This window comes from Veillonella sp. S13054-11, assembly GCF_002959795.1.
Taxonomy (GTDB): domain Bacteria; phylum Bacillota; class Negativicutes; order Veillonellales; family Veillonellaceae; genus Veillonella; species Veillonella parvula_E.
The window spans coordinates 1-57671 of record NZ_PPCY01000008.1 but is presented as its reverse complement, the minus strand read 5'-3'; the positions used below and the strand labels follow the sequence as shown (position 1 = coordinate 57671).

Sequence of the window (57671 nt, the reverse complement as noted above, 5' to 3'; positions counted from 1 at the left end):
TTTTACCAAGCTTATTATGAATACATTCATGGGGCGAATGAAAATCTACGGTGTAGGCCTATTTGCGCACAAATGTATTGATACAATTTACAATGTATAACCATGTGTCAACTGTAAAAACGAGGGTGGCGTTTGGGGACTATATTTCTATCAACATATACACTGATATGATAGTATTTTTTTAGAGATAAATAGGAGAGAGCTGTTTAAATTTGCAGTAATTCCTCATAACTAAGGTTTAAATAATCATGAAAAAAGAGCTGATAGCGTTATAGCTATTAGCTCTTTTCTATTGGCCCGTACGTCCTTAGATATTGTATTTTATAACGTCTATTATTCTAAATCGTCAAAATCAAATGCCGCTGCTTTTGTATAGTTTGTAACTTTAGCTTCGAAAAAGTCAGTTTTTGTGCTATTCAAGTTGGAGAAGCTTTCAATCCATTCCATTGGATTTTCCTTGATATCAGGATAGAGATGAGGCAAGCCGATTGCTTCTAAGCGGATATTGGCAAGGTATTTGATGTAGCGTTCGATAAGAACGTTGTTAAGACCGAGGATTTTATCGTCAGTGATGTATTGGCCCCAAGCGATTTCATTCTCTGCACCTTGGCGAATCATGTCCGTGATTTTTGCTTCTAGTTCAGGTGTGAACAAGTCAGGACGTTCACGACGTAACTCGCGGATGATGTTTTGGAATAATACGAGGTGAGTTACTTCATCGCGGTTGATATATTTGAAGATTGTGGATGTAGCTGTCATTTTACCTTGGCGAGCCAATGTGTAGAAGAAGCTAAAGCCAGAGTAGAAGTAGATGCCTTCTAAGATATAGTTAGCGATGATTGTATGAATAAGGGTTGCTTCGCTAGGATCATCGCTGAAACGTTGGTATGCATCGGCGATGAAGCGGTTACGTTCAAGCAATGTTTTGTCTGTACGCCATTCGTCATAGATTTTGTCACGTGTAATCGGATTTGTTACAGTGTCCAAAATGTAGGAATAACTTTGAGCGTGAATTTCTTCTTGGAATGCTTGGATATTCAATAAGGATGCCACTTCAGATGCTGTAATATAACGGCTCAAATTAGGCAAGTTTTCAGATTGAATGGAATCAAGGAAGTTCAAGAATGCAATGATTTTATCGAAGGCACGACGCTCGTAATCTGTTAAGTATGGGAATTGTTTAACATCTTCGTTCAAGGAAATCTCTTCTGGAATCCAGAAGTTGTTGAGCATTGTACGGTACATTTGATTTGCCCAGTCGTACTTGATACGGTTCCATTCGCGAAGGTTTGTTGTGTTGCCGCCAATCATGGATTGAGTGCCACGTTCGCCATGTTCGTTAAAGATCAGTTTTTTATCCATAGTAGGACTCCTTTATACAACGATGCGACCTATACGGCTATAGGTCGTCATCAGATTTATAGTACTGGTGAAAGTATCCTTCTCGAAGTCGGTACTCTCTATTTATTGTGAATAGGTTTTGCAAAATATAGCAATTATATTTCCAATATTAGGAGGAGCAGCTAGTGCACTCATCCATTTCGAGGGATTGATTACGGATGTAGTAGATTGTTTTAATCCCTTGTTTGTAGGCTTCTACGTAAAGGTCAAGAATTTCTTTTGCTTTCATTTGAGGCGTAATGTACAAGTTGAAAGATTGTGCTTGGTCAATATGACGTTGACGTACGCCACAAGCTTTGATGGACCATTGTTGGTCGATAGTATGTGCCTCTTTGTAGAGCCAGAATGTTTTGTCGTTTAAATCTGGTGCCGTTTTTGGTGTGAAAGAACCTTTCTTTTCTTCGATGAAGAATTTTTTGAAGATAGGGTCGATACCAGCTGTTGTATTAGCGATGTTGGATGTAGAACCTGTAGGAGCTACGGCCATCAAGTAACCGTTGCGGATACCGTATTTTGCAACATCTGCAGCGAGTTGTTTCCAACGATCAGATATGTAGCCACGACGTGTGAAATATTCACCAGTTTCCCACTCGGAACCTTTGAAAGCAGGGTACGCACCTTTTTCTTTAGCAAGCTCCATGGAAGCTTTAATCGCATAGAATGCGATGTTTTCAAATAATTTGTCCGCTACTTCGATATGTTCATCGGATTCCCATTGGATATCATGATTTACGAGGTAGTGGTGATAACCAGATGTACCAAGACCGATAGCACGGTATTTATCAGAAGTCATGCGAGATTCTGGTACTGGTGCTTGGTTGATGGAAATAACATTATCTAACATGCGAATTTGAAGGGCAATGTTCTCTTCCAATTCTTCGTCTGCAATGCGACCAAGGCTGATGGAGTTTAAGTTACATGTAACCATGTCGCCTGTATTTGTTTTAGTAGTAATTGTACCATCTTCGTTGATGATTTCTTCAGCTAAGTTAGTGAAGCCAACGTTTTGTGCGATTTCGTGGCACAAGTTAGACGCGTAAATCATACCTGCATGTTTGTTAGGATTTGCAGCATTTACAGTGTCGCGGAAGAAGATGAATGGTGTACCAGTTTCAACAGCAGAACGCATGATTTTTTTCATCATATCTAATGCTGGTACTTCGATGCCGTGTAAGTTAGGATCTTGTTCACATTCGAGGTAACGTTTCGTGAATTCCTTATTGTCATCAGTATCGTAATAGTCCTCTAAGGAATAGCCCTTTACAGCCAAAATTTCATGAGGGTCGAAGAGGGTGAAGTTTTCACGAGCTAACATACGTTCCATAAAGATATTTGGAACGGAGATAGCAGGGAAGATATCGTGCGCTTTGCGACGATCATCACCATTATTTGTACGAAGTTCTACGAATTCGTAGAAGTCTTTATGCCAAATATCAAGCGTTACTGTAGCGCCGCCTTTACGTTTACCCAATTGGTCTACCGCAACTGCAGTATCATTGTACAAGCGGATCCAAGGAATAACGCCACCAGAGGAGTTTTTAAAGCCGCGGATATCGGAGTTCAATGCACGAACTTTACCAAGGTAGATACCAAGAGCACCACCGTGTTTAGATACGCGAGAGAACTTGCTATTTACGTCGTAAATGGACCATAAGTTGTCGTCTACACCAGAGATAAAGCAAGAGGACAATTGGTGGAATGGTGTACCAGCATTTGCCAAAGTAGGTGTAGCTGTCGTCATTTTTAATTGGCTCATCAAATCGTAGAATTTCTTAGCGTATTCTACTTTATTTTCCCCTTCTACAAGAGCCAAATGCATTGCGATAGCCATGAAACGTTCTTGAGGTAATTCAAAGATTTCTTTGTTAAAACCTTTTACCAAGTAACGGTCAGCCAATAATTTGAGACCTTCATAGTTGAAGAGATAGTCTCGCTTAGGTTTGATGTAATCGCCTAATTCTTGCAATTCGTCAGCTGTGTACTCTGTAACGAAGAAGTCTGCGTATTTTTTCTCTTTTACAAGCATGTTGACTAGATTTGGGAAGTTTCCGTAGCCAAATGCTTTGTAACGACGAGTAATAGCGGCTTCTTTATAGAGATCGAACAAGAATAGGCGGGCTGCTACGAACTGCCAATCTTGGTTCATTTTATTAACTTGGTTGCCGAAGCCGTCGTCTTTTTTAGATATAACTTTTTCGATAGCTGTTTGGACTAAAGTCTTTTGAATTTCTTTAGTAGTCATGCCATCAACGAATTGCAACTTCGCATCCATTTCCAATTCTAGTGGATCACAAGAATCTAACCCCAAACATGCGAAGGCTATCATTCGTTTCGTTTTTTCAACGGACAACGGCTCGAAATGGCCATCCCGTTTCTTGATCATAATCTCCATTACTGTTCCCCTTGAGAGCAAAAAGTCATAAAACTGTTAATATAGTCGTATAAGCATATATAAGATTAGAATGAATTATATAAAATATCTTTAAGTTGAGTCTAATCAGAAAAATAAGAAAACTACTATATATGGTAGTTTTCTTATTTGGCTTATACATTATGTTACGATTATAGCGAAAAAAATCTATATATTCAATATTGACATTTGGAAATTTTTTAATATAGTTTTACAAAAAATGTCGATATGGCTGAAGATGCCTTAAATTACTAGCTTTCATAATTAATTATATAATACGCTAAAAATAATTCTTCGTGCGCTGTCTTGATATGCGTAGTAGGAGTGGATTAAGAGTTTGTATCCCGTGCCTTCTATAATGACTGAATCTGAAGCCGTTTTAGGAACAGTGAGAAATTTTTCATATATATGATGAACCTCGGTCACGCCATTTGGTAGAGATACCTCTAAATCAAGGCCTTCATTGATGAATCTAAAGTTGATAGATTCATAGGATGCTGTTGGTATGTCAGCTGTACTATCAGTAGGCTCACGTACTTCTAATTCGATGTTAGAAATGAATTTGTTATATCCTACAAGCGAAATAACATGAGGTTCTTCAACGGCCGTAAAGCTGATAAACTGAATATTTCGTTCCTTATATATTTCCGTTGCTCCTAGTTTTGAAGAATCCCCCTGTATAATCGTCCTGCCATAGTCTGTAAAATCAGGGTTAAATGTTTCTGTAATAGGCAAGTATACGTGCCATTGACCGTCAATTTTCGTATAGTTTGTAAACTCTCGATGGGATGTGTAACCGATAAAAGGCATTAAAAGGACTGCACCTAGGGCGAGCGCCATAATCGTTGTATGGATCGATGGAGTCAAACGCTTTACAAAGGAGTATACATTATGTGCTAAGAAGATTAGATTGAATGCGGCCACATAAATCGTATTGAGCCAGAGTACGGGCTCATTTATTACACGCTTGCCAATCAGGATTAAGCATAATATTGTAATCGTAATAAATAAGAAACATAGGATCTTTTGTGTCTTGCTGCTTTCGCTAGACCTGAAACTAGCCAAGTAAAATAGATAGAAAATGGCTACATACGGATAATATGTGTAAAGGAACCGTGCATCTTCACGGAGGCCTAAGAGGATCAATACCAAGTAGATATTAGCTAGAATACCTGTAATGATGGAAGCTTTTGGTAGTATGATTCCAAAAACAACATTATAGAATGTATTTGGTTCTGGCGGTCCATCAAGCTCCTCTTTATAAGTGCACAGCATGGACATACAGATAAAAATATTAATAGCGGCTAGTGCTTTAAAGATTAGATCTTCAAAGGTGAATGGTTTATCCAAAATGATGAAGAAGAACCATAAGGTCATGACTATGACTATATTGTACAGTGTTGATGTAACAATGGTGATACCAATCCGTTTTATGCGGTTGATGATTTCACCGATGTAGTGTTCACCAGGTGACGTAAAGTACAGCGCAATCATAGAGTATAGCCATAGGTATGATATGTTTTCTGTGGCCAACTCGATGCCTCGTATGTGATGGTACGTTTCGTGAATCGTATATAGACCAACGCTGATGCCTATACTTAATAAAGTATATATGATGGAGAACTTTCGATCTCGCATTATATATGTTTCCAGTATGACGATGAAGAAATACAACGTGTACAATCCAAGGTCTATATCAGAAAACCAATCTTGCTCAATATATAATGGTGTACATGAAAATACGGCGATTAATACTAGCAATATAGGTGACTGCGTTGCTAGGTCTCGCAGCGAAGACCATAAATGTTTAATTGCAGATTTCATAGATTCTCTCCCTCTATAAAAATAAATGACCCCTCTTATATGTAGTATACATGTTTTCTGGTGAAAGTCCTATGAGGTTTTACAGGCGTCTGAATATACATTACAATAACATTAAGAACTAGTATTTATAGAAAAGAGGTCGTTCACATGGAGTTCTCTTATTTTTTACCAGTACATATCCAATTTGGGTGGGATAAAGTCGACCGTGTTGCTGATTTTGTCAAGCCTTATGGCAAAAAGGCGCTCATCGTAACAGGGCGTACGAGTGCTAAAAAATCTGGACTATATGACCGTGTGACGGCAAAACTTGATGCGGCACATATCGAACATGTGCTGTTTGATCAAGTGGATGCGAACCCCTTAACGACGATTGCATTGGACGGTGCTGCTTTAGCTAAATCTGAAAGCTGTGATATGGTCATTGCCATTGGTGGGGGCTCCATCATGGACTGTGCAAAAGGCATTGCATTTATGGCCGTTAACGATGGTGACATTAACGACTATATCTTTAACCGTAAAACCAGTGATAAGGCGTTGCCTCTAATTGTAATTCCCACAACCTGTGGTACAGGTTCTGAAGGCAATGGTTTCGGGGTGCTTACGAACCCTGAAACGGGAGACAAGAAATCCTTGCGATGTAATGCCATCGTACCAAAGGTATCCATCGTAGATCCGGCAGTGATGGGCACAATGCCGCCACATGTACTGGCATCTGTGGGCTTTGATGCACTCTGTCATAATATTGAAGCATACACATCAAGAACGGCACAACCTTTTACAGATGCACTATCCCACTATGCAGTAACATTATTGGCTCAATATCTCGTGCCTTTATATAAACATGTGAAAGCAAAGGCTGAAAGCAAATCAGCTGTTTTCAACGAAACTCAACTTACAAAAGCTTGGGAGTCCGTTACATTGGCTAGCACAATTGGAGGCATGGTTATTAATACCGCCGGTGTAACACTTGCTCATGGCATGGAACATCCTGCTAGTGGGCTTAAGGATATTACTCACGGTGTAGGTCTTGCCGTTATCGAACCGATTGTAGTGGAATATACATGGAGTGCTAATCCCGATAAGTTTGCTACCTTGGCACGTATCTTTAACCATGGAGATGGATCCGAACTAGGTGAAGCACTGCGTTTAATTGTACATGAGTTAGACCTTACCACAAACCTTACAGAACTAGGCTTTACAAAAAAAGACATTCCTTGGCTTGTCGATAACGTGTATGTCGTAGCTACCGGCAATATTGCTAATACAGTGGCCGATGTGAGTCAGGAAGATATAGAAATGTTGTATAAGAAAATGTTCTAAGTATTGTCATGATAGGAGAGAGTTTTGTTTCAAGAATTTTATGGCCTATTAACGGTTATGCTATGCGTGTTGTTTGCAATCGTGGTAGCGCTATTTAACATAGCACCTATTACATACATGGTTTTTGGTATAGCTATAGTATTGAGTGTGTTACTGCAATATGGTCGCTTTAAGAAACGAACTATATCTGAAAGAGCCTATAATCGATTGGCTTGTGGTTTGTTTGTTGTCATAACCCTTTGTATATCTTGGCTCGTAGCTGATTGGCTTAAATATGATACTCAGACGACTCGTGATCAAACTGATGGTTTTGAGTTTAGTACGATGGATTGGAAACGTGGTTGGCCTGATAGTGATGAATTACCAGAAGGATTAAAGCGTCCTAGTGTACTTCCAGAAGGGATTATTAGAGCCTCAGCATCTGGTGATGACTTAGCTTGGGCGGGTGCATATCCTACGAAATATACCGTTTTAGAAGGGGACCCTGCAGTTATTGCACAGTATGAGAAAATTGCAAAGGCACAAGCTACTTATCAAGTACAAATCGATAAGCATGGTGTTTTACGTGATTTAAAAACGGGAGAACGAAAAACGTCAATATCTCATCCGAGTGAATATAATATTATTGAAAGTATAAATGAAGAGCCAATAAATCTACCTAAGCGAGATTTTGTTGAATGGTTGCGCTTTGCACCTAGAAAAGAAACAAAAACGGTGGTTAATCAAAGTACTAGCTCCGTTCGTAATCATAGACTATATGTATTTGTAGATAATGGTGATATAAAAAGGCCTCATTTTGTAGAACTGTTAATCAATGATGATGGGACTCGAGCTGTGTTTTATCAGTCGAATTAAAATACTTAAGACTTTTACAAATTCGATTGTGGAGAGTGTATATGCGACAGTGTTTAATGTATTTAAAGAATTTGTTTACTGAGCCTCCATATAGAAAAAGTATATGGTTCTTTATAATTCTTTGGGTACTAACATTTTTGTTTTCGGATGAGATATCATATTCTGGGTTATACTATCTGATTTTGTTAGTAGCTACGATTGTGTTATTGTTTGAAAAATGTGGAGTAATCGATAGTGAGAAAGCTATACGAAAAAGATTTTTAACATATTTTTATGTAATCTTTTTTCTGTGTATGCTTCCCACATTAGCTGTTAATTTAGCATTTTCTGCTATAGGGGTATCTCATTATGATACAAAACAGTGGCACTCTACATGGCCCTCATCTAAAGCGGGGTATATTCCGGCTCCATTACAAACACCTAAGTCTTTACCAGAGAGCTTGAAAGTGGTTTCTTCTGCTGAGGTAATTGGATTGGGTGGGAGTTATAGTTGCTTGGTATTAGATGGTGATGAAGCTACTATTTCACAGTATGAGGAAACTGTTAAATCTCATGCTTGGTATTCGTTTGTAAATGGCAGGAAAAATGATAGTACCTTTAAAGCACTTAATTCATTTACATATCCAAAGGATAGAAATTTATTAGTTAGTGACGTGAATGAATATTATGAGATTATTACCGTTCAACGACAAAACTGGAAATTATTTCCCTGGGTAATTGATGGTACACAGAGTATCGGTGATGATCCTAAGGAAGATTATTATTATAGTACTCGGATATCAGCTGAGAAATATATAGTATATGTTGTTTACCATAACTTTGATCATGATCAGCCTAGAGTCATTTACTTTATGTTTAATCCAGAGCGAACGCGAATGATTACTGTAGATATAGATATGTATCATTAGTTTTTATTAGAATGTCTATAAAAAATTGAAATAATACTTGAATATATTATAATGTGTTCAAATATTGGAATTGACAATTTTAAATCATATCTCTATAATGTGAATTAAAGAGAGACTCGGATATTCACTGTCCCAGCCCTAGGGCTGGGATTTCTTTTTTTAGTCTCTAGTAGTTTAGTTTGTAGAGAGGTGTTATTATGACAGATCAAAACGACAAGAATGTGGATGTCTTAGCGCAAGAGATTACCTTAAAAAGTCGTGGTCAAGGTAAATTGCGCCAGTTCATTTTATGGATGGGGGCACTCATCATTGGTGCTATCTTAGGATGGCAACATATTCCGGCTTTAAATGAGCTCTTTAATTTTATTGCAGCGATCTTTACCCGTTTGTTTCAATTTATCGCAATTCCAACCGTATCCTTAGCAGTAATTACTACATTATCCATGCTAGGTGCTAAAAAGGATACAGGTCGTATCTTTGGTCATGCCGTAGTGTATACTTTGCTAACCACGATTTGTGCGGCGGCTGTAGGACTTGGCTTATACCTTTGGATTGCACCAGGCAACTTGCCAATTGATGTAATCGGTGCTGGCGCATCTCAAGTACCAGAAAAACTCGGTACCGTTACCTATTACGATCATTTCTTATCCGTTATTCCAAATAATATCTTGCAACCTTACTTACAAGCTAATGTATTGTCCGTAATGTTCATCTCCGCATCCGTTGGTTTAGCCTTTGCTTTCATGCCACGCACAGAAAATCGTGAAGCGGTGTTGAAAGTGTTATTTGGTTTACAAGAGTTATTGTTCACGTTGATTAAAGCATTGCTTTATGTATTGCCAATCGGCATCCTTGCCTTTGCAGGTCAATTATCTGCACAAATCGAAGCAGGCGTCATTGTTGGTGCCTTAGGTAAATATACGGCTGTTGTTATTGGCGGTAACTTGATTCAATTCTTTATCGTAATTCCATTGTTCTTGTTATTCCGCGGTTTGAACCCTGTGGATGTATTCCGCAAAATGTCTCCAGCTGTAGCCGTTGCGTTGTTCACAAAATCTTCTGCAGCAACATTGCCTGTTACATTGGCATCTGCTGAGGATAATTTGAAAGCTCATCCTGCAGTAGCTCGTTTCGTATTGCCAATTTGTACAACTATTAATATGAATGGTTGCGCAGCTTTCATTCTTGTCACATCCTTATTCGTAATGCAAAATGCAGGAATGGAATTAACTATGGGCACAATGGTGGCTTGGTTATTTATTGCTGTTCTCGCTGCGATTGGTAATGCAGGCGTTCCAATGGGCTGTTATTTCTTAACCTTGTCCTTGATGAGTTCCATCGGTGCACCAATTGGTTTGCTTGGTATCATCTTGCCAATCTATACGATTATCGATATGATTGAAACCGCTGAAAACGTATGGTCTGATGCATCTGTATGTGCCATGGTTGACCATGACCTTCAAGGTAAATTGGACGACTCTAGTGGCGACGACATGCCTCAATTCCAAGGTGCTTAAATTCGTAGGTTAGATAGACTTAAGAAAATACTTAATTATATAACTCAAATAAAAGGTTATCCTGTAAGGGGATAACCTTTTTTATCTACTAGAGTGCTTGTAATTGTGTAATGATAATTTCGATTAGAAATATAGTTGTTAGAATACTAAATTTCAAAATTAAATTATACTTCTAAAAACTAATAATAGTCACATTACTAGATATGCATTTTATGTTATACTTTCAGATAGAATAATATCGAATTGATAGAAGGCTAGTTGGCACATTAGGTGCGGATTAGAGATTAGAATGAAAGATAAGTCAGTATTACCGATAGAGAAACAATTAAATAAATTTCTCCAACCAAAATGCCTTATCCCAGGTGGTCTTGGTTTATGGGAAATATATTTCCGTAAGATTTGCGCGGCTTGGGGCGAGATTAATGGTGAAATCCGACCACAGCATATCATATTTTCTGCTGATAATGGTTGTAATATGGAAGGTTATGTAGGCTATAACTACGAGGTGACACAAAAGCAATCTCGTAATATGTTACTCGGTGGTTCATCGGCGACACAATTTTGTAACTTTAACAATATTCCTTATGAGGTTGTAGATGTAGGAATTGCCTCAGATGATGGTATTGGTGTGAATCGCAAAGTAGCGAAGGGTACAAAGAATATTTTGAACCATCCTGCCATGGCTGAGGATGAATTTAATAGCGCCTTTCAAGCTGGATATGAACGGATTCAACATTATGTAGAACAAGGAATCAATCTGTTCTCCTTTGGTGAAATGGGCTTGGGTAATACAACAACCTCTGCTTGTGTTTTGTCTGCATTAACTGGAGCTAAGCCAACGGAAACCGTGGGCCCTGGTTCCTGGCCAGACAAACCAGAGCTGATGAAGCGTAAAATTGATTTTGTTCGGTCTGTTTTAGAGCATCATAAGAACAATATGGCTTCTGAACATGAGCCTGACCGAGTTCGTAAAATCGTAGCTCATGTTGGGGGCTTTGATATTGCCGCTATTCTTGGGGCGATGCTGGCTTGTGTAGATTTTGAAAAGCCTTTTGTTATTGACGGCTTTATAACATCTGTGGCAGCTGCTTGTGCAACGCACATAAACGCTCGTATTAAGGACTATGCATTGCCATCGCATTATTCTAAAGAAAAAGGTACGGAAATCGCTTTGGCTGAGGTGGGGATCACTCAAGACATGGTTCCTATTCAAGCACAAATGTCGATGGGAGAAGGCACGGGGGCCATCTTGATGGTTCAAATGCTAAAAACAACGCAGCATATGTTTGTAAATGTGGGCACCTTTGCAGAGCTGATGAAATTATAAGGAAGAAGAATGGAAATAAATAAATACTTTGATATACATTTTGAGCGAGCCGATGATGCAACCATTGCTAAAAGGTTGATAGGTGGGGCTAAGATTAAGGGACCTGCTTTGGTTATCCTGATCCTCTCCATGTTTATTGCCTCTATTGGGTTGAATATGAATAGTACGGCAGTTATTATTGGTGCTATGCTTATATCGCCGTTGATGGGACCTATTCTAGCAACTGGTTTTGGCTTCGCTACGCTTAATTTTACAGTTGTGAAAAGCGCTATTTTAAGATTATCCTTACAGATTACGATTGCTGTTTTGGCATCTACTTTATATTTTTATATTTCCCCCGTTCAGACGGCTACATCTGAACTATTAGCGCGTACAGAACCGAGTATTTTTGATGTATTTATTGCTATATTTGGTGGGTTAGCTGGGATTATTGGGCAAACGCGTAAGACCTTAGATAATGTTATACCAGGGGTCGCGATTGCAACTGCACTTATGCCACCACTATGTACGGCAGGGTATGGCCTTGCTAATGGAAATTGGAACTATTTCTTTGGGGCTGGCTATCTATTCTTTATAAATGCATTCTTCATCTTCTTTGCATCTTTTATTGTTTTAAAGGGTGTATATAGTTTGCCATTCCATAAACAAGCAGAAGAGCTTATTCGTCGTAATCAGCTAATATTTCTTGTGATTGGTTTTATTATGGCTATACCAAGTATTTATGCAGGCTATGATATGACCATCAAGTATTCTGAGTCAAATCATATAGAGCAGTTTATTAAGAACGATATTAATCAAGATGGACGTCGACAAGTGATTGATTATTCATTGGATCGAACGAATAAGCTAGTAGACTTAGTAGTTATAGGAGCTCCTGTGAATTCAGAAGAGCAAGCCCAGTTGGATGACAAGTTACAGAAGGATGAGTACTTGCAGCCTTATACATTGCGATTTGTTAATAGCGTAGATGAGAATAAATCTACTATGGATAAGACGAACTTAAATAAATCTTCGGAAAATCTTGAAAAATATAAAAATTTGAGTAATCTGTACCAGCCGACTTATCAACTAGTAAGTGAAACTATAAACACAATGAAAACGACAGAAGCTGAAGCAAAGGCGTTATTCCCGTTTGTAAGCAAAGTGGAAGGCATGCCTTTGATAGATAATCTTGAACAGGCTAAAGCGAGCCGTTATATAGTGATTATTCGTACCACGTCTAGTGTATCTGATGTAGACTCGAAACGAATAAAAGCTTGGTTGGAGGCTAAGTTATCAGCACCTGTAACTATTTCTATTGAGCAAACAACGTCAACTTTATAATTTGATCTTTTTGATTTTGATTAGATTGTTTATTATATAGAGCGACATTTATAACGGTACTAAGTTTGATTTTAGCTATTAGGTATATTACCTAGTAGTACGGGAAATTATCTTAGTACCGTTTTTATTTGCTTGGTATAGTTAAACGTTATTATTTTATCCTTGCTATAGATTTTAGTTATAAAGATTAATATATAAAATCTATTATACAAGTAGGATTTAAATTGCTATACTTACAACATCGAAATTATTAAATAATTGAATGTAGATACATGAATAAGAATATATAAATTTATTACAATATCTACGTGTGTTGTATACGCGTGAGTCCTCGTCAATAGATGTAGGTGTTCATCGTAGATAGGAGGATTACATGAAAAAATGGTTAGCATTAGCAGCGATGGCCGTATTAGGCGCGTCCTTATTGATTAGTGGTTGTGGCTCTTCCACAACCAATGAAAGTTCCAGCAATGCTGGTAGCTCTAAAGCAGAGGTGTTAAAAGTGGCAGCGAACCCTGTACCTCATGCTGAAATCTTAAATCAAATCAAGCCTTTATTGGCTAAGGAAGGTGTAGATCTTCAAATCATTGAATTTACAGACTACATTCAACCAAACATGGCATTATCTAGCCATGAAGTAGATGCAAACTTCTTTGCTAACGTGCCTTACCAAAATAACTTCAATAAAGATCATGGTACAAACTTCGTAAGTTTTGCACCAGTTCACATCGAACCATTGGCTATTTACTCTCAAAAAATTAAAGATTTGAAAGATTTGCCAAATGGCGCAAAAGTAGCGATTCCATCTGATCCAACAAACAGTGCTCGTGCACTTTTATTGTTGCAAAGTGCAGGTCTTGTAACTTTGAAAGACCCAACTGGTTTGACTAACACACCATTTGATGTGACTAGCAACCCTAAAAATATCCAAATTACAGAGTTAGAGGCAGCTCAAATTCCTCGTTCCATTCAAGACTTAGACGCAGCTGTAATTAATGCTAACTATGCATTGCCAGCAGGTCTTAATCCTACAAAAGATGGTTTATTCGTAGAAAAAGCGGATTCTCCATATGCAAATCTTCTTTCCGTAAACCCTGGTGATGAAAATAAACCAGCTATTCAAAAATTAGCTAAAGCATTACAATCTCCAGAAGTTAAGAAGTTCATTGAAGAACATTACAAAGGGGCTATTATCCCAGCGTTCTAATCAACTGATTTGTTAATAACATAATGTATTTCACAAAGCATCTCCTCAGATTAACTTTATTGATACGAATAAGACGTACTGTTTTATGAACTAACCCCAAAATTGGAATCAATTTTGGGGTTAGTTTCTTATAAATTACATTTTGTCTAATGCAATTAATACATTTGATTTGACCTGTTATGTTGCAAAAGATACGTTACTTTTCATTGTAAAATGGTATAATATTTTTTACATCCTATTATATATATGACTTTGAAATTCAAATCTTAACATATTTTCTATAACATTTTAGATATAGAAATAACTTAGATTTTAACTGCTATTGTTGTATAATAAAGATAGGATATTTAAAAATTTAGATATTTTGGTGAAAGTATTATATCCTTATCTAATTTAATTATTTATTTTAGATGCTTAGTACAGTATATATGTTGTACATATTACATGTGAGACTTTCACAAAATAAGTATGGTCACTTAGGTGGTTATACGGTCGTTAAAAAGAGAGGTATTTATGCAGCACATGCTACGCATGGGGATTGACGTGGGGTCTACAACGGTTAAAGTTGTATTATTGGACGAACACGATAATTATTTGTATAAAAAGTACATACGCCATTATGCAAACATATTGGACACCGTATATACTTTGCTACAAGAGGCTCAAGTAGGTCATGAAGATGCTCTTGTTCATGTATGTATTACTGGTTCTGGTGGGATGGCTATGGCCGAAAAGGTGCGCATCCCATTCGTACAAGAGGTGATTGCTGAAACGCGAGCTGTAAAAGCCCTCTATCCAGAGACAGACGTTATCATCGAACTTGGTGGTGAAGATGCGAAGGTTACGTATTTAGGTCAAACTGCAGAACACCGTATGAATGGTTCCTGTGCTGGTGGTACGGGTGCTTTTATCGACCAAATGGCGACCTTATTGCAGACAGATGCATCTGGTCTTAACCAATTAGCCATGAATGCTGATACGATTTATCCAATTGCGGCACGTTGTGGCGTATTTGCTAAAACAGATGTACAAGCTTTGTTAAATCAAGGCGCATCTCATGAAAATATTGCAAAATCCGTATTCCAAGCAATTGTAAACCAAACGATTGCTGGCCTTGCCTGCGGACATAAAATCGAAGGTAATGTAGCATTCCTTGGCGGTCCATTGACATTCTTATCCGAGTTGCGCCAATGCTTCTGCGATACTTTAGAGTTGGATGAAGCGCATCGCATTATCCCTGAGAATGGTGAGTTGTTCATTGCTTTAGGGGCGGCATTGATGAAAGATGAGTGCCGTGAGATCACTGTTGGTCAATTGACAAAGGAAATCGGTGCACTTATCGGTATTCCTATGGAAGCTACAGACCGTGTCGATCCGCTATTTAAGAATGAACAAGAATTAGAAGAATTTCGTGCTCGTCACGCTAAGGCGGTAACGCCAAAGGCGAATATTGAGGATGCTCAAGGTCCTTGCTATCTTGGTATTGATGCTGGTTCTACTACGCTAAAGGTAGTACTCATTAATAGCAATAAGGAAATTATCTTCTCCCACTATGGTCCTAACCACGGTAAACCATTAGAAAAATCTCGTGAAATTATTGAGCAAATTTATACATTATTGCCTAAAGGTGCTTATATTGCACACTCTGGCGTAACTGGCTACGGTGAGGCCTTTCTTAAACGCGCCCTCGGCATCGATATTGGTGAAGTAGAAACGATGGCTCACTATCGTGCGGCCCGATTCTTCTGCCCTGATGTGTCCTTTATTTTGGATATTGGCGGTCAAGATATGAAATGCTGTAAGGTTCGTGATGGGTATATCGAAGATATCGTGTTGAACGAAGCTTGCTCCTCTGGTTGCGGCTCTTTTATTGATACATTTGCATCCGGTCTACGAATTCCAATCGATCAATTCGCAAAAGAAGGGTTATTGGCGCCTATGCCAATCGACTTAGGCTCTCGTTGTACCGTATTTATGAACTCTAAGGTTAAGCAGGCTCAAAAAGAAGGTGCTACGGTACAAGATATCGCGGCAGGTCTTGCTTATTCTGTAATTAAAAATGCCCTTTATAAGGTTCTTAAGGTGAAAGACCCTAAAGAATTAGGCGATCATATCGTTGTACAAGGTGGTACGTTCTATAACGAATCCGTTTTGCGTGCCTTTGAGAAATTGATGGGCGTAGAGGTGATTCGCCCTGACGTATCTGGATTGATGGGTGCATACGGTATGGCTCTTCTTGCAGCGGAAACGGCGGAAGAGTTACAAAAGGGTGAAAGTACATTGCTAGATAGTGAAGGCCTTAATTCTTTACAAGTATCTACGACAATGCGCAATTGTGGCCTTTGCCCAAATAACTGCATGCTTACTATCAACGCTTTCTCCGATGGTCGTACGTACGTAACGGGCAACCGTTGTGACCGCGGTGCTGGCGATATGATCCAAGAGAAGCGTAAGCCAGTTCCTAACTTGGTAGATGTAAAATTACGTCGTTACTTTGATTACTACTTGAAGAAAAACATTCCAGAGTTTGAAGGTAAAATGCGTGTAGGTATTCCTCGCGTTCTCAACATGTATGAGGACTTCCCATTCTGGTTTACATTCTTCAATAGCTTGGGTTATGAAGTAATCCTTTCAGATTATACAACTAAGGATCAATACAATAAGGCTATCGATACGATTCCATCTGATACGGCTTGCTATCCTGCAAAAGCTGTACATGGTCATATTCGAGACTTAGCGAATGCACAGGTAGACTTTATTTGGTACCCTTGTATTCAACATGGCCCTAAGGAATTTAGCCGCGACAATAATTACCATTGTCCAATGGTTATTTCCTATCCAGAACTTATCAAAAATAATATGCAAGAGGTTTTGGGCGATACTCCGTTCCACGCCCCATTCTTGCCGCTAGCTGATAAAAAATCCCTTGTTCCGGCCCTTGTGAAAGCATTGGATTTCTTAGGCTTAAAGAAGAAGGATATTACTAAGGCTGTAGACCTCGCTTGGGAAGAGCAGGAAAACTGTAAAGCGTCTTACCGTGAAACGACAAAGAAAACTGTATCTCGCCTCGTGGCAGAACAAATTCCGACAATCGTATTGGCTGGTCGTCCATATCATTTGGACTCCGGTATTAACCACGGTATTCCTGAACTTATCACATCTCTTGGCATGGCTGTTCTTACAGAAGATGGTGTTGCACCATTAGGCAATGAAATCAAGCATTTGCGTGTTGTAGACCAATGGTCCTACCATAGTCGCCTATATCGTGCCGCTGAATTTGTAAGTAGAACTGAAGGATTCCAAATTGTAGAACTCAACTCCTTTGGTTGTGGCCTCGATTCCATCGTAGCAGATCAGGTAAAAGATATACTTTCAGCAAATCACAAAATCCACACCTTGCTCAAAATCGATGAAGGTACAAACCTTGGAGCCGTGACAATCCGTTTGCGTTCCTTGCAATCTGTAATGGAACGTAGCTTGCGTCGTCATCATAATCCTGAGGCACCGGAAGAAGTAGTGGTAGAGAAATTACCAACTTACGATTACAATCGAGTTGTCTTCACAGAAGAAATGCGTAAGACATATAAAATCTTGGTGCCACAAATGTCACCATTACATTTCAGCCTTTTGGAGCCTGTACTTCAACATGAAGGTTACAACTTTGAAATGTTGCCAGCTCCAACACGTGACGATATTGAAGTGGGCTTGAAATATATCAATAATGATGCATGTTACCCAGCGATTATCGTTGTAGGTCAGCTCATGTCCGCACTGTTATCCGGTAAATATGATGTAGATAAGACGGCTGTTATCATCTCTCAAACTGGTGGTGGTTGTCGTGCTACAAACTACATCGGTTACTTACGTAAAGCATTAATTGATGCGGGTATGAAACAAGTACCAATCCTATCTCTCAATGCGAGTGATATGGAACGTCAACCAGGCTTTAAGTTGACAAAAGGCTTCTTGCATCGCATGATTCAAGCCGTTGTATACGGTGATGCGCTCATGCAATGTGTTCTTGCCACACGTCCATACGAAACAAATCCTGGCTCTACTGATGCACTATGTGATTACTGGATTAAAAAATTACGTGATAATATTACATCTGCCAGCCTTCGACAATATAATAAGTACATCAAAGAAATCATCCATGATTTTGATAACTTACCAGTTAATAAAGATGTACAAAAACCTCGTGTTGGCGTCGTAGGGGAAATTTACGTTAAATTCCATCCAAGTGCTAACAATCATATTAATGAGCTTATCGAAAAGGAAGGCGGCGAGGTTGTTACATCTGGCTTGCTAGATTTTTTTTTGTATTGTGCAATGGATAGCACATACCGTGCTAAGCACCTTGATGGTACATGGCTATCTGGCTTCTTTGGTACATTGGCTCGTGAAGCCCTTGAGCTCTACCGCTTGCCATATGCAAAAGCCGTAGCAGCGTCAAAACACTTTGACCCGCTACAACGTATGACAGAAGTAGCAAAAGAAGCAGCCCAATTCATCGGACTTGGTAATCAATGTGGTGAAGGTTGGTTCCTCACAGGTGATATGATTGACCTTATCGAAAAAGGGGCCAAACAAATCGTATGTTTACAACCATTTGGATGTTTACCAAACCACGTAACAGGTAAAGGCATGGTAAAAACACTATCCGCTGCATACCCAGACGTGCGAATTGCAGCTATCGACTACGATCCAGGCTCCAGTGCGGTGAACCAAGCAAACCGATTGAAACTACTACTATCGACAATGTTCGAGTAAGTAGTTAGTGTATTGCGAATTTTTGCTAAACTAATAGTTGTGTAACTCGATGGAGCTACTGTAAATAAGTGATAAGGTCCCTTACATTTTATAATGGGGCCCGAATACAACTGCATATTACTAGTATAGAAAAAATACAGCCCTCTCTTGGCTCAGTACGTTACTACGTTCCGTAAAATCGCTGCAGAGAGGGCTGTATTCTTTTCTATATACGCTAATTATGAAGATGTCCCATTATAAAATGTAAATGATTCAATCTACTGTATATCTAATAGCTCCATCGTTTTTTTATCTCATTATTCACAAAAAATTCGCAATACATCTAACGGAAAAAGAAGAGAGAGGGCTGTGTTTTTTTCTATAAACGCTCGCTATGAAGATGTCCCATTGAAAATATAACTGGATAGAGGAGGGGGAGAAATGTGGAGATGTGCCTATGGCACATCTCCTTTCTCCTACAATCAGTTGTGTAGGTGGTTTTCGTTATTATGCCTAGGTGTTTGTAGAGTTAAAGAATTAATCTATTTTGAAATATGCTTGTAAAGTCCCGCAATGGGACGCCTTCACAGGTAGTGTTAATATAAATAAGATACCCCTTTACGAAGCGATTTTACGAAGTACTGAGCAAGGAAAGGGGTATCTTATTTATATACTAATATTATTCTGTTGTAGTCGGGCCCCATTGTGGGGCTTATACAAATGTGTAAAAGAGATTAATCTTTTTCTACCAAACCATATAGGCATAATAAGGAAAGCGCTGAACATACTAGCATTGTAGTCCCCATGGGAATCCCTGTATATTCCCCACCAATACCAACTAATGGAGATACGATTCCTGCAGAGAACATGCTAGCAAAGCCAAGTACTGCAGAGGCACTTCCAGCCATTTTACCGTATTTAGCCATTGCCATAGAGAAAGAGGCAGAGCCAAATAGGGATACTGTACATACGGTAAAGAATAGAATGGCCGTTACAGGAATAAGTGGCCATTCGAAAAGCATAGCTATTAAGAATAGCAAGGAGCCGATTGTTAGTTGCCAGAGGGCAAATGTTAGTAATTGTCGAACTGTGATTACATTACTTAATCTAGCGCTTATGGCACTAGCTAAGATAATACCACAGCTATTGATACCAAAGAGATAGCTAAATTCTTGTGCAGATAGTTGGAAGATGTTTTGGTATACAAAGGATGAACCTGAGATATACGCAAAGAATCCACCAAAAGCAAAGAATTGGATTAGTGTTTGCCCAAGGAATCGCTTATCTTTAATAAGCGTAATGTAGTTCTTTGTAGCAGTTGCAACGCCACCTGTAACGCGTTTTTCTTTAGGTAAGCTTTCACGGAAGAGAAGAGATCCCGCTAATAGAATAGCAGAAAATATTGCTAAAATAACGAAGATAACGCGCCATGTAGTGAATAGTAATAATTGACCGCCGATGAGCGGAGCGATTACTGGCGCCAAACCGTTAACCATCATGAGCAATGCAAAGAGTTTAGTCAATTCTTGACCAAATGCAAAATCTCGAGCGATGGCCTTAGCAATTACAACGCCCACAGATCCTGTTAAACCTTGTAGAAATCTTCCGAGTAAAAGTATTTCAATGCTTGGTGCATAAGCACAGATTATGCTAGAGATAACGCAAAGTAAGTTGCCTGTTATAAGAGGCAACTTGCGGCCCATAGTATCACTAATAGGACCTCCAAATAATTGACCTAATGCAACACCAAAAGTCATCACACCAATGGTCATTTGAATATTTGATGCAGATGTATTTAGTTCACTAGGCATAATTGGTAATGCTGGTAAATATAAATCTGTTGCAAGTGGTGTGATGGCTGTCAACAGACCAAGGAATACTACTAAGATGAAAGAGACCTTAGCAGAATTTTCTTGAGTCATAAAACCCTCCTATACTAAAGTGAGAAAAATAAAAGTCTGCGAATCGCACTTCGCAGACTGCATTTAATTTTTTCTATTTGATACGATGTATTTTACCATGATTGAGAAAAAATATCTATATGAAATATTGAGTTTGCTATATCTCTATTTATAGATTACAATTAGTATATTAATTATATCTAAAAATATCAATGTGTTTATTGGCGATGGGAGAATTATATGAAATATTAACTAAAAGGTTTTGTGTTAGCTGCAATAGTAGTAATCGGGACAGCTACGGTTTCATCTGTAGAAGCAATATCATTAAACCATGTTATATGTAGTATTCTCATATGTGGCAACAAAAAAGAACAGCTCGTGAAGAGCTGTTCTTTTTTTGTTACCAGTTCTTAGAAGAAAAAGTGGTGAATTTCATGGATGAAATGTTGACCGAAGAAGGAAATACAACCGTGCATTACGATGAATACAATGAAGTATTTGAAGGCACTGTTCATGATAACGCTTGCTTCGATTTCATGTTCTAGTTTATGAGCTTCTTCAGCACTGATTTCTTTGTGGTTTTCTAGGTATGCTTTCAAAGCAGGCCCTACGGCACCAATAGAAATCGCGATGGATTGTGGGGACAACATTTTGCCGATACCAGCTGCACCGGAGTTAACTGCTGCCAACCAGAAACCAAGGTCTTCGAAGTTTGTAGGATCTAAGCCTTGGGCTGCAGCAATTTGAAGTGGGCCAAACAATACGTTGGAGTTTGTACCAGAACCAGTCAAGAAGGCACCTAACGCACCTACGATAGGTGCGAATAGAGGGTACAATGTACCTGTACCAGCAACCATTGCTTTTGCAATATCTGCAGTCATACCAGAGTAAGTCATCAATTTAGCTGTCATAACAACTGTGATGATTGTAAGGTATGTGAATTTCAAGTTTTTAACTGTGCTACCCAATGTACCGAAGATTTCGCCAGCTTTTGCTTTTTGGATGAAACCACCAACAATACCAGCGATAAAAATCATAATACCAGGAGTTGCAATCCATACGAATGTGTAAGGTTTTGCACCAGCACCTTGATAAATAGGTACAGATGTTTTAATGGACGCAAGAGGACCATTAATTGCAGGGAACAATTTAGAAGTTAATAACAATAATACGAAGATTAAGATGAATGGCATTGCAGCTACAAGGCCTTCGCCACCAGAAACTTTAGGGACTTCGCCAGTTTGTTTAACTGCGTATTTAGGATCATTAGGAGGCATGATTTTTGCACAACCAATGATAACTGCCATGATAACGATGGATGCAGAAATTACGGATAATTCTGGACCCATTACAGCGTTGATTACAGTTTCAGGAACTGCTAATGCTAAACCAGAAAGTAATGTTACAAGGAATACGCCTTTTAACGCTTTAATACCGCCACCAATAATCATAACAACAAAGAATGGAGCGATAAGGTTAAGCAAGAACAATTGTACGGAAATGAATGTACCTAAATGGCTTGGATCAAGGTTTGTTAAGGATGCCAATGTAGTTGTTGGAATCCCGATAGAACCAAATGTTGTTGGTACGGAGTTTGCAACGAGACATGCGATGATAGATTTAAGTGGGTCAAAACCTACGGCAACCATCATAGCTGCAGGAATTGCAACGGCAGTACCGAAGCCAGCCATACCTTCCATGAAGGCACCAAAGCCCCATGCAAGTAGTAATGCAAGTACACGAGTATCAGATGTTACAGAAGAAAGCATGGTTTTAATAGTTTCCATTGCTTTCGTATGTACTACCAAGTTATAAACGAAGATAGCAGCTGTAATAACTAATAGGATTGGCCAGATTGCCAATGCGGCACCTTCAAGGGCACCAGTGACCATAATAAATGGGTCAGCTTGGAATGCTGTAATAGCGATAATGAAAGAACCAATCGCAGCAACACTTGTTGCTTGCCATGCAGGTAATTTCAAGATGGATAACGCTACAATCAACCAAATGATTGGAGATAGCGCTAATAGAACGGTGATAGCACTCATTTCTAAAATCATCCTTTCAAGAAAAATAAAAATATATGCTCAACAGGACGATGTAGCTTAATCAATTAAATTGATGAGTAAATCGCTATTGTATTAAGTTGTAAAAGTTCAGTTAAAATAAAAGATTACAATAAAATAACAGATATACTTATCATAAAAATTGATATAGTACATAAAATTTTTTAACCTCATAGGCTATGAGGTTAAAAACATAAGAGAGGGGACATAAACAGTGTTTATGTCCCCTTCTGTACTAACTACAAGTCCTTGTTAGGGCCATTACTAAATTTAGGTATTAGTAGTTACCTTTGAACATTGTAGCAGGAGCTTCTGGTACATAATCGCCGAAGTAGGATTTGAAGTCTAAACCTAATTCATTGCAAAGGTCTTGAACTTCAAGCATTGTACCGTTAAGTACAGGGATGCCTTCAGCTTTAACTTTAGCAACAGATTCATGTTCTTTTTCACCATGAGTGTAGATACGGTCTTGACCTTGTGCTTTAGGAGCTTCACGTAATTCTTGTAAGAATTGGGAGAAGTGTTTTTTGATTTCCGCAGGGTCACCGAAGAATTCAGGGTTGATAGCCATGAAGCCGTGGCAGATATTGGATTTACCGCCAACCATACATTTGTTGGAAGTACCGCCTTGGGACAAGATAGAGGAGAATAATTCAGCAATCATGCCGTTACCATAACCTTTGTGGCCCCCAAGAACTTCTGTAGCACCACCTAAAGGAAGGATACCGCCGCCTTCATGACGGGAGATGTTGCCCAATACTTCAGCTGCATCAGTGGAAGGAACGCCGTCTTTATTAACAGCCCAACCATCTGGAGTAGCTTTGCCCATTTTATTGTACATTTCGAGTTTACCGCGAGTTACAACAGTAGTGGAGCAGTCGAAGAAGAAGTCAACAGGATCAGCTGGTACAGTCCAAGCGATAGGGTTAGAACCAAGCATAGCTTTACGAGCATATGTAGGAACCATGATTGCTTCGGAGTTTGTACAAGAGAAACCGATTAAGCCTTGGTCGGATGCCATTTTAGCATAGTAACCGGCGATACCGTAGTGGTTGGAGTTACGTACGGATACGATACCAACACCGGATTTTTTAGCTTTTTCGATAGCCATTTCCATAGCTTTATGACCCAATAATTGACCCATGCCGTCATGACCGTCGATAACTGCAGAAATTGGAGTTTCTTTTACGATTTCAGGTTTAGCGTCGATTTTAATCAAGCCATTAGTGATACCTTTATGGTAACGAACCATACGTTGCATACCATGGCTTTGAATACCGAACAAGTCAGAAGTCAAAAGTACGTCTTGGATGATGTCAGCTTCTTTTTCGGAGAAACCAAATTTTTGGAAAGCGTCCATGCTCAATTTTTTTAGTGTTTCATAAGGGAATAACACAGTGTTTTTTGCGTCTGCCATCGTTAAAACCTCTTTTCAGAAAATATGTACCTGATATAGCTACTTCACATTAGATAACCATGAATTCAAAATGATTTCTTGTGAGTTCTATATCCTCTCAAATGACACTGTCAGTATAGCACAGAAACAAGTGAGATTGAATAGTCTTACAGTCTGAACGACATTACTAAATACGCATACGTACCGGTGATTTTTGTCACATAATCTATACGACACTATTAAAATGTCTGATTATACCTAAAACTATATGGTTATGACTTTTAGTAATGATTACATGATTTTTTTGAAGAATTTTGGTATTTTTATAGAACTTATTAGTATATCTGTTTAGGCATTGGACAAGAATGATAATGGATAGATATCGATAAAACTTGAAATGTCTAACTATATATATCAAAATAAATGATGAGGTCATAAATGTAATGTGATAATCGAATGCATTGATATACATAAAATAATCATTTCTAAAACCTTTTTAATTCAGAAGATGTGCAAAAGGTTATACTTATACGAGTCATACTATAATATAATATAAATATACATCCTATAGTTTATACAATTTATAAGCGAGGTGCTTATCATGAAAGAATATAAATCTGTATGCCCATACGATTGTCCCGATGCATGCGGTCTCATTGTATCAGTCGATAATAATAAAGTAATATCTGTTCGAGGGGATAGAGCACATGCTTTCACAAGAGGTACACTATGCCCTAAGATGGCACATTATGAAAAGGTAATCCATTCTCCATTGCGCTTGAAGTCCCCTATGAAGCGTGTCGGTAAAAAGGGAATTGGTGAAGATCAGTACACTCGTATTAGTTGGGATGAAGCCCTTGATGCAATTGTCAATAATTTCAAAGAAACTATTGATACTTATGGCAGTGAAAGTATTTTGCGTTACTCTTATGCAGGAACAATGGGGGTTATTCAGAGTCCTGCAGCAGATTATTTTTTCCGTTGTATTGGTGCTACAGACCAAGATCGAGGTATTTGCTCTCCTGCTAAACAAGCGGGGTTCCGTTCTGTTTACGGTGATACCTTAGCGATTAAACCACAAGAGGCGCAACATAGTGATCTTATCGTCTTGTGGGGGATAAATGCGACAGCCACAGATGTTCATATTTTACATGATGTGAACATTGCGAAAAAGAAGGGGGCTCGCGTTTGGATTATCGACACTCATAAAACTTATACTTTTAGCCAAGCTCATGAACATATTTACGTTAAACCAGGAAGTGATGGGGCACTAGCTTTAGGGATGCTCCATATCATTCATCGTGATGGCTTGGCAGATATAGATTTTATTAAGAAGCATGTCCAAGGCTACGATGAGTTGGTAAAAGAGGTGTTGCTTGACTTTACGCCGGGAAAAGCGGCTGAAATTTGCGGTGTTTCTGTGGAGCGGATGACTGAGTTTGCTCATGCTTATGCAAAGTCAAAAGCGCCGTTTATTCGTCTCGGCAGTGGACTATCTCGATATGGCAATGGTGCTATGACATGCCGTGCTATTAATGCCTTGCCTGCTGTGGTTGGAGCATGGCAATATCCTGGGGGTGGATTGTTGTCGAGTGCTAGTGGTAGTAAATTTATTGGCAAAGATGTGATGCAACAGGCTCATGTTCATGCGCCAGCTAAACGATTGATGCCTATGATTAAACTGGGTGAAATGCTTATAAACCCTGAAGGAACTAAAGTTCATAGTTTATATATCTTCTCTTCAAATCCGGCTATCACAGCTCCTGACCAGAATGTTGTACGTAGAGGGTTGATGCGCGATGACTTATTCACTGTGGTACATGAGCGTTTCTTTACGGATACTTGTAAGTATGCTGATATTATTTTACCAGCCACAACATCTGTGGAGCATGATGATATTTATAATTCTTATGGTCATTACACAATTGGGACGGGTTACAAATTGATTGAGCCAATTGGTGAATCTCGTTCCAACTGGCAAGTTATTGCTGAGTTAGCAAAACGCATGGGGTTGGAGGATGATTTTTTTGACCTTAGTGAAAAAGATCTTATTGAACAAATTGTGCGGACTTCGAGTCGTATATCCAAGAGGGACCAAGAGTTGATTTTAAATGGTGAGCCTGTGGAGATGACGGTACCTGAGAGTTATAAGATGGATTTCAAAACACCGTCTGGAAAAATTGAATTATATAATCCGCAGGATGTAGAACCATTAATTCGGTATATGCCTCCATATGGTGATAATGCACCGTTTTGGCTTATAAATGGTAATGATATTCGAATTTTGGACTCTAGCTTCTGCGAATTAGACTTTAATGATCCTGAGTTGATGAAACTTCGCATCCATCCAGAAGATGCAAAAATGTATAACATAAACGATGGTGCTGAGGTAGAAATCTATAACGATCGTGGCAGTGTAAAAATTAAAGCATACTACGACGATGAAGTACAGAGAGGGACATTGGTAACACTAGGTGTATGGTGGCAATCTCAATCGAGTGATCCTCACGTGGCAATCAATGCGCTTACCGCAGCTCGTCCTACCGATCAGGGATGGGGGAGCACCTTTTATGATGTACAAGTTCATATAAGAAATCTTTTGTAGTGAATGACCAATTAATAGTCTGTAATGATTACTGTAAAATAGGAATTTATCTACTTATTTCTATAAGTAAAAGTTAAAGTCTGTTACTTATGGGAATAACTCTATACGGATATAGAATAGTGAGGATATTTTTCTTGTATACCCAAGCCCCTTTAGATTATAATAGTAATATTATTTTTATATAACCTAAAGGGGGTTACATTTATGAATGGTAACGATAATCTGTCGACCCGTGCTTATCTGGCTATAGGCATGATGTTATTTGCTCTATTCTTTGGGGCAGGGAACTTGATCTTCCCAGCGGCCTTAGGTCAACAAGCTGGTGATAATGTCGGTTGGGCATTGCTCGGTTTCGTATTAACTGGTGTAGGACTTCCACTCTTAGGGGTTGCAGCTATGGGTTACTCTTCCTGTAAAGATGTTGAAGAACTTGCAAGTCGTGTGCATCCGATTTATGGCTTGTTGTACACAATTTCTTTATACTTGAGTATTGGTCCAATGTTTGCGACGCCGCGTACTGGTACTGTAGCTTATGAAATCGCAATTAAACCTTTTGCTGAAGGTTTAAGCATGAATATGAATATGGAACCAATTTTCTTGGCATTATTCTTTGGTATTTCTTTGTGGTTATCTATTAGTCCGCAAAAACTTGTTAACCGTATCGGTAATATTTTGACACCAGCTTTACTACTTGTAATTTTGTTGTTGATTGTTAAATCCTTTATTACTCCACTTGGTGGGTATGCGGTACCACAACCGGCATATGGTGATGCACCAACGGCTGTGTTACAAGGCTTCTTAGATGGCTACAATACAATGGATGCCTTAGCTTCCGTAGTATTTGCTATTCTTGTAATCGATTTTGTACGCCTCAGTGGTGCTACATCTCGTGCTGTGATTACAAAAACAGTAATGGAGGTAGGTGCAATTGCGGTAGGCCTTCTTGGTATCGTGTATGTATTTATCGCTAATATCGGTGCTACAAGTGTTGAACGCTTTGGTTTGTTCGAGACAGGGGCTCCTGTATTGTCCGTAAGTGCTAACTATTTGTTTGGTGAGTTCGGTCAAATCATCTTGGCTATCATCGTTCTGCTAGCTTGCTTGTCTACAAGTATTGGCCTTATCACTTCTTGCGGTACGTATTTCCACAAGCTGACACCAAAGATTAGCTACAAATTATATGTAGTAATTTTCTCTCTAGCGGCGTTTGTCCTCAGTATGTTTGGCTTGAAAACAATCATCAGTGCAGCAATCCCTGTGTTGATGCTCTTGTATCCGTTGACTATCGTAATCATTTTGTTGGCACTTCTTCATAATGTGTTTGGTGGTCGTCGTTGCGTATATGCATGGACTATGGCTTTCACAATGATCTCTGCCCTCATGACTGGTCTTGAAACTGCAGGTATTGCACCTACAGCTTTGGAACAGCTCTTTGCTCAATATATTCCATTCCAAAGTGCTGGTATGGGATGGGTGAGCTTTGCGGTATTAGGCTTCGTTGTAGGCCTTATCCATAAAGGTCTTGCTTCCGATAATAAGTAATAAAGATAAAGGCTCTATGCTTTCATTTTGTGAGAGTATAGAGCCTTTTTATGTTTTGATTGTTGTCATATAAAATTGATTTTGTGTGTAGAAGTTTCTATAATAAGGATAAATAAGGATATAAATGATAAAAGAAGGAAGGAAATTTTATGCGTAGTACTCATTGTTTACCTAGTTATAGTTTTGGAGGTCATGATGTATTTGACGCTATTCCAAAGTTTACAAAATTATATGGCAAGTCTGTAGCTATCATCGGTGGCGAAACAGCTCTTTCTAAAGCTTTGCCACACATTCGTCCCGTGCTTGATAAAGCGGGGATTAAGGTGCTAGATATTATCCACTTTGGTGGAGAGTGTACTTTTGCTCGAGGCAAGGAAATTGCACAAATGGCATCTGTAAAAGATGCGGACTTTTTGTTTGCTGTTGGTGGTGGTAAGGCCATGGATACAGTAAAAGTAGTAGCTATAGAGTTAGATGATAAACCATTCTTTACAATTCCAACCATTGCATCTACTTGTGCGGCAACGTCAGAAGTGGCAGCTGTATACACGGCAGATCATACTTTTGATGACGTAGCTTTTGTAAATCATCCTCCTGTGCACTGCTTTATTGATGCTGATATTCTCGTAGAAGCACCAAGCCGTTACTTGTGGGCAGGAATGGGAGATACTATTGCAAAACACTATGAAACTCATCTTTCTGCTCGCAATCGCGAGCAAGACTATAATACTCAGTTAGGCCTTACTCTAGCTTCTATGTGTAGTGAACCAATTTTAGCACATGGTATACAAGCCTATAAAGATAGTCAAGCTAATAAACGTAGTGATGCCTTTGATACCATTGCTATGACTGTTATCTTTACTACCGGTGTTGTATCAGGTTGTGTTCCTATGGCATATAATAGCAACATGGCTCATGCTGTATGTTATGGCTGTGTTACTAATAAAGAAACAGAAGAAAATCATTTGCATGGTGAAATAGTAGCTTATGGCTTACTTATTTTGTTAACCGTTGACCAACAAATGGATGAGTTACAACGGTGGTTGCCAGTATATCGCGAATTAGGTTGGCCTACTAAACTTTCACAATTAGATCTTACTGCATCGCATATTCCTCAAATTGTTGAAAAGGCTACATCTGTTCATGATATTGATGTATCTCCATATAAAATTACAGCAGATATGTTGACTAAAGCTATTCAATATATGGAATCTCTTGATTAATATGGTTTGTAACTATTTGTGTATGTTATGTGATGAGGTTATAAATGCAAGAAATTGTAAAGGGTGGCTTATATCGTCATTTTAAAGGCATGTATTATTATGTGCTAGATGTAGCGACTCACTCTGAGACGGGTGAAAAGTTTGTAGTATATCAGAAACTGTATGATGAGCGCGATATGTATGTACGTCCCTTAGAAATGTTTGTGAGCGATGTGGATTGTGAAAAATATCCAGATGTAGTGCAAAAAGAACGATTTAAGTTAATGAGTGGACGTGATTAGGAGGGCCTGTGGAGCAGAAGTTTTTCTTTTTCGATATCGATAATACCTTAGCTGTATGGCCTGAAGGTAAAATCCCTGAAAGTGCTCAATACAGTTTAGATGAGTTAAAGCGTCGTGGTCACCGTGTAGCCTTAGCAACTGGTCGTATTCAAGTGGATGCTAAGCGTTTCGCAGAGCAAGCAGGCCTTACTGATTTCGTAGCAGATGGTGGTCACAGTATCACTGTTAATAATGAATTGGTATCCATGATAGGTATGGATCGTGATGCATGTATTAAATATTTAGAGTATTTAGAATCACATAATATTCCTTGGGCCGTAACTGACCGTAATAAACTCGGTCGTATTACGCCGTATAAGGAAATTTTAGAGTGGCATCCAAATTGGGATGTATTTAAAACAACTGTAGACCCTAATTTTGACTTTCATAGTGTTGAAGAATTTTATAAGATATATGTGTTTTTCAAGGAAGGAGAGGAAGAGGAGAAGGATATCGAGCATATGACACATAAGCTCATTCGTTATGGTGATGGCTGTGTTCTATATGAGCCTATGGAAAAGGCGTTGGGTATTCGTAATATGCTTGAACACTTTGGAATGAAGCCAAATCAGGCTGTTGTATTTGGTGATGGGTATAATGATTTGTCTATGTTTAGGCCTGAGTGGCTAAATATTGCTATGGGTAATGCGCGCCCTGAATTAAAGGCAAAGGCTGATTATATTACTACAGACTGTGATAAAGATGGTATTTATAATGCGTGTAAGCATTTTAAATGGATCGATTAATTATTGATAATTCCTCTAAACTAGGTGAAGCTTATATGAAGATTTGTTTTTGTAGCTGTGGCTACAGAATTGGTGTAGTATAGTTAGTATAATGCGCTTAGTTCAATATTCATGTGTTAAAAGGAGAAGAGAAGATATGAACAATAAACGCAGATTATTTTCAACTTTACTTTGTGTAGCAGCATTGACAGCTGGTTTATTTGTTTCTGGTTGCGGCAGTGATAAAGCGGGTGGCATTGGCTCCGTAGTATCCTCCGTAGTTGATGGCGGTAGCGATGAGAAAGCAGCTGCTAAGCTTAATACACTTATTGATGCAACAAATCGCTTCAATGGTGACAATGCTACTTGGGGTCAAAACTATGCAGACAGTTTGGCTAAATTAAAGGGTGGTTTCCAAGAAGGTGCTATTGGCCGTCAACCTCACTATGATACTTTAAAAGAAGCTTTGGAACAATCTAAAAAAGAGGGTTCTACGTTCAAAGAAGTTGATACAGAACGCGATAATGTATTAAATGTTCTTAATGAATTAGTACCAACATTCAAAGATTTGAAAGCTTATGATGATTCTAAAGCCTACATGAACGATGGTGGTGCTAAAGGTAAAGAACTAGCAGCTAAATATGTAGCACAAGTAGAAAAATTTGATGCAGCTTATGCGAAGTTCAATGATGCTCTTAACAAAGCTAACACCGAACAAACTAAGAAACAAATCGAAAAATTGAAAAAAGACGGTAAAAAAGGCTATGCAGCAGCAATGGAATCTACGCTTCGCTTGACTACTCTTGTAGAAAATGTAGAAAAAGCTCCTAAAAATGCAGATAAACAAGCTGTAGAAAAAGAACTTAATGAAATTCAAACATTGCTTAAGAGCATAAATAATGATCGTGGAGAAGTGCTTGTTAACTCTTATAACTCTGTAGTTGGTTCTGTACGTCAAGTACTTACTGATGCAAATGAAAACAATCTTAACGACATGATTGAGAATTTCAATAATTATATTGAGTCTTATAATAATACAACTCCAGACCAATTTGACTCTAAATAATCGAATTAACTAAGTGATTAGTTGAGGCCTACAAAAACAGAGCTCCTTTGAAGCTCTGTTTTTTGTTGTTATATTATTTTTTTATATTTTTAATCTCAATAGTGCCATAATATGATATACTAAAAAAGAGCCGCTCATGGGTTGAGCGGTTTTTCTATGTAAATTTTAAATCTACATTTAGTTAAATATAATATTAGTATTTTGGGGGACATATGAACTGGAAACGCTTGGCTTTATGCGCAATGTTGGGGATTACAGTACTTAGTACAACAGCATGTAGTACCAAAACTGGGGAGCAACCACAAGGTAATACTGTGAAAGCAGAAACTGTGGCGATGCCTAATTTTACGAATGCGCCAATTGCAGATGAATATGCTATTTTTGATACAAACTATGGTCAATTTAAGGTTCGTTTGTTAGGGTCTAAAGCGCCGATTACGGTCAAAAATTTTGATTATCTCGTGAAAAAAGGCTTCTACAATGGTGTAACATTTCACCGCGTTATCGAAGGCTTTATGATTCAAGGTGGAGATCCTGATGGCACAGGTGCCGGTGGACCGGGCTATACAATTCCTGATGAATTCTCCAATGATTTACATTTCAATAAAATGGGCGTTCTTGCCATGGCAAACCGTGGCCCTAATACAGGAGGCTCTCAATTTTTCATTACCTTGGGACCTACGGATTGGTTAGATAATAAACACACCATCTTTGGTACTGTAGTACAAGGTATGGATGTAGTTGAAAAAATTGGCAAGGTTAAGACTGGTCGCAATGATAAACCAGTTGAACCAGTAATTATCAATTCTATCACATTGGAACCAATCACTGATGATGCGAAAAATGGCAAATAAGGATGCTAAGTCTGAAGAACGGCACTATGTGTACTTGGTGCGATGTGCAGATGATTCTTTGTATTGTGGATGGACTACAGATCTCAAACGTCGAATAGATGCTCACAATGGAGATATCCCAGGTGGTGCAAAATATACGCGAGGACGTCGTCCTGTGACCTTGGTATATTCTGAAAGCTTTCATCAAAAACAAGAAGCACAACGCAGAGAATATGCTATTAAACGGATGACGAAGACTAAGAAATTGGGACTCATTAAGGGTGCAAAATAGTCCTTGATTATGGTATAATATGATGATTAATTACTACCATGGAGGTTGAAAATGAAGCGGGTTCTAGTGTCCGTAAAGAGTGTACAACGAGATATGGATGGCAAGGATACCGTAGTGGAACTGATTTCCCCAGGTACGTCACATGAAAAAGGTAATGCTCAATATGTGCGTTATGAAGAATCTAGTGTGACTGGATTGGATGGGGTTAAGACGACCATTAAAATTCATGATGATTCTATCGTGTTGCTCCGAACAGGGGCTGTCAATATGCGTCATCAATACGTCCGTGGTGAAGAACGTGAAGCCGTATATGAAACACCATATGGTGATTTACATATGGCTGTAAATACTCATGAATTAACAGTAGACTTTCATGATGGCGTAGGTCATGTTCATTTAGGATATGATATTTCCGTTGAAGGTGAATGGCAATTTTATAATCAGTTAGATATAGACGTGCGGGAGGATATAGAGCATGGACATGAAGGAAATCCTGAAATCGGGGATTGAACAGGCATTACAAGATACGATTAACAGCGGTGATTTGCCGGCTGGGGAATATCCAGAAATCGTTCTCGAAGTGCCACCTCAAAAGGAATTCGGTGATTTTTCTACAAACATCGCTATGCAATCCGCTCGTGTAGCTCGTCAAAATCCTCGAGCCATTGCTGAAGCTTTGATTAGTCATATGAATTTTGATTGGCTTGAACGTGCTGAGGTTGCCGGCGCAGGTTTTATTAATTTCTTTTTGAAATCTGATATGGTGTACGATACGTTAAAAGCCATTTTGAATGCTGGTACTGAGTATGGTGTTCAACCATTGCGTGCGCGCGATACGATTCAAGTAGAGTACGTAAGTGCAAACCCAACAGGTCCATTGCATGTTGGTCATGGTCGCGGTGCTGCGTACGGTAGTGCTCTTGTAAACTTGTTGCGTGCAGCGGGTTATAATGTACAATCCGAGTACTATATCAATGATGCAGGTAATCAAATCGACAACATGGCTATTTCCATTGAGTACCGTTTCCAAGAGTTACAAGGTGCTACATTAGTATTCCCACCTAAACGCAATGAAGACGGTTCTATGCCTGAGTTCGATATTCCAGAAGGGGCTTTAGTGTTCCCTGAAAATGGCTATCGTGGCCCAGATATTATTGAAACAGCGAAAGCGATTGCAGAACGCGAAGGCTTTGATAAATTAAATGCTATGAACGAAGCAGATCGTGTAGCCTTGTTTAAGGAAGAGGGCTTAAAAGAAAAATTAGCTCGCTTAGAGGAAACATTAAGAAACTTCCGCGTTACTTTTGATAATTGGTTCTCTGAACGTACAGTTCATGAAACGGATGAGATTCATCATTCCGTAGAGGCATTAAAGGCCCTTGGCAAAGTTTATGAAAAAAACGGTGCTTTATGGTTAAAATCTACTGATTATGGTGATGATAAAGACCGCGTAGTTATTCGTGATAATGGGGTTCCTACATATTTGGCGGCAGATATTGCGTATCATCGCAATAAATTTGATCGTGGCTTTAAAGAAATGATTGATATTTGGGGCGCTGACCATCATGGCTATGTATGTCGTGTAAAAGCGGCTATGGCGGCATTTGGTTATGACCCTGATAAATTAACAGTATTGTTATTACAAATGGTAGCATTGTTCCGTGACGGACAACTTGTTAAATTGTCTAAACGTAGTGGTGATAGCGTTACATTAGATGAATTGATTGAAGAGGTTGGCGTAGATGCGTCTCGCTATTTCTTCTTGATGCGTTCCTTAGACAGCCAACTTGATTTCGATATTAACTTGGCAAAATCTCGCAGTAATGACAACCCGGTGTATTATATCCAATATGCTCATGCTCGTATTCACAGCATTTACAACCAAGTGCGTGAAGCTGGCATCGCATTTGGCGATTATAGTGAAACTGATTTCACAACACTTACAAGTGAAATGGAATTAGAATTAATTAAGAAATTAGCTGAATATCCGGAAGAGGTCGTTCAAGCTGCTGAACATCGTGCACCTCATCGTATTGCTCGGTACTTATACGATTTGGCAAGCATGTTCCATTCATTCTACCGTCAAGGTCGTATCATTGGCGTAGATCCAGCGTTGCAACAAGCTCGTCTTGGATTAATCACAGCGATTGCCCTCGTTCTTCGTCAAGGCTTGGGTATTTTAGGTATTTCCGCTCCGGAAAAAATGTAATAGGTGGGAGGCATCATGGCAACTAAGTATATTTTCGTAACTGGCGGCGTTGTTTCTTCTCTTGGAAAGGGGATTACAGCAGCATCTTTGGGTCGCTTACTAAAAAACCGCGGTTTCAATGTAACGATTCAAAAATTTGATCCATACATTAATATCGATCCTGGTACGATGAGCCCTTACCAACATGGTGAAGTATTCGTAACAGATGACGGCGCCGAAACGGACCTTGATTTGGGGCATTATGAACGCTTTATCGATATTAACCTTAGCAAACGTTCTAATATTACAGCTGGTAAAGTATATTGGTCTGTAATCAATAAAGAACGCAAAGGTGATTACCTAGGTAGCACTGTACAAGTAATTCCACATATTACAAATGAAATTAAACAAAATGTTTACCGTGTAGGTAAAGAGGATAATGCTGATGTAGTTATCACTGAAATCGGCGGTACTGTAGGTGATATTGAAAGCTTGCCATTTATGGAAGCTATTCGCCAGGTGAAAAAAGAAGTAGGCCGTAACGATGTACTTTACATTCACGTTACGTTAGTGCCTTACATCAATGCCGCAGGCGAGTTGAAAACAAAACCTACACAACATAGTGTAAAAGAATTGCGTAGCATTGGTATTCAACCAGATATTTTGGTATGTCGTAGTGAGAAACATATCTCTGATGATATGAAAGAAAAACTTGCTTTGTTCTGCGACGTAGAACCTGAAGCAGTTATTGAAAATCAAACTTGTAGCTCTATCTATGAAGTGCCATTGATGATGCAAGATCAAGGTCTTGATGATATTGTTATCAAAAAGTTAGGTCTTGAAGATCGTCCATGTGATATGACTGCATGGAAAGAAATGGTTCATAAGATCTTGAATCCTAATAAAGATATTACAGTTGCTATCGTTGGTAAATATGTAGCGTTGCATGATGCGTATTTATCCGTAGTTGAAGCTCTAGATCATGCTGGTATTGCTACAGGTACTAAAGTGAATATTCGTTGGATTGACTCTGAAGAACTTGATGATACTTCTGTAGATCCTAAAGAGGTATTTGAAGGTGTTGAAGGTATCATCGTGCCTGGTGGCTTTGGTTCCCGTGGTGTAGAAGGTAAAATTCGCACAATCCAATACGCTCGTGAAAACAATATTCCATATCTTGGCCTATGCCTTGGCATGCAATCTGCAGTAATGGAATTTGCTCGTAACGTATGTGGCATGGAAGGAGCAACCTCTAGCGAATTCGATGAAAATGCTAAGTACAAAGTAATTGACTTGATGAGTGATCAAGTTGATGTAGATAAAAAAGGCGGTACAATGCGTTTAGGTATCTATCCATGCAAAGTAGAAGCAGGTACGAAAACTCACGAGGCTTATGGGGAAGATTTGATTTATGAACGTCATCGTCATCGCTATGAGTTCAACAATGAATACCGTCAACAATTGACCGATGCAGGTCTTGTGATTTCAGGTACATCTCCAGATGGCCGTCTTGTTGAAAGTATTGAAGTAAAAAATCATCCATTCTTCATTGGTACACAAGCCCATCCAGAACTTAAGTCTCGTCCAAATAATGCACACCCATTATTCCGTGGTTTCGTAGATGCAATTTTAGAACTAAAAAAATAGTACGTAAAAAGAAGAAAGATGCTCAGAAATGAGCATCTTTCTTCTTTTTTTGCTTACATCGAAAAAAGTTGGAAAAATATATCGATAAATTTAAAAATAACGCTTGCAATATTGAATGATATTTGTTATTATATAGACAAAGATAGATATAGATATGGTGTTAAGTACACCAATATAAATATATTCGTTAAATATGGAACTCAAATAAGGAGGACATAACATGTCTATTATTGGTAAACAACTTCCTGAATTTACACTTGATGCTTTCAAAAAACCTGAATTGGTAAAAGTTAGCACTGCAGACGTGTTGGGTAAATGGTCTGTATTCGTATTCTATCCAGCAGACTTTACATTCGTATGCCCTACTGAGTTGGAAGACGTACAAAACTCTTATGCAGAGTTGAAAGAATTGGGTTGCGAAGTTTACTCCGTATCTTGTGACTCCGAATTCGTTCACAAAGCATGGTCTGATGCTTCTCCAAGCATCAATAAAATCGAGTACTACATGTTAGCTGACAAAAAACATGAATTGGCTGACTTCTTCGATGTATTCCAAGAAGAATCTGCTATGGCTTACCGTGGTACATTCGTAGTAGATCCAGAAGGCTTCGTGCGTACAGCAGAAATTCATGATATGGGTATCGGCCGTTCCGCTGAAGAATTGGTTCGCAAAGTACAAGCTGCTCAATTCGTAGCTAAACATGGCGATCAAGTGTGCCCTGCACGTTGGAAGCCAGGTAAAGACACTTTGAAACCAGGTCTTGATCTTGTAGGTAAAATCTAATTAAGAAACTTATACTTAAATGCTAGAGTAATCTAGATAACTCCTCAAATGACATAAACACGGGCGCGCATCGTTTTCCTGACGATACGATAAGTCCCAATACCAGATGAACCCTCTCCAATTCATCATGGTAAACCTCATATAACAAACTACAAACTATACGCAAAAGGACTGGTCTTCGGGCTGGTCCTTTTGTGTTGTTAATATCCCTTTATAAAAGTAGGAAATAAGTTCTTGCATTTTTATAGTGAGTGGTCTATAATGAAATTAATTCCTATTAATATGAAAGGTTTTATAAATAGCTTTATAAATATAATATAAGCACTTTTTAATATGGGTGTGTTTAACACTAACGTTTACAAAGAAAGGCAAGATATATGAGGATTTCCACAAAAGGTCGTTATGCATTGATGGTTCTCATCGATTTGGCAGAGCAAGGGCAAGATAAACCAGTTTCCTTGCGATCTGTGGCAGAACGACAAGGCATATCTGAAAAATACCTAGAAGGTATCGTAGCTCGTTTAGGCGCTGCTAACCTAGTGGATAGTATCCGCGGTAAATACGGCGGATATCGATTGTCTAAAAGCCCTAAGGAGTACACAATTATTGAAATATTGCTTGCTACTGAGGAATCGATGGCTATCATATCTACCCTTGATGAAGGGGTGAGTACTGATACAGTAATCAACGAACGCACCGTTGGTTTCTGGGCAGGCTTACAAAATTATATTCATGATTATTTAGAAAACGTAACCCTACAAGATGTAATTGATGGGACTTACGCAAAACTCGATACAAAATATGATAATTGGGATGGTTCTATTTAATAAGGAGTGACCACTATGTCTAAAATTGCAAAATCTTTTGTTGAATTAATTGGTAAAACACCATTATTAGCTGCTACACGTTTTGGTAAAAAATATGGTGCAAACGCTAATATTTTCGCAAAATTGGAATACTTTAACCCAGGAGGTTCCGTAAAAGACCGTATCGCAGCAGCAATCATTCAAGCTGCAGTTGAATCTGGTGAATTACAACCAGGCGGCACAATCGTAGAAGCTACATCTGGTAATACTGGTATTGGCTTGTCTGCTGTAGGTGCTGCGCTTGGCTATAAAGTTGTAATCGTAATGCCTGAAACAATGTCCATTGAACGCCGTAAATTAATGCTTGGTTATGGTGCTCAGCTCGTATTGACTGACGGTTCTCTTGGTATGAAAGGCGCTATTGCTAAAGCTAAGGAAATCGTAACGGCTACATCCGGTGCTATTGAAGCAGGTCAGTTCGTAAATCAAGCTAATCCTGCAATTCACTACAGAACAACTGGTCCTGAAATCTGGCAAGATACTGATGGTACCGTAGATATCTACGTATCTGGTGTTGGTACAGGCGGTACGTTGACAGGTGCAGGTCGCTACTTGAAAGAACAAAACCCTGATGTACATGTGGTTGCCGTAGAACCAGCAGATTCTCCTGTATTGTCTAATGGTAAACCAGGCCCTCATAAAATCCAAGGTTTAGGTGCTGGCTTCATTCCAGATACATTGGATACTAACATTTACGATGAAGTAATCCAAGTTTCTAACGAGGATGCTTTTGCTACATCTCAAGCCTTCGGTCACACAGAAGGTGTATTGGTAGGTATTTCCTCTGGTGCTGCGCTTTGGGCGGCTCAAGAAATGGCAAAACGCCCTGAAAATAAAGGCAAAAATATTGTAGTAATTCTCCCTGATACAGGCGAACGCTACTTATCTACAGCTTTATTCCCTGAAGTTTAATCACCTATCATGGTGAAAGCATAACAGTTGCTTTCTACTGGCTCAAACACATGGATGTTTCCCTGTATTTTACAGGGAGCATCCTTTTTTTCTGAATTCATTTGTTATTGTAATAGGTAATGTACTGAGTAGATAATAGTGCAGATTATTGATAGTGGGAGAGGGTCTTTTACAATAATATTTATTATTGAATACACAAAAAAATTTATAATTGTATATACTAAAGGAGCTACTAGGTAGCTCCTTTAGTATTTTGGTATGTATTTAATTGTAATTATCTACCGTTTTTAACAATATTATCCATCCAGTTGAATAATTCTTCTAGATCGTAATCACCAGAATGATCTACATCAAATGGTGTTGCCATATCTACTCTGTACCCAAGGTCTTGAGCACGCGTACCTACGATTAAAGGAATTGCAACAGATGTATTGCTGTCAGCTGTGCCGTAACGGATACGATAGAATCGTGCATTTGTCGCAGCTGGAGAACCGAGATAGTTCATTGGGTTCATCATAGTAACAATCTTAGCATTTTCTACGTATACATCTTGATTAGTAGTTGTATCGTGTAATGCAGCAGTAATTGTAAAGTGATTATTATCTGTAGTACTTGTACCAAATAGACTGTTTTCACCAGTATCATTGGAGCGGGAGTCAAAGGCGCCTGGCGCTTTAGAACGGCTTACAAAGTGGTTATATGCTTCCCAGTTAATGTCTTTGATAGTCCCTGTTTTATTATCACGTACAAGGTATGTATGCTTAGATAAATCAGTACCTTTAGCTTGTGCTTTATTAGCAGCAGCAACGATAAATTCTTTTACATAATTTTTGAAAGTACCATTACCATTCTTATCGAGTTTTAGAACACGACCTAGAGAGTCACGTAATTGTAAGTTATTTACGTAATCAGGGAAGTGTTCACTAAGCATTTTGGAGTATGCTAGATCGTCTGCATTCAAGTTTACACGTTGCATTGTGCGTTGTGGTTGAGCAGGAGTACCGCCTACATTGGCTTGTGGTAATTCACCTGGGGACATAGTCACTTTATTAAAGGACGAAATGCCGTTATAACTCCATTCGTAAGCCATATCAGCTGCATCGAGGTTAGTGATAGGGGCATACGCAGATACTGCGTATACATTAGTTGCCGCGGTAGCTGCACCTAATGCTTGTAAATATGGTTGGAAGTCGGAGCTGTTACCAGTTGCACCTTGTAACAAGGATACACCACCGCCTGCACTTGTACCATTTGTGATAATGCGGTTTGCATTACCTGGCATAGCGGAATCGTTGGCGTGTAAGTAGGCTGTAGCCGCTTGTAAGTCAACGATTACTGCAGGGGCCTTACCGATGAAGTTGCCATCGGAAGCTTTATTGGTACGACCACGTGTAGCAGGGGAAGCTACTACATAACCACGGGATAATGCGTAAAGAACACTGTTAGGTTTACCATTTTCCATTTTTGGAGTCATAGCTTGACTTGGCATATAACCGCCTACCGCATTTGGCATGAAGATAGGGGCTGTTTGGGTGTTGTAACCGTTGATAGTGCCGTTGTTGAAATATTCCTCTGGTACATAAATGTTCATGTATTGCTGATCTATGTCGATTGGATTAGCCACGTAAGGGATGTACTCGAAGGCACGATATTTGATTTCCTTATTATCTACTGTCGTAGACATAGATTCGTAATTTTTCGCGTCAAAGGCAAGGCTAATTTTTGCAGATGCATTGGCTTGCAATGGTGGATCCATTGGTTGGGAAAGAATATTTTTCTCTTCTGTTACAGAAGAGCCTTTTGTAGAGGCTGTATTACGAGCATCTACATAAGATTGCGGTAATTTACTTTCTTGAACCTGTTTAGTCTCTGCCTCAGATTTAGCTTTTGCTTCGGCTTCAGATTCAGCTTTAGCTTTTGCCTCGGCTTCAGCCTGCGCTTTAGCTGCAGCATCTGCTTCTGCTTTAGCTTTTGCCTCGGCTTCTGCCTGAGCTTTAGCAGCAGCATCTGCTTTAGCTTTTGCCTCAGCTTCAGCTTGCGCTTTAGCAGCAGCGTCCGCTTCTGCTAAAGCTTTTGCCTCTGCTTCAGCCCGAGCTTTAGCTGCCGCTGCCGCTTCTTCTTTTGCTAGTTGTTCAGCAGCTAAACGTTCTTGTTCTTCTTGGATCGCAGCTTGTCTTGCAAGTTCCGCTTGTTTAGCAGCAATACGTTCTTGCTCTGCCTTAATAGCAGCTTCGCGTTCTGCTTTAGCTTTCTCGGCCGCGATACGCTCTTGTTCAGCTTTTAAAGCGGCTTGCCGTTGAGCCTCAGCTTGTTGAGCAGCAATACGTTCTTGTTCTGCTTTAATAGCCGCTTGACGTTGAGCTTCAGCCTGTTGAGCTGCCATACGTTCTTGTTCTGCTCTAATAGCTGCTTGTCGTTCGGCTTCGGCTTTAGCGGCAGCTTCGGCACGTTGGCGAGCTGCTTCTTCAGCAGCTAAGCGTTCTTCTTCAGCTTGTTGAGCGAGGATACGCTCACGTTCAGCTTTTAAAGCCGCTTGGCGTTGAGCTTCGGCTTGTTGAGCAGCGATACGTTCTTGTTCTGCTTTAATAGCTGCTTGACGTTGAGCTTCAGCTTGTTGAGCAGCGATTCGCTCTTGTTCCGCTCTAATAGCTGCTTGGCGTTGCACTTCGGCTTGTTGAGCCGCTATACGTTCTTGTTCCGCTCTAATAGTCGCTTGGCGTTGAGCCTCAGCTTGTTGAGCAGCGATACGTTCTTGTTCAGCTTTAATAGCTGCTTGACGTTGAGCTTCGGCTTGTTGAGCGGCAATACGTTCTTGCTCTGCTCTAATAGCCGCTTGGCGTTGAGCTTCCGCTTGTTGAGCGGCGATACGCTCTTGTTCCGCCTGTTGCTCAGCAATACGGCGTTGTTCCTCTTGGATACGAATGCGTTCTTGCTCTGCCGCTTGACGGCGTTCTTCTGCAATATGCGCTTGCTCAGCTTGTTGGGCCGCAAGACGTTCCTGCTCAGCACGTAAAGCCGCTTGGCGTTGAGCCTCGGCTTGTTGAGCTACCACACGTTCTTGTTCCGCTTGTAAAGTTGATTGCCGTTGGGCTTCAGCTTGTTTTTGAGCAAGTTGTTGTTGATCAGCTTGTGATAAATTTTCTTGTTGGGATGCTTCTTCAGCGGCTAGTTGAGCTAGACGCTCACGCTCAGCTCGTTGAATATCTCGAATTGTAAGTCTCTGTTTTGCTACCACGGCTTTTGTTACTGTAGTATTTGATACAGTTAATGGAGCTATGGATTCTTGTTGAATAACAACAGGTGTACGCTGTACTTGTGTAGTTTGTACTTGTTGCTTACCATCCACTGGTTTCTCTACAGTAACAGGTTCAGTTTTTCGTTGTACATTTATCAAACTGTGCATTGCTAATGTAGGTTCCATGACAGTTTTTGTATCTTTATTGACAACATACTGCGGTTGAGTTTGAACCTGTTGTTGAGATTGCATTGGTACTACTTGTTGCGGTACTGCTTGCAATGGTGTAACTTGTTGAGTTTGTACAGGGCTAACCGTTGCTGGTTGCATCACGTAGGATGGTTGAGGTTGTGCCATCGGTGGTGTTTGTTGTTGTACAACGGTGGCCGGTTGTGGTGTAGCTGGTAAGACTGGCTGAGTTGCCATTGGTTTCACGACTGGAGTTGCTACACTTGTAGGACTCTGTGTCGTTGATTCAGCACTGGTACTCGTACCTACTAAATCATTCATGTTAAGTGTAGGCTCTGCATGGGCAACACCACCCAGTGCAGCTGCAGCAAGAAATGCAGCAGTAACCTTACAATTTTTGGATGATTTCATGAATTAGCTCTCCGAACTAGATTTCTAATAATAATTTATAATTTTAAAGTTTATTAATATTTATATAGTTTAACATAAATCGATGTAATTGTACAATTTTGAGGACTTGCTTCGACTTTTGAAAGTGGTCTAGATTATAAAATATAAAATAATATTAATTATTTTTGAATATAAGAAAAGGACTAGATCACGTATACTTCTGAACTGTTGTTCCAAAATTGTGTCCAATTTTAGGTCAGTTCAGAATACGTATATTCTAGTCCTTTTACTATATCTACTGGTGTGACACCAGTTTTCACCATCGATAAGAGTCATTAATCAATTAGTCGCTAAATGTTAACTATTAGTTACTAACCGCTAATCGTCGAAACTCATCATAAACAATCAACAATTATCAGCCATCAATCAATCATATATAAGTTATAATCGAAGATTAATTTTAATGGTTTATTTAGTGATACTATTTTTTAAGCTTGGCTTTACCAGTGCTAAGATGAAGCAAGCTACAACAGAACCGATTGCTATGGATGCAAGGTAAAGAAGTGGATTACCAATTGTTGGTACTACGAAGATACCGCCATGTGGAGCGCGTAGTGTGCATTCGAAGAACATAGATAACGCACCGGCTGTACCAGCACCGATAATGCAGGCTGGCAATACGCGAACTGGATCGGCTGCTGCAAATGGGATGGCACCTTCTGTGATGAAGGAAAGGCCCATGATGTAGTTTGTGATACCAGATTTACGTTCAGCCTCTGTGAAGCGGCTAGGGAAGAATGTAGTACAAAGAGCAATTGCCAATGGAGGAACCATACCGCCTGCCATGACAGCCGCCATAATACCGTATTCGCCAGTTGCAAGAGCACCAGTACCGATAACATAAGCCGCTTTGTTTACAGGGCCGCCCATGTCAACGGACATCATAGCACCAAAGATAAGTCCTAACAATACGCGGCTCGTTGTGCCCATGGATTGCAAGGAGTCCATCAACCAGTGGTTAAGTGCGGATACAGGAGGGTTGATGATAAAGGTAATGGCGATACCAATGAATAATACGCCAAGCACAGGGTAGAAGAGAACCGGTTTTGTACCTTCTAAGGCTTGAGGTAAACCAGATACTAATTTCTTAACTAATAATACCAAATAACCTGCTGCGAAACCGGCAATCAATGCACCTAGGAAACCAGAGCCACCTTGGTTAGCTAATAAGCCTCCAACAAAACCAGCTACAAGACCTGGACGGTCCGCAATACTCATAGCGATGTAACCCGCTAATACGGGTAACATGAAGCCAAAGGAAGCGCCACCGATTTGCATTAAGAAAGCTGCAAGAGGTGTACCGGAACCAAAGTTTTTAGGATTTGCTGGGTCGAATACATCGAATAAAAAGGCAAGGGCAATTAAGATACCGCCACCGATAACGAATGGCAACATGTGGGAGACACCATTCATCAAATGTTTGTAGATTTGACGACCAAAGTTATCTGCCGCATCGAATGCAGCCACTGCACCATTTTTGTCAGATGGGGAAGCATGGTATACAGGTGCTGTACCAGCCATAGCTTCACGCAATAACTCTTCCGCTTTATTGATGCCGTTCGCAACCTTAGTTTGAATCATAGGTTTGCCATCAAAGCGTGCCATCTCTACTTGACGGTCAGAAGCTACGATAATGCATTTAGCGTGCTCGATTTCTTCTGCTGTAAGAGCGTCTTTAACACCAGATGCACCATTCTTTTCTACTTTTAAAGAAACACCCATTTCTTTAGCTTTGCGTTCTAAAGATTCAGCCGCCATATAGGTATGTGCAATGCCTGTAGGGCAGCCAGTAACAGCAAGTACATCATAATGCGGGTTATCTACAGAAATCTTAGGTGCTACCTTTTCAATTGCTTCTGTAGCCTTTGCTTCGATAGCATCGGTAATGCTGGTTGCTTTTTGATCCTCTGCTGGTTTGATATATCCTTCTACGGATGGGTCAAAGTTTCCTTCTTCTTTAGCTGTAATGAGCTCTAAGAATCGATCAACAGTAGCCGCTTGAATTAGGGCTTCTTTGAAGTCTGGGTCAATCACCATAGTTGCTAGTTTGCTCAATACCTCAACATGAGTGTCAGCGGCGCCTTCTGGAGCCGCAATCATGAAGAATAGGCGAGAAGGTTGACCATCTAATGCTTCAAAGTCTACCCCATTAGGTACAACCATAGCGGCGAGGCCTGGTTCTTTTACTCCTGCAGATTTAGCATGTGGTGTGGCAATACCGTCGCCAAGGCCTGTAGAACCAGACTCTTCACGAGCGAAGACAGCTTTTAAATATTCTGCCTTGTCTGTCAAATAGCCTCCTTTGTCCATCAATTCACCTAAGGTGTAAATGGCGTCAGCTTTTGTGACAGGATCTGCATTCAGTAGGATAGATTGAGGTTTTAATAGATCAGTGATTTTCATATGTGTACTCCTTGATGCACATAAAATATAAAACTATTTAACTCGTACTTGTGAAAGCAGTGTTTCTACTTCTTCAAGGGTTGCGAGGTTTTCAGAGTAAGCGGAGGCAGAGCCACTGGAGATACCCCAATAGAGCGCCTCTTGTAAGTCACCCGTCTTTTCATAGCCCGTAATAAAGCCGGCTACCATGGAGTCGCCAGCACCTACGGAATTCACGAGAGTTCCTTTAGGGGCAGGACTGGTATATACAGTGCCGTCAGCGGACACCAAAATAGCACCATCACCAGCCATGGAGATGAGCACGTGTTGTGCGCCTTTCTCTTGCAATGTTTTTGCTGCTTCTACAAGCTGATCTTTTGTAGATAAAGTGCGCCCAAAGATTTCACTAAGCTCGTGATTATTTGGCTTAATTAAAAATGGTTTATAAGGCAAGACTTTTGTGAGTAGATCCTTTGTAGCATCGACTACGATGCGAATATTTTTATGTTGTAAGCGCTCCATAATGAGTTCGTACATATCGCTTGGTAGGCTAGAAGGAATGCTGCCAGCAAGGATTAAGGTGTCCTTTTCGGTCAACGCATCAAGCTGTTTGTATAGAGCTTCTAATTCGTCGGTACCGATGATTGGGCCGCGGCCATTAATCTCTGTTTCCTCATCAGAGGCTTTTACCTTAACATTGATGCGGGTTAATCCTTCGCGAAGCCGGATGAAATCTTCTTTCACGCCGAATTTCTTGAGTTGTGTTACGATTTCTTCGCCTGTAAACCCTGCGATGAAGCCGAGTGCTGTCGTATCCATGCCAAGATTGTTGAGCACGATAGATACGTTGATACCTTTGCCACCACCGAGAACGTATTCTTGGATGGTGCGATTAATAGTACCCGTCTTGAGGTGATCAAGGCGCACGATATAATCGAGAGCTGGATTAAAGGTAATGGTATAAATCATACAATTTCCCCTTTTGAGATAATACTAATTAGCGTATGATTGGTTGATCTTGCTTCCGTAATCGTAACCAATAGATGAGTGGTACTAGATATAGGAAGAAGGCAAATGGTACATAACCTGTTGAACTTGTACCCATCATGACAATGGGCACGTAGGCAGCGATATTCCATGGTTGTAATGGAGCGATGAGAATGCCACTATTTTCAAAGTCTAGCATTACATCTTCGTCTTGAATACCTTGCTGTGCGTAGGTAATACGCATAATAGAGTGCGTCATAACTACCGCAATAGCTTGGCTGCATCCAACCGCACCTGTTAAGAAAGCAAGACCTACATTGGCAGCAAATACATCGCTCCGTGTTTTAGCTCGCTCTAACAGTTGTCGTATATCGTTCCAGAAGCCAACCCCTTCGAGCATGCCTGAAATGGCAGTAGCCATAAAAATTGAAAGGGTAGGGATAAACATCGTTTGTAGACCGCCGCCATGAATGATATTAGCTAGTGGATTATAGTGCGGTAGTTCAAAGCCTGTTAAGGTATACCATCCCAACTCTGAGAGGCTCGCATCCTGATTGGTATAGGCTAGAATGGCCGCCGCTAATGCACTGAGTCCGATAGGCCAACGGATAGATACTTTCAAAGGCAATAGGCCAATGACGATGATGACTGGAATCCATAAAGTCCAATCGATATTAAAAATAAAGTGAATTGTATCGGATAGTAAACTATTTTCGTAATTGAGTGGGTACCACTGAGATAGTAATAGATACAGCACTGTAGAGATGATGAGTGCTGGAATACCATCTTTAAACATGATGGGAATATTCGTCGATACCTTTGTATGGGTCAAGGCTGCTACAAGAGATGCACTAGAGGATAGTGGACCGTTTCGATCACCAAAGTAAGCGCCTGCAATAATAGCACCGGCCACAATATTTTCTGGAATACTCCCAGCTCTTGCCATGGTGATGAGTACGATGCCTATCGTTCCTACAGTGCCTAGTGCAGTACCTAACAGCATACTCACTATAGCTGTTATTAAAAAGGCACAGACGATAAAGATGGATGGATCAATTAAATCGATACCTGTGGCGATAATCATAGGAATAACGCCTGCTGCTTGCCACATGGCGATGAGCCAACCGATGAGGAGGAAGATTTGCATCACTACGATGGATGTTTTCGCACCTGTCCAAGATAGGTTTAATAATTCTTTTAGTGCATATCCTTTGCGGTAGAACACGTAGGCCATGATGCTCCATACGACAATCAAGGCATAACCAATAGCGATGCTATTGGCTACGGCGATGAGGATGACGAGAATGGATGCAAGTAGTCCCAAAAGGGGCTCTATATTCCGTGGCATGAGTGTGCGGCCCTGTTGGTACCTTAGGAACGCATTTAATATAAGTTGTAACCACTTCATTTTAATCGATAGGAAGTTCTGTTTCGAAGACTTCCTCAGCCGGGCCTGTCATGAGCACCGTGCCATCCTCCAAGTATGAAATATGCAATGTTCCTAAATAGAGTTCCACATCTACTTCGCGGCCTGTTAAGCCCTTTTCAAAGGACATAACGGCAGAGGCACAAGATCCTGTTCCACAAGCTAAGGTAGCGCCAGCGCCGCGTTCCCATGTGCGCACCTTGATGTGTTTGTCGTTTACCACTTCAATGTAGTTTACATTGGTGTTGGCAGGGAAGGCATCGTGCTTTTCAAGGATAGGGCCTTGTGTTGTAACAGGGGCTTTTGTAATGTCGTCGATGAATACCTCCGTATGAGGCACACCGAGCAATACAGAACTCACTGTTACGGTTTCACCGTTTACATCGAGGTCTACGTCGATAACCTTATCCATGTTTACATTCATAGGAATGTCTTGGGCCTTAAAAAATGGTTTGCCCATGTCTACAGTAACTTGTGTGACTATACCGTTTTCGATAGTCAATGTAGGCTTCATTACGCCAGCTAAGGTTTCAATGGTGAAAGTCTCCTTCGTTGTTTTACCGTGTTCATAAGCGTATTTGGCAAAGCAACGGATGGCATTACCGCACATTTCTGCTTCACTACCATCGGAGTTGATGATGCGCATGCGCACATCACAGGTTTCGGAAGGAACTAGGATAGCAAGACCATCAGCACCAATACCCGTGCGACGATCGCAAAGGCGGATGGCGAGGTCTGTGTAGTCTTTAGACGTCCCTTGTGGGTCGGCAAAGAGGATGAAATCATTACCGAGACCATGCATTTTCGTTAATTTCATAAAGTCTCCTATCAATAAGTAAGACTTTCACCATGAAGCCCGTGAAAGTCTCATATGTTTATTATTATATATTCTATATTATGATATTATATCATAAATAGGCCCTAAGCATGGTATGGAATCGTATAAATTTATAGCAAAATAAAGGGAAAATAAGGAAAGCTTACAGCGTTTATTGAGAGTTATAGTAAAACAAAAAATGCCCCATATGGGACGGTTATTTAAGGGAATATAGGTATTTGGATTACTTTATTGTTTAACAGAGAAATGATAAAATAAAAAGTAATGTAGTTAATCGTAATAGAAAGAGGAACACATATGCGAATTCAAGGGATTTCTGGATCTCGTGGCGTTGCAGTAGGCAATGTATATAGATATATTCAAGAGGAAATTGTCATTCCTGATTACAATGTAACGGAAGACAAGGTAGAAGAAGAAATTGGCAAGTTTGCAACTGCTATGGCATCTACCTTAAAACAATTGGATACTATTCGTAAAAAAGCGTTGGATGAAATGGGGCCAGAAGAAGCGGCTATTTTTGAAGCGCATATGCAAATTGCGCAAGACCCATCCTTATCTGACGGAATTAAATCCCTTGTTGAGTCTAGCCATATGAATGTGGTATCGGCCACGGCTCAAACAATTGAAACCTTTGCAAATATCTTCCTTGGTATGGAAGATGCCTATATGCGTGAACGAGGTGCGGATATTAAGGATATCGGTGATCGTTTGATGCGTAATATGTTAGGCATGAATCCTCGTGGCTTATCGCATATTTCTGGCGAAGTTATCTTGGTGGCTCATGATTTGGCACCATCTGATACGGCATCTCTTGATAAAGCTGTAGTAAAAGGTATCGTTACGGCCGCAGGTGGTCCTACATCTCATGCGGCTATCATGGCTCGTACCTTAGAGATTCCTGCAGTTATGGGCGTTGGTGATATTGAAAGTTTCGCAGATGGTGATAAGGCAGTTGTTCTTGGTACGGATGGTATCGTGGAAATCAATCCATCTGATGCGGATTGGCCGGAGTATACGAATCAAGCGTTAGCGTTCCAAGAGGAGCTAAAACGGTTACGCGAATCCGCTAATCTTGAAGCTACTACTGTTGATGGCCATCATGTAGAGCTATTTGGCAACATTGGTAAGGCGAAGGATGCTAAACATGCGCTCACTATGGGGGCACAAGGTATTGGTTTGTACCGTACAGAATTCCTTTACATGGAAAATGACGAATTGCCTGCAGAAGAAATACAATTCGAAGAATATAAAAAGGTAGCCCAAGATATGAAGGGGCAACCTGTTATCATCCGTACTATGGACATCGGTGGGGACAAGGAGCTGAAATGCCTTGATTTACCAAGTGAAATGAACCCATTCCTAGGGTACCGCGCTATTCGTATATCCCTAAATCGTCCAGACATCTTTAAGGTGCAATTGCGTGCCTTATTACGAGCTAGTGCGTTTGGTGATATTCACATCATGTATCCTATGATTGCTTCCGTTGAGGAAGTGAAGCAAGCGAATGCTATGCTTGATGAATGTAAGAAAGAGCTGGCGGCTGAGGGTAAAGATTTTAATAAGAATATCAAGGTTGGTATCATGATTGAAGTACCAGCGGCAGCTGTTATATCTCCAATTCTTGCTAAATATGTAGACTTCTTTAGTATCGGTACCAATGATCTTTGCCAATACACATTGGCAGTAGACCGTATGAACGAAGCAATCGGTAGTTTGTATCAACCGTTGCATCCAGGTGTATTGCGTCTTATTAAGCACGTTATTAATGCCAGTCATGAACAAGGTAAATTTACAGGTATGTGCGGTGAGCTTGCTAGCGACCCTGTGGCAACCATGATTCTGTTAGGCCTTGGTCTCGACGAATTCTCCATGACGGCTTCTTCAATTCCTCTTATTAAAAATATTTTGCGTTCCGTTTCCAAAGCAGAATGTGAAGAGGTGGCAAATAAAGCACTTACTATGGACACCGCAGAAGAAATTACAGAATACGCTAAATCTGTATTAGCTGAAAAAGGTTTATTATAATTCTATTTTTGTTAAATAGAATCATTACATAGCAAATACGATGTAATATACTTGAATTGAAATGCGTGATATTGATACAATATATCTATTAGAACGTATGGATAGGCACCGCCTATCGAGATAGAAAGAGGTTATCATGAAAGAATTAACAGTAGAAATTACTAACGAATCCGGTTTACATGCTCGTCCTGCTACAGCTTTCACACAATTGGCGGCTAAATTTGCATCCAAAGTGACCATCGCTGCTAATGGTAAAACAGCAGATGCTAAATCCATCTTAACTGTATTGACCTTGGGTGCTACAAAAGGCACATCCGTTACCTTGGCTGCTGACGGTGCTGACGAAGATGAGGCACTCACTGCATTGAGCGAATTCTTAACAACTAACCACGATTAATATGAGGGTAACAAAAAGGACCCTACATTTTGAACTGCACCTCCAAAAATTATGTCCAATTTTTGGGTGCAATTCATTTGTAGAGTCCTTTTTTATTTACCCATATTTGCAAAGCGCTCTACAGCTTTTGTAAAGTCGCTAATGGTTTTTTCTACGTCACCATGTTCAATACCATCTCGTACGCAGTGGTTGATATGACCTTCAAGAATTACTTGTCCTACTTTATGTAGTGCAGACTTAGCTGCATTAATTTGGCTCAACACATCTTCGCAGGGAATGTCTTCTTCAATCATTCGATCAATAGCTTGCACTTGACCTAAGATTTTACGCAATCGACGATGCAGATTTTCTGAATCCATACACTGTTTCATTTTACTCCTCCATAGGCATGTTTTTATCATCTTATATATTATACTCTATTTAAAGTTTTTAATACAACTTAATAAGTATAACTAATATGCATTAATCGGTATTTATAGATATATAGTATTGTGCCGTTATAAGATATATTAAATATATTTGTAGTATGAGTGGACGTAAAAACTAGTGTTTTACATATCTTCTTATTGATTGATGTGATACAATACATTTAATATACTTTATATTTGTATATGTATATAAGGTATTGTATATATGGCTAGATTATAAACCTATATTTACATGTGTTTATATTACAGACCTTTAAGAAATAGGTGAAAGAAATGAAAGTATTTCGCTACCTTCGAAATCTAGTGGTGTTCGTGGTGGTCATGATTTTGGCTATGTTTATATATGACGGATACCATAGCTTTCAAGGGACAAATCGTGAGAGTAAAGCTCATACAATTGTTGAAAAACAAATAGAACAAAGTGAAGACACGCTCAGTCGTACGGATCGAATTATACGACTGTTTACATTTAGAGATAAAGTACAGATAGCTCTTAATCAACGTGTTTCAAAAGAGCATTGGGTGAAAGGGGATGTTATTCCTGAGTATACAAAAAATGCATTAATCGCTATTGAAGATAAGCGGTATTATAAACATGGAGCTATTGATGTACTCGGTATTATTCGCGCCTTGTACACAAACACTATAGCAGGTGAAACGCTAGAAGGCGGTAGTACTATTACGCAACAACTTGTAAAAAATCTGTTCCTTTCCTCGAAGCGCATCATGAGTCGTAAGGTGGAAGAGGCCATCCTCGCTAGTGAAATGGAACATTACTACTCTAAGGAAGAAATCCTTACCATGTATTTGAATACCGTATATTATGGTCATAACTATTACGGTATCTACGAAGCTGCTCACGGCTACTTTGGAACAAGCCCTAGTCGATTGACATTAGGACAAAGTGCTATGCTTGCAGCATTACCCAATGCACCGTCCTATTTAGATCCTTATACGAACTATGAAGGTGCAAAGGCTCGACAAAAGCTGGTGCTCGAACAAATGGTAGACCAAGGCATGATTACACAAGCCGAAGCAGACTATGCGTACGAACAGGACTTGGAGCTTGTGGAAGAATAACTTAATATATTTAATAAGCTATATCTGGTGTTCGATTACTAGATATAGCTTATTTATTAGTTCGTAAACGAAATATATTATTAAAATGAATAAAAATAATGCTTGCATTTATAATTATACAGGTGTATACTATTTTTTGTCAGAAGGAGAGAATACCTGTCGGTAATAGAAGATACCACGGTGCTTTCACAATTATCTGATATTGTATTGATTATATGAGTCTAAATAGATAGTGGTTTATGAGGTGTTATCATGGGTAAAGCAAATAAAGTAGTACTCGCATATTCTGGTGGCTTAGATACTTCTGTTATCATTCCTTGGTTGAAAGAAAATTATGGTGCTGAAGTTATTGCAGTGTGTGTAGACTTGGGCCAACCTGAGGATTATGATGCAGTTGAGAAAAAAGCGATCAAATCTGGCGCATCTAAAGCGTACATCGTTGACGCTAAGGAAGAGTTTGTAAAAGATTATGTATGGCCTACTGTAAAAGCTGGTGCAATTTATGAAGGTAAATATTTATTAGGTACATCCTTCGCGAGACCTTTAATTGGTAAAATTCTTGTAGATATTGCCAAAAAAGAAGGCGCTGATGCAATCGCTCATGGTGCGACTGGTAAAGGTAATGACCAAGTTCGTTTTGAGTTGACTATCAAAGCATTAGCTCCTAACATGAAAATCATTGCTCCTTGGAGAGAATGGGATTTGAAATCTAGAACAGATTGCATGGAATATGCTGCTAAACATGATATTCCAGTTGTAGCTACAAAATCTCATCCATATTCTATGGACCAAAACGTATGGCATTTATCCCATGAAGGCGGCGATCTTGAAAATCCAGCAAATGCTCCTAAAGATGATGTGTATTTGGTAACACATACACCTGAACAAGCTCCAGATGAAGCTGGTTATGTAACTGTATCCTTTAAAGAAGGTGTACCTGTAGCCGTAGACGGTCAAGAAGGCACCCCATTACAATTATTAGAAAAACTCAACGAGATTGGTGCACACTATGGTGTAGGCGTTGTAGATATCGTTGAAAATAGATTGGTAGGTATGAAATCCCGTGGCGTTTATGAAAACCCAGGTGGTTCCATCATCATGTATGCTCACAGAGAACTTGAATACCTCTGCTTAGATAGAGCTACATACCACTACAAAGAACTCATTGCTAACAAATACGCTGAACTTGTATACGATGGCATGTGGTTCGCACCATTGATGAACGCATTACAAGCGTTTGTTGACGAAACTCAAAAAACTGTAACCGGTGAAGTAAAACTTAAATTGTACAAAGGCAATATCATTTCTGCGGGTAGTACTTCTCCATATTCCTTGTACAGCGAAGATTTTGTAACATTTGAAGAAGATGATGTATACGATCAAGCTGATGCAGAAGGTTTCATCAACTTGTTCGGTTTACCTCTCAAAATTAATGCATTGATGAAAGAAAAGGCAGGTAAATAATGGCTAAATTGTGGGGCGGGCGTTTCACAAAAGGCACTGATAAAGCGGTAGAGGATTTTACATCCTCTATCGCTTTTGATGCGCGGATGTACGCCGAAGATATTGCAGGCAGCAAGGCACATGCGACTATGCTGGCAAAACAACATATTATCTCCGACGCAGATCGAGATGCCATCATAGCAGGTTTAACGAAGATTAAATGTCAGATTGATAAAGGAGAGTTTCCGTTCTCCGTAGCTCTTGAAGATATTCATATGAATATTGAAAAACGCCTCACCGATGATATCGGTGAAGCCGGTGGTCGTTTGCATACAGGCCGCAGCCGTAATGACCAATGTGCAGTAGACTTGCATATGTACGTGCGTAAAGCCGTTGTGGAAATGGGGGAGCTTATCGTAGACATGCAAAAGGCCCTCATCGAAACAGCTGAAAAATATAGTGACGTTATCATGCCTGGCTATACGCATTTACAACGGGCTCAACCTGTATTGTTTGGGCATCATATGATGGCCTATTTCTCCATGTTAGAACGAGATTTTGATCGATTGTTGATGGTATTCAAACATGCGGACATCATGCCACTTGGGGCCGGCGCATTAGCTGGTTCTACATACGGCATTGATCAAACATATACGCAAAAGCTTTTGGGCTTCTCTCGTATTTACGAAAATAGTATGGATGCCGTATCTGACCGTGACTACGTAGTTGAATTCTTATCCTTTGCATCTCTCGTGATGATGCATTTGAGCCGTCTTAGCGAAGAGTTGATCTTGTGGTCTACCAATGAGTTCAATTTTATTGAACTTGATGATGCTCACTGCACGGGCTCTAGTATTATGCCGCAAAAGAAAAATCCTGACGTTTGCGAGCTGGTTCGTGGTAAAACAGGCCGTACCTATGGTCATTTGTTAGGCCTTTTAACAACTTTGAAAGGCTTGCCTCTTACATACAACAAGGATATGCAAGAGGATAAAGAAGGTATCTTCGATGCTATTGATACAGTACACTTCGCATTGTCCATTAATGCGGCTATGATTCGTGGTATGAAGGTCAATGGGGCTCATATGAAAGCAGTCTTGGATGACGACTTCTCCAATGCTACAGATATGGCGGATTATCTTGCGAAGAAAGGTGTTCCATTCCGTGAAGCCCATGAAATCGTAGGTAATGCGGTGCATCATTGCATCGAAAAAGGTTGTGTACTCCTTGATCTATCCGTAGAGGACTTCAAAGCTATTTCCAACCATTTTGATGCAGATATTCTTGACGCTATCTCCATCGAAGCTTGTGTTGCAGGTCGTAATAACTATTCTGGTACGGCTCCAGAATGTGTGGAACGACAACGTAATAATGGTAAAATCATTATCGCTGCTGAGGAAAAGCAAATTGCTGAATGGAAAGAAATCGTTGAATCTGTAGAAGAGTAGAGCTTAGTGCGGAATAAGTAGTAGATAAAAATAAAGAATAGTTATCAATAAAATCTGGAAAAATAAGATCGATATACATATAAGGATTTCATTAAGGGTCTAATATTGCCCATTATACTTATATGTATATCGATTTTTTATTTAAAAGCTAGACGATACCTATAAAGCCCAAAATTCTAATTGATAATCCACTATTAAAATGATGTATTTACATGTACATATATAGTGGACTGTGAGAGAATAATAGTCTTGTACTAGGACACTATAACCGTGATAGATAGGAAAAATTACATCTATACACAGAATAAAATGGGGTAAAAATATACTTTGCTACGATTAAAATGAGTTCTGTTCGATTTTGATGATAAATTACCTATGATTTATTCAATTCGTGTAATATGCCTTGTCCGCCAATAAAGTACTTTTATTTTGGTTTCATAGGTGTTATTATTTAACTCGTAATAAGAATAAAAACGGTAAATTCACATTCAAGCCCATCACAGCACGAACTGAATTTACTTAGCGGTATATATATTTTAAGTGAATTATGGACGAGAAAAAATTCACCTTAGTGAAAGGGGATTGATACATGAAAACCACCGCTAAAAAAATGTCTGTATTCCAGCTAACCACAATGGTAGCAGCCAATATGCTAGGAGCTGGGATCATTATGTTACCAACTAATTTGGCTCAAGTTGGTACTATTTCAGTTTTATCTTGGCTCGTGACAGCTGTGGGTGCGCTTTTACTAGCGTATATTTTTGCTCAAGCGGGTATGTTCTCCCAAAAACAAGGGGGCATGGGCGGTTATGCAGAACATCGCTTCGGTAAAACTGGACATTTTATGGCGAGCTATGCTTACAGCATATCTCTCATCATTGCTAATATCGCCATCGCGGTATCTGCCGTAGGTTATGGCGCAGCTTTCTTTGGTGTTGACCTCAATGCGACACAAACAAGTCAAGTAACAATTGTGCTCTTGTGGTTTGCAGCGATTCTAAACTTCAGAGGGAATCGTTTCACAGGTCGACTCAGCAATATGACTATTTGGGGCTCTATTGTTCCGGTTTTATTAATCGGTACAATCGGCTGGTATTGGTTTGATCCATCTATCTATTGGGCGGCATGGAACCCAAATGATCTTCCGCTTTATGATGCGGTAAAACAATCTATTTCCCTAACTTTATGGGGCTTCCTAGGATTTGAGTCCGCAGCGGCTAATGCTGATGCTGTTGAGAATCCAAAGAAAAACGTACCTATCGCAACTGTGGCGGGTACATTAGCAGTGGCAGTGGTTTATATCTTGTCCACAAACGTTATGGCAGGTATTGTGCCTAACGTTGATTTATTAAATTCTAACGCACCATTCGGTTTGACATTCGTATACATGTTCAATGATACAATTGCAAACATCGTTATGGCTGCTATGGTTATTTCTTGCTTTGGCGCTTTGCTTTGCTGGCAATTCACATTGTCTCGCGTCTTCAAAAGTGCAGCAGAACATGGTTACTTTCCTAAAATATTCGCTCGTGTAAATAGCAAAGATGCTCCTGTTCGTGGTGTATTGATTTTACTCGCTGTTGAAACATTACTTACTTTATTCACTGCAAGCGAATCCTTGCGTGAGCAGTTTGAAATCCTAGTAAACTTAGCGGTTGTAACTAACGTAGTACCGTATGTATTGTGCATCTTGGCAGTACCTACAATGATGCGTATGGCTGGCGTAGCTGAAAGTCGTATTAAACGCTCTAATTACTTGTTCGGTATAGGCGTTCTTTACTGCCTATATGCAATCTATGCATGTGGTTTTGATGCTATGGTAGGTAGCGCAGTGGCAGTAAGCATAGGTTTGGTGATTTATGTTTTGCGTAAAGCGTGGGATACACGCAGAGCACACCGCTTACAACAAAGTATTGATTAACTGAATACATCTCGTCTTATTAGAGGCTATTACTTGGTAATAGCCTCTTTTTTATCATAATCATGCATTAGACTCATAATTAATGCGAGCTAGATATGAAAAAACATAAAGAGTATAATTATTAATCAAATTTTTGCTGTGTATAAAAAGATTTTATAATAAAGTTTTTACATTGCTTTATTATTATTAAAATTAATATATATACCGTTATATAC

40 protein-coding genes are annotated in these 57671 nt (G+C 39.6%); 28 read left to right on the top strand and 12 right to left on the bottom strand.

All coding sequences use genetic code 11. The features are described from left to right. Window positions 1–333: 333 nt before the first annotated feature. The 3 genes from VPHSUH08_RS07945 to VPHSUH08_RS07935 form a co-directional block, all read right to left on the bottom strand. Window positions 334–1362 (bottom strand): ribonucleotide-diphosphate reductase subunit beta, encoded by a 1029-nt coding sequence (locus VPHSUH08_RS07945; protein WP_105087159.1) that lies wholly within the window; start codon window positions 1360–1362, stop codon window positions 334–336. 148 nt (window positions 1363–1510) lie between these two features. Beyond that, window positions 1511–3793: a ribonucleoside-diphosphate reductase subunit alpha gene (locus tag VPHSUH08_RS07940; protein WP_105087158.1), complete on the bottom strand. Its 2283-nt coding sequence runs from the start codon at window positions 3791–3793 to the stop codon at window positions 1511–1513. A 282-nt stretch (window positions 3794–4075) separates the two neighbouring features. Continuing rightward, window positions 4076–5635 carry a hypothetical protein gene (locus VPHSUH08_RS07935; RefSeq protein ID WP_008714866.1) on the bottom strand — a complete coding sequence of 520 codons (1560 nt, stop codon included), beginning with the start codon at window positions 5633–5635 and terminating at the stop codon, window positions 4076–4078. A gap of 147 nt (window positions 5636–5782) precedes the next feature. Here VPHSUH08_RS07935 and VPHSUH08_RS07930 point away from each other — a divergent pair, with 147 nt between their 5' ends. The 8 genes from VPHSUH08_RS07930 to VPHSUH08_RS07895 all read left to right on the top strand — a co-directional run bounded on the left by VPHSUH08_RS07930 (window position 5783) and on the right by VPHSUH08_RS07895 (window position 18862). After that, window positions 5783–6955: an iron-containing alcohol dehydrogenase gene (locus VPHSUH08_RS07930; protein ID WP_008714868.1), complete on the top strand. Its 1173-nt coding sequence runs from the start codon at window positions 5783–5785 to the stop codon at window positions 6953–6955. A gap of 24 nt (window positions 6956–6979) precedes the next feature. Continuing rightward, a complete protein-coding gene (locus VPHSUH08_RS07925) occupies window positions 6980–7810 on the top strand; it encodes a hypothetical protein (protein WP_105087157.1) in 831 nt (276 codons plus the stop codon). 41 nt (window positions 7811–7851) lie between these two features. Beyond that, window positions 7852–8718 carry a hypothetical protein gene (locus VPHSUH08_RS07920; RefSeq protein WP_105087156.1) on the top strand — a complete coding sequence of 289 codons (867 nt, stop codon included), beginning with the start codon at window positions 7852–7854 and terminating at the stop codon, window positions 8716–8718. Between the two features lie 197 nt (window positions 8719–8915). Further along, the gene (locus VPHSUH08_RS07915; RefSeq protein ID WP_105087155.1) at window positions 8916–10235 is read left to right on the top strand and encodes a dicarboxylate/amino acid:cation symporter; all 1320 of its coding nucleotides are present in this window, start codon (window positions 8916–8918) and stop codon (window positions 10233–10235) included. A 289-nt stretch (window positions 10236–10524) separates the two neighbouring features. Next, window positions 10525–11562 carry a nicotinate-nucleotide--dimethylbenzimidazole phosphoribosyltransferase gene (locus tag VPHSUH08_RS07910; protein ID WP_105087154.1) on the top strand — a complete coding sequence of 346 codons (1038 nt, stop codon included), beginning with the start codon at window positions 10525–10527 and terminating at the stop codon, window positions 11560–11562. A 9-nt stretch (window positions 11563–11571) separates the two neighbouring features. Beyond that, complete coding sequence (locus tag VPHSUH08_RS07905; protein WP_105087153.1) at window positions 11572–12885, top strand: DUF389 domain-containing protein; 1314 nt, start codon at window positions 11572–11574, stop codon at window positions 12883–12885. A gap of 373 nt (window positions 12886–13258) precedes the next feature. Beyond that, window positions 13259–14092: a MetQ/NlpA family ABC transporter substrate-binding protein gene (locus VPHSUH08_RS07900; RefSeq protein ID WP_105087152.1), complete on the top strand. Its 834-nt coding sequence runs from the start codon at window positions 13259–13261 to the stop codon at window positions 14090–14092. 513 nt (window positions 14093–14605) lie between these two features. Continuing rightward, window positions 14606–18862 carry a 2-hydroxyacyl-CoA dehydratase gene (locus tag VPHSUH08_RS07895; RefSeq protein WP_105087151.1) on the top strand — a complete coding sequence of 1419 codons (4257 nt, stop codon included), beginning with the start codon at window positions 14606–14608 and terminating at the stop codon, window positions 18860–18862. 713 nt (window positions 18863–19575) lie between these two features. Here the strand turns inward: VPHSUH08_RS07895 and VPHSUH08_RS07890 are convergent. The 3 genes from VPHSUH08_RS07890 to VPHSUH08_RS07880 form a co-directional block, all read right to left on the bottom strand. Next, a complete protein-coding gene (locus VPHSUH08_RS07890; RefSeq protein WP_008602366.1) occupies window positions 19576–20763 on the bottom strand; it encodes a multidrug effflux MFS transporter in 1188 nt (395 codons plus the stop codon). A gap of 389 nt (window positions 20764–21152) precedes the next feature. Further along, a complete protein-coding gene (locus VPHSUH08_RS07885) occupies window positions 21153–22790 on the bottom strand; it encodes an L-lactate permease (RefSeq protein ID WP_008602367.1) in 1638 nt (545 codons plus the stop codon). 295 nt (window positions 22791–23085) lie between these two features. Continuing rightward, the gene (locus VPHSUH08_RS07880) at window positions 23086–24225 is read right to left on the bottom strand and encodes an Ldh family oxidoreductase (protein ID WP_105087150.1); all 1140 of its coding nucleotides are present in this window, start codon (window positions 24223–24225) and stop codon (window positions 23086–23088) included. Window positions 24226–24805: 580 nt separating this feature from the next. On the opposite strand from VPHSUH08_RS07880, the gene VPHSUH08_RS07875 reads away from it, so the two are divergent. The 14 genes from VPHSUH08_RS07875 (at window position 24806) to cysK (ending at window position 39207) form a co-directional block, all read left to right on the top strand. Further along, a complete protein-coding gene (locus tag VPHSUH08_RS07875; RefSeq protein ID WP_021148570.1) occupies window positions 24806–26809 on the top strand; it encodes a molybdopterin-dependent oxidoreductase in 2004 nt (667 codons plus the stop codon). A gap of 204 nt (window positions 26810–27013) precedes the next feature. Beyond that, entirely contained in the window at window positions 27014–28351 is a 1338-nt protein-coding gene (gene brnQ / locus VPHSUH08_RS07870) for a branched-chain amino acid transport system II carrier protein (protein ID WP_004694992.1), read from the top strand. Between the two features lie 149 nt (window positions 28352–28500). Continuing rightward, window positions 28501–29574, top strand: coding sequence for an iron-containing alcohol dehydrogenase family protein (locus VPHSUH08_RS07865; RefSeq protein ID WP_004694993.1), 1074 nt, complete (start codon window positions 28501–28503; stop codon window positions 29572–29574). Between the two features lie 44 nt (window positions 29575–29618). Continuing rightward, window positions 29619–29855 carry a DUF1653 domain-containing protein gene (locus VPHSUH08_RS07860; protein WP_021148568.1) on the top strand — a complete coding sequence of 79 codons (237 nt, stop codon included), beginning with the start codon at window positions 29619–29621 and terminating at the stop codon, window positions 29853–29855. A gap of 8 nt (window positions 29856–29863) precedes the next feature. Further along, complete coding sequence (locus VPHSUH08_RS07855) at window positions 29864–30640, top strand: HAD family hydrolase (RefSeq protein ID WP_004695003.1); 777 nt, start codon at window positions 29864–29866, stop codon at window positions 30638–30640. Between the two features lie 136 nt (window positions 30641–30776). Then, window positions 30777–31685, top strand: a complete 909-nt coding sequence (locus VPHSUH08_RS07850; protein WP_038125684.1) for a DUF3829 domain-containing protein — start codon at window positions 30777–30779, stop codon at window positions 31683–31685. 212 nt (window positions 31686–31897) lie between these two features. Next, the gene (locus VPHSUH08_RS07845; protein ID WP_105087149.1) at window positions 31898–32539 is read left to right on the top strand and encodes a peptidylprolyl isomerase; all 642 of its coding nucleotides are present in this window, start codon (window positions 31898–31900) and stop codon (window positions 32537–32539) included. Next, window positions 32529–32810 (top strand): GIY-YIG nuclease family protein, encoded by a 282-nt coding sequence (locus VPHSUH08_RS07840; RefSeq protein ID WP_105087148.1) that lies wholly within the window; start codon window positions 32529–32531, stop codon window positions 32808–32810. The genes VPHSUH08_RS07845 and VPHSUH08_RS07840 overlap by 11 nt, the downstream gene beginning before the upstream one ends. A 51-nt stretch (window positions 32811–32861) precedes the next feature. Then, window positions 32862–33320, top strand: coding sequence for a DUF1934 domain-containing protein (locus tag VPHSUH08_RS07835; RefSeq protein WP_004695011.1), 459 nt, complete (start codon window positions 32862–32864; stop codon window positions 33318–33320). Continuing rightward, a complete protein-coding gene (gene argS, locus VPHSUH08_RS07830) occupies window positions 33286–35019 on the top strand; it encodes an arginine--tRNA ligase (protein WP_004698104.1) in 1734 nt (577 codons plus the stop codon). Before VPHSUH08_RS07835 ends, argS begins: the two co-directional genes overlap by 35 nt. Before the next feature lie 15 nt (window positions 35020–35034). Continuing rightward, window positions 35035–36645 (top strand): CTP synthase, encoded by a 1611-nt coding sequence (locus VPHSUH08_RS07825; protein WP_004695015.1) that lies wholly within the window; start codon window positions 35035–35037, stop codon window positions 36643–36645. Between the two features lie 220 nt (window positions 36646–36865). Then, on the top strand, window positions 36866–37429 hold the full coding sequence (gene ahpC, locus VPHSUH08_RS07815) for an alkyl hydroperoxide reductase subunit C (RefSeq protein WP_004695016.1): 564 nt from the start codon (window positions 36866–36868) through the stop codon (window positions 37427–37429). A 377-nt stretch (window positions 37430–37806) separates the two neighbouring features. Next, window positions 37807–38256 (top strand): Rrf2 family transcriptional regulator, encoded by a 450-nt coding sequence (locus VPHSUH08_RS07810; protein WP_004698292.1) that lies wholly within the window; start codon window positions 37807–37809, stop codon window positions 38254–38256. A gap of 15 nt (window positions 38257–38271) precedes the next feature. Beyond that, window positions 38272–39207: a cysteine synthase A gene (gene cysK / locus VPHSUH08_RS07805; protein WP_004698220.1), complete on the top strand. Its 936-nt coding sequence runs from the start codon at window positions 38272–38274 to the stop codon at window positions 39205–39207. A gap of 274 nt (window positions 39208–39481) precedes the next feature. On the opposite strand, the gene VPHSUH08_RS09565 is transcribed toward cysK, so the two are convergent. The 5 genes from VPHSUH08_RS09565 to dapF form a co-directional block, all read right to left on the bottom strand. Then, on the bottom strand, window positions 39482–43042 hold the full coding sequence (locus tag VPHSUH08_RS09565; RefSeq protein WP_199176062.1) for a subtype B tannase: 3561 nt from the start codon (window positions 43040–43042) through the stop codon (window positions 39482–39484). A 447-nt stretch (window positions 43043–43489) separates the two neighbouring features. After that, entirely contained in the window at window positions 43490–45484 is a 1995-nt protein-coding gene (locus VPHSUH08_RS07795) for a fructose-specific PTS transporter subunit EIIC (protein ID WP_004695026.1), read from the bottom strand. A gap of 33 nt (window positions 45485–45517) precedes the next feature. Beyond that, window positions 45518–46432 carry a 1-phosphofructokinase gene (pfkB, locus tag VPHSUH08_RS07790; RefSeq protein WP_101928485.1) on the bottom strand — a complete coding sequence of 305 codons (915 nt, stop codon included), beginning with the start codon at window positions 46430–46432 and terminating at the stop codon, window positions 45518–45520. Window positions 46433–46460: 28 nt separating this feature from the next. Further along, window positions 46461–47858, bottom strand: a complete 1398-nt coding sequence (locus tag VPHSUH08_RS07785; protein ID WP_105087146.1) for a Na+/H+ antiporter NhaC family protein — start codon at window positions 47856–47858, stop codon at window positions 46461–46463. Window position 47859: 1 nt separating this feature from the next. Further along, window positions 47860–48693, bottom strand: a complete 834-nt coding sequence (dapF, locus tag VPHSUH08_RS07780) for a diaminopimelate epimerase (protein WP_105087145.1) — start codon at window positions 48691–48693, stop codon at window positions 47860–47862. Window positions 48694–49011: 318 nt separating this feature from the next. Between dapF and ptsP the strand changes: the two genes are divergently transcribed. Together ptsP and VPHSUH08_RS07770 are read left to right on the top strand one after the other, a co-directional pair. Further along, window positions 49012–50739, top strand: coding sequence for a phosphoenolpyruvate--protein phosphotransferase (ptsP, locus tag VPHSUH08_RS07775; RefSeq protein WP_105087144.1), 1728 nt, complete (start codon window positions 49012–49014; stop codon window positions 50737–50739). Window positions 50740–50875: 136 nt separating this feature from the next. Next, window positions 50876–51136, top strand: coding sequence for an HPr family phosphocarrier protein (locus VPHSUH08_RS07770; protein ID WP_105087143.1), 261 nt, complete (start codon window positions 50876–50878; stop codon window positions 51134–51136). A 92-nt stretch (window positions 51137–51228) separates the two neighbouring features. On the opposite strand, the gene VPHSUH08_RS07765 is transcribed toward VPHSUH08_RS07770, so the two are convergent. Beyond that, window positions 51229–51507, bottom strand: coding sequence for a metal-sensing transcriptional repressor (locus VPHSUH08_RS07765; protein ID WP_004697521.1), 279 nt, complete (start codon window positions 51505–51507; stop codon window positions 51229–51231). A 330-nt stretch (window positions 51508–51837) separates the two neighbouring features. Between VPHSUH08_RS07765 and VPHSUH08_RS07760 the strand changes: the two genes are divergently transcribed. The 4 genes from VPHSUH08_RS07760 (at window position 51838) to potE (ending at window position 57456) form a co-directional block, all read left to right on the top strand. Then, window positions 51838–52644 carry a transglycosylase domain-containing protein gene (locus VPHSUH08_RS07760; protein ID WP_077707647.1) on the top strand — a complete coding sequence of 269 codons (807 nt, stop codon included), beginning with the start codon at window positions 51838–51840 and terminating at the stop codon, window positions 52642–52644. Window positions 52645–52896: 252 nt separating this feature from the next. After that, window positions 52897–54108, top strand: a complete 1212-nt coding sequence (locus VPHSUH08_RS07755; protein WP_058948110.1) for an argininosuccinate synthase — start codon at window positions 52897–52899, stop codon at window positions 54106–54108. Next, on the top strand, window positions 54108–55535 hold the full coding sequence (gene argH / locus VPHSUH08_RS07750) for an argininosuccinate lyase (protein WP_058948109.1): 1428 nt from the start codon (window positions 54108–54110) through the stop codon (window positions 55533–55535). Before VPHSUH08_RS07755 ends, argH begins: the two co-directional genes overlap by 1 nt. Before the next feature lie 589 nt (window positions 55536–56124). Continuing rightward, a complete protein-coding gene (gene potE / locus VPHSUH08_RS07745) occupies window positions 56125–57456 on the top strand; it encodes a putrescine-ornithine antiporter (protein ID WP_004697529.1) in 1332 nt (443 codons plus the stop codon). Window positions 57457–57671 lie beyond the last annotated feature (215 nt).

Coding starts and splice junctions, on each gene's coding strand:
- VPHSUH08_RS07760 (WP_077707647.1), top strand. CDS start 51,838: ATGAAAGTATTTCGCTACCTTCGAAATCTAGTGGTGTTCGTGGTGGTC.
- VPHSUH08_RS07840 (WP_105087148.1), top strand. CDS start 32,529: ATGGCAAATAAGGATGCTAAGTCTGAAGAACGGCACTATGTGTACTTG.
- VPHSUH08_RS09565 (WP_199176062.1), bottom strand. CDS start 43,042: ATGAAATCATCCAAAAATTGTAAGGTTACTGCTGCATTTCTTGCTGCA.
- VPHSUH08_RS07825 (WP_004695015.1), top strand. CDS start 35,035: ATGGCAACTAAGTATATTTTCGTAACTGGCGGCGTTGTTTCTTCTCTT.
- VPHSUH08_RS07885 (WP_008602367.1), bottom strand. CDS start 22,790: ATGAGTGCTATCACCGTTCTATTAGCGCTATCTCCAATCATTTGGTTG.
- VPHSUH08_RS07785 (WP_105087146.1), bottom strand. CDS start 47,858: ATGAAGTGGTTACAACTTATATTAAATGCGTTCCTAAGGTACCAACAG.
- argS (WP_004698104.1), top strand. CDS start 33,286: ATGGACATGAAGGAAATCCTGAAATCGGGGATTGAACAGGCATTACAA.
- VPHSUH08_RS07835 (WP_004695011.1), top strand. CDS start 32,862: ATGAAGCGGGTTCTAGTGTCCGTAAAGAGTGTACAACGAGATATGGAT.
- VPHSUH08_RS07755 (WP_058948110.1), top strand. CDS start 52,897: ATGGGTAAAGCAAATAAAGTAGTACTCGCATATTCTGGTGGCTTAGAT.
- argH (WP_058948109.1), top strand. CDS start 54,108: ATGGCTAAATTGTGGGGCGGGCGTTTCACAAAAGGCACTGATAAAGCG.
- ahpC (WP_004695016.1), top strand. CDS start 36,866: ATGTCTATTATTGGTAAACAACTTCCTGAATTTACACTTGATGCTTTC.
- pfkB (WP_101928485.1), bottom strand. CDS start 46,432: ATGATTTATACCATTACCTTTAATCCAGCTCTCGATTATATCGTGCGC.
- VPHSUH08_RS07795 (WP_004695026.1), bottom strand. CDS start 45,484: ATGAAAATCACTGATCTATTAAAACCTCAATCTATCCTACTGAATGCA.
- potE (WP_004697529.1), top strand. CDS start 56,125: ATGAAAACCACCGCTAAAAAAATGTCTGTATTCCAGCTAACCACAATG.
- VPHSUH08_RS07895 (WP_105087151.1), top strand. CDS start 14,606: ATGCAGCACATGCTACGCATGGGGATTGACGTGGGGTCTACAACGGTT.
- VPHSUH08_RS07905 (WP_105087153.1), top strand. CDS start 11,572: ATGGAAATAAATAAATACTTTGATATACATTTTGAGCGAGCCGATGAT.
- VPHSUH08_RS07940 (WP_105087158.1), bottom strand. CDS start 3,793: ATGGAGATTATGATCAAGAAACGGGATGGCCATTTCGAGCCGTTGTCC.
- VPHSUH08_RS07915 (WP_105087155.1), top strand. CDS start 8,916: ATGACAGATCAAAACGACAAGAATGTGGATGTCTTAGCGCAAGAGATT.
- VPHSUH08_RS07875 (WP_021148570.1), top strand. CDS start 24,806: ATGAAAGAATATAAATCTGTATGCCCATACGATTGTCCCGATGCATGC.
- VPHSUH08_RS07910 (WP_105087154.1), top strand. CDS start 10,525: ATGAAAGATAAGTCAGTATTACCGATAGAGAAACAATTAAATAAATTT.
- VPHSUH08_RS07850 (WP_038125684.1), top strand. CDS start 30,777: ATGAACAATAAACGCAGATTATTTTCAACTTTACTTTGTGTAGCAGCA.
- VPHSUH08_RS07900 (WP_105087152.1), top strand. CDS start 13,259: ATGAAAAAATGGTTAGCATTAGCAGCGATGGCCGTATTAGGCGCGTCC.
- ptsP (WP_105087144.1), top strand. CDS start 49,012: ATGCGAATTCAAGGGATTTCTGGATCTCGTGGCGTTGCAGTAGGCAAT.
- VPHSUH08_RS07770 (WP_105087143.1), top strand. CDS start 50,876: ATGAAAGAATTAACAGTAGAAATTACTAACGAATCCGGTTTACATGCT.
- VPHSUH08_RS07890 (WP_008602366.1), bottom strand. CDS start 20,763: ATGACTCAAGAAAATTCTGCTAAGGTCTCTTTCATCTTAGTAGTATTC.
- VPHSUH08_RS07810 (WP_004698292.1), top strand. CDS start 37,807: ATGAGGATTTCCACAAAAGGTCGTTATGCATTGATGGTTCTCATCGAT.
- VPHSUH08_RS07765 (WP_004697521.1), bottom strand. CDS start 51,507: ATGAAACAGTGTATGGATTCAGAAAATCTGCATCGTCGATTGCGTAAA.
- dapF (WP_105087145.1), bottom strand. CDS start 48,693: ATGAAATTAACGAAAATGCATGGTCTCGGTAATGATTTCATCCTCTTT.
- VPHSUH08_RS07935 (WP_008714866.1), bottom strand. CDS start 5,635: ATGAAATCTGCAATTAAACATTTATGGTCTTCGCTGCGAGACCTAGCA.
- VPHSUH08_RS07880 (WP_105087150.1), bottom strand. CDS start 24,225: ATGGCAGACGCAAAAAACACTGTGTTATTCCCTTATGAAACACTAAAA.
- VPHSUH08_RS07865 (WP_004694993.1), top strand. CDS start 28,501: ATGCGTAGTACTCATTGTTTACCTAGTTATAGTTTTGGAGGTCATGAT.
- VPHSUH08_RS07845 (WP_105087149.1), top strand. CDS start 31,898: ATGAACTGGAAACGCTTGGCTTTATGCGCAATGTTGGGGATTACAGTA.
- brnQ (WP_004694992.1), top strand. CDS start 27,014: ATGAATGGTAACGATAATCTGTCGACCCGTGCTTATCTGGCTATAGGC.
- VPHSUH08_RS07920 (WP_105087156.1), top strand. CDS start 7,852: ATGCGACAGTGTTTAATGTATTTAAAGAATTTGTTTACTGAGCCTCCA.
- VPHSUH08_RS07930 (WP_008714868.1), top strand. CDS start 5,783: ATGGAGTTCTCTTATTTTTTACCAGTACATATCCAATTTGGGTGGGAT.
- cysK (WP_004698220.1), top strand. CDS start 38,272: ATGTCTAAAATTGCAAAATCTTTTGTTGAATTAATTGGTAAAACACCA.
- VPHSUH08_RS07945 (WP_105087159.1), bottom strand. CDS start 1,362: ATGGATAAAAAACTGATCTTTAACGAACATGGCGAACGTGGCACTCAA.
- VPHSUH08_RS07860 (WP_021148568.1), top strand. CDS start 29,619: ATGCAAGAAATTGTAAAGGGTGGCTTATATCGTCATTTTAAAGGCATG.